The sequence below is a fragment of the Lysinibacillus sp. UGB7 genome, from assembly GCF_049058285.1.
In the GTDB taxonomy this organism is placed as follows: Bacteria; Bacillota; Bacilli; order Bacillales_A; family Planococcaceae; genus Lysinibacillus; species Lysinibacillus sphaericus_B.
Window position 1 is genome coordinate 57,672 of record NZ_JBMGUV010000004.1, and the last position, 57,671, is coordinate 115,342.

Genomic DNA, 57,671 nt, shown 5'->3' on the forward strand with positions numbered 1-57,671 from the left:
TAACGCAAAAGCTAACGCTGCTAACTCTCAAGCTAAATCTGCAATGCGTACTACAGTGAAAAAAGCTGAAAACGCTGTTGTTGCTAACGCTGAAAACGCACAAGAACTTTTACAAGCAGCTTACAAATCTTTAGATAAAGCAGCTTCAAAAGGACTTATCCACAAAAACGCGGCGGCTCGTAAAAAGTCTCGCCTAGCTAAAAAAGCATAAGTGTTATATAAAGGATCAGTTTACTCTCTCTTGAGGTAACTGATCTTTTTTCGTTTCTCAATGAAAAAATGCTGCCTTTTTGGACAGCATTTTTTATAAATTCTTATAATACACCATTACTAGACAATTCGTTTTAATAGTGGTATTTTTTGAATGATCCACACAATGATTGTTGACAGCACTAAAATAATGAACACTTGCATGGGAATAGCTATAAACGGCTTAAAAAAGAGCTCATTGCCTTCAAAAAAGTAAGGACGCACTTTATCAAGAATCATCGCATGAATTAAATACACACCAAAACTGGTTTGCCCTATTAGCTTGATAATCCCGCTTGTCACATAGGTTCCACGTGCTACCTTTCGATTGACCCAATATTTCACAAAAACAAAGAGTGCAACACTCATCGCAATAACATTAGGACTGGTGTACGAAAAAGCATAGCTTGTAAATTGCCCCTGCTCCTCCGTTAAGACATTTGTACGAAATACCGTTTCGATTGCTCCTACCATCCCTAAAACATATATCCCAATACGCCATTTCTGTGCTATCTCAAATGCCGCTATATAATAGCCGAGTAAAAAGAAGCCAATATATTCACTCAGCGGGAAAAACAGCGTAAATTCATTACTCACTAGATAGGAGTAATAGCGGAAACCTCCATAAAATAATAGCCAAAGAACGATTACATAGCCAATCATTTGTCTTGATGCATGATTGACAAAAATATTAAAAATTGGCACTAGTAAATAAATACCAATGAGTGCATAAAAATACCATAAATGATAATATACCTGATTATTGAAAAACATAATAAAAAATTCTTTCAACGAATAGCCAGGGCTCCACATATATGTTGCCCATGCATAATAGATGACGGACCAAGCAATAAACGGCAGTAAAATTTTATTGGCACGTTTTTTGAAAAAAACACCTAGGGGTTCTTCCTTACGCCCAAGTAATAGTGCCCCACTAATCATTAAAAAAATTGGCACACACCATCGAGATAAGGCGTTATAAATAATCCCGATTTGCCAATCAATCTCATTAATTTCATCATAAAGTACGACATAAGGTGTCGCAGCATGTAATAATAGCACGCCTAAAATTGCCATAGCACGTAAGCTGTCCATATACTGAATTCGTTTTTGCACGTTCAAAACCCCCCACGACATTATACAACCATCGTTGTCTACCTAAAATTAATTTTACAGTTGTCGTAGTAAAAACAGTTCTAAGTAACGCTCACGATTACCACCGGTCGTTTTTAGTTGTAAATCCACTTCAGCTAATTGGTACAGAGCCTTTAGTAAACTCTCCTCAGATGGACGGTTACGTTGCTCAACCATTAACTTAACACGATAAGGATGGATTTTTAAATTTTTTGCAATTTGCTGCGGATGATAACCCTTTTTCAATAAATAAAAAACATTCGACATTGTACGGACATTGGATGCAAGAAGGCCTACAAGCATGATGGGTTCTTGTTTTTGGCGCAGTAAATCGTGGTAAATAGTCAGTGCCGCAACCGGTTCATTGGCAAAATATGCATTCAACATTTTGAAGGCATCCTGTTCCAATGTTTTCGCCACTAAATCCTCAACTAAAGTAGTCGTTATTTCCCCACCCTCACCTAAATATAAGGACAATTTTTCGATTTCCATTTGAAGTTGAAGCATGTTTGAACCGACCATCGTAACAAGCTGCTCGATGGCATTTTGTGTAATAGTGTTTCCTTCTGCCTTGACAAGCCCTTGAATCCACACAGCTAAATCTTGCTCTTTTGGTGTTTCCGCTTGTACTAAAAAGGCATGTTCTTTCATCATTTTCGTTACTTTTTTTCGTTCATCCAACTTTTCATAGGGTGCAATAAAAACCGTTACAGAAAAATCTGAAGGATTTCCGAGCCATGCCTCTAACCGTTTCACATCGTGATCAATTTTTTCTTTACCTTTTTCTGTCGCTTTTAAAAAGGAAGCATTTTTGGCAATAATAAGTTTACGTTCTGAGAAAAAAGGGATGGTATCTGCTTCATCAATCACTACATCAACGGGCATCTCTTCTAAATCAAATGTACTCATTTCTATCTCTTCATCGGGGCCTATTGCTTCTTTTAAACGTTTTACAGTCTCATCTATAAAATAGCTTTCCTCCCCAACGAGCAAATAAACTGGCGAAAGCTCACCTTTTTTTATGTTGTTCCAAACGTTTGAAATCATTGTTTCCCCTCCATATAGCAATAGAAATAGTATACATGATTTACGGCCCTTTGTGACTTTGACTGATTTGTGTCCCTTGCAGCACGGTTAATTCACGTTTTCGATATAGCTTTTATGAAAATGTTGTCTTATAATAAATAACAGAATTGGAGGGATAACAATGAATCCATTTGAAGGTAAAAATATACAATGCAGACGTAACGATGCAATCGACTCAGGCATTGGTTTCGGCGTATCTTTTGCAGTCTTTGCTATTATGTTCGTCATCGCAATAGTAGTAGACTATGTTGCAATGTAAACCTACCTCTTACACAGGTAAAAAGACCTTGTTCAATATTGGACAAGGTCTTTTTCTGTATGCATCGTCCATTGATTACCCTTTATTCGGATTTCAATTGTGCCATCTATTGCGGTTGTCCTTGTCATTAATTGGCGTTTTCTAAAACGCTCTACGACCATCTCATGTGGGTGTTTGTAGCGATTATTGAGCCCTGCACTAAAAATCGTCAATTCAGGCTGTAAGAGCTCAACAAAGGGCTCGATGCTTGACGTTTTACTGCCATGATGCCCTGCCTTTAAAAGCGTCATATTCGCTATGTGGCTTCCATAAAGCTTGATGAGCTCTCTTTCCCCTTTCTCCTCTAAATCACCTGTTAAAAGCGCCCTAAACGTCCCTTGATGCATATATAAGACAATTGAATCGTCATTGCCCTCGTAATTCGTATCATGGGGCCATAAATAATGAAAGCTTGTCTCGCCCACTTGCCATGCAGTTCCTTGCATCTTTTCTTTAACAGGCACCTTTTGTTGCTTTGCTTCTACTAACAAATCTTGCATCACAGGTTTATCTATTGAGTCTGGTGTCACATGAATTTCTTCCATGCGAATTTCTTTTAATACTTCCTCTGCTCCCTCTACATGGTCAGCATCAGCATGTGTCACTAAGAAAATATCTATTGTTCGTATACCCTTGCCCTTTAAAAAAGGCACAACAACCTGTTTTCCAACCTCATAGGGGCTAGTAGGCGTCTTCCATGGCTCCTGCTCAAAACGAAGAAGCCCACCGGCATCCACAACATACACAGCCTGCCTAAAAGGTAGTTCAATAACCGTACAATCTCCCTGCCCTACATTTAAAAACGTAAGCTTTGTCTCGCTATACAACAATGGCGCTACGTGAATACAAATAACGGGAAAGCAGAGCACAATAACGAACTTACCATAGTGTCTAGCCTCTAAAAAATATAAACCTACTAACACACTGACAAATGCCATACAGACAAGCCAAATGGCAGGCTTACCAGGTGTCCAAAGCTGAAACGGCAATGCTTGTAAATATATGATTGCCTCGGTCAACCAAACACGTAATGGCTCATATATACTGAACATGAATTTTGCCATAGGTATGGATATAGCCGTCATACCAAGCAGTACAATATTAGCTGGTAAAATGATAAATGAAAACAGTGGTACGAATACTATATTCGTTAAAAAAGAAGAAATTGAAACTTCATAGAAATGATGGAGCAATAACGGATATACAAAAAGTTGGCATACAACTGTTACTAAAAATGACTGCATCAACCAGCCCTTTGATTGCTTAAAAATCATTCCTGAATAGACAATACCCAGCGTTGCTAAATACGACAATTGAAAACCTACCTGAAAAATCACACCAGGTTCAAGCAGTACAAATCCTATAAAGCTAATTGCTAGTGCATCATCAATGGGCACTTGCCACTTCACATAGCGCATCAGCATGACAAATTCAACGACCGAAACTGCACGCCATACCGAAGGGGCACCACCAGCCAAAATTCCATATACAGGTAAAACAACGAGTAAAATACCCCTCGCTAGTTCTTTACGTACGCCAATGCGCAATAGACCTTCGTAAAACAACCATGACACGAGTGCCACATGTAGACCTGAAATGGCAAACAAATGCGTAATGCCGAGCTTTTGATAAGCACGCTCCAGTTCATCGTCGACATGGTCTTGCAAGCCTATGAGAAGCGCCTGGGCCTCTGCAACGAGTGACTGTGGAAACGTAGCCTCAATATGTTGTTTCAAGTACCATCTTTGCTTGGCCAGAAAGGCTCGAATTGATTTTTCTGCGGATACATATGACCAGCTTGTCACTTCGACTATGCCATTTGCACCTTTACTCACTAAATAATCGTGCATCGAAAAAGCGTATTTATGTGCGGGTGGATTTGGTGCTACAAGTTCACCTTGCACATGATACCTAAAGCCTGTAATCGGTGTATTTTCATAAAAACTTTTCTCCTGCTCAGAGGAGAAGGTATACACGATATATAGTTTCTCACCTGTCTCAGTTTTCGCAAAACCACGTAGTTTTTGTCCATTGATTTTATAGTCGTTTGTCCATGTTAGTTGAAAGGATGACGGTAAAGGGGAAGGTTCCGTCAAGTGAACGATTGATAAGAAGAGAAATGAAAGAAGTCCAGCACCCACAACGAACGCTGAATTTACATGTGGCTCACCTTTAAAGGTAAGCCACATTGCTAATAGTAGTAGCATGATAAGTAGCCACGCGGACTTGTGTACCGCTAATGATGCTACAAGTAATGCCAGTGCTACGTATATCCATTTATGCTTTACAGTGTTTTTCCAAATAATGCACTCACCTTCTGTTCGTAGGGGAGTAATTTTTCTGCAGGGAGGCCACTCTCACGTAACTCGTGCAGCATGTCTATGTACAAGGCTAATTTTTCATTGCTTAAGAAGTCAATTTTACGTTCATCAAATGGGACGTGTAAGACTTCCACACCAGCTTTTTTGAATAATTCTTGTGCATACGGATTGTTTTTATAATCTGTTGCATAATATACGCGCTCAATGCCCGCTTGAATAATTGACTTTGTACATGGCAGACAGGGGAAATGCGTAACATAAAGGTCTGCTCCCTTCGTCGGTGTACCGTACTTTGCACATTGTAGGAGTGCATTCATTTCTGCATGTATTGTACGCACACAATGATTATCAACGACATAGCAGCCTGCTTCTATACAATGTTCATCACCAGTAATCGAGCCGTTATAGCCCCCTGCAATAATCCGTTTATCACGTACAACCGTTGCACCTACTGCTAGTCTTGTACACGTGCTTCGTAAAGCGAGTAAATGGCTTTGTGCCATGAAAAATTGATCCCAAGTAATACGCTCCATATGACTACCTCCAAAAATTTTAGGCAATCGATACTTACTGTCAACGATCGCTTTTATACTATAGTGTAGCCCTTTTTGAAATGAGTCGTCAATATCACATACTATTGAAGAGTTTAGTTTACCGTAATTGAATCTTTTAGTTTTTCAAATGTCTTATCGCCTATACCGGTAATCTTTTTTAAATCTTCTATTGACTGAAAGCTACCATTTTCCTGTCGATAAGCAATGATGCTTTGCGCCTTAGACGGACCAATTCCTGATAAAGTTGTTAGCGCCGCCTCATCTGCCTTATTTATATTAATCTTTCCATCTTTCACGCCTTCACTGCCTGTAGATGCTTCACCAGCCGGCACAGCTATAAAACTAGATGATACATGATCTAGTTCTTCACCCTTCATAGGAATATAAATGACCATTTCATCTAACACTTTTTGTGCATGATTAATAAACTGCGTATCTGCATCCTCTGTATAGCCACCTGCTAGCTGTACCGCATCTATGATCCGTTGCTCAGGTTTAAGCTCATAGACACCAGGATGAAAGACAGCACCTTTTACATCCACAATCACCTGTTGTGAGACCGCTTCTTGGACAGGCTCTATTGATGCAGTTTGGTCAGTAAGTTGGATTGTTTCGATGAGCTCTTCTTGGGGAGGTGAAGAGTCAGAACTCGAAAAATAGAAGTAACAAAGTCCACTGATGACAAGCATGCCGGGGAGCAACATACTTTTTCTATACTTTTGCCATAAAGATTGGATCATTAAAAACATCCTTTCTATGCAAAAGGCACATCATATGGAGCTCCCTTTATCATACAATATTGCCCTATAATTGAAAAGTATTCTATCAATCTATTATCGATTTATATTTTAATTGAAGTTCTTTCGTTAACACACGTTCCTTATTGAAATGGTTAACATAGACACACTGCATCATATCTTCCTCGTCAAGTAACATATCCGTAAAAATACGCTGAATAATAGGTGCTAACTCTTCCGGATTTGCATACATCGTATTCCAAGCTCGAACTTTCAACTCTAAATCATTGCCAAGTGCTGCTTCTTCTAAAACCTCTATGGGTACAGGCTCACTAAAATGTGCGTAAGGGTCCTCATAGACGGCTGTATGTATAAAGTGAATACAGTCCCCTAATTGATCTGCAACACGTCTATCACCCACGAAAACGCCATTTTCATTTACATTTAAATTGCCCTCTTCCAATTGTAAAAATGGAGATTGCTTGTGAATTGCCATTATTTTTGATTTTACCTGCGGAGCAAAAAATAATAAACCATGCTCTAACTGCAAGGTTTGCATATACAATTCGAAATCATTTTCTATAAAATCATAATAAGCTTTAGGTCGATAATAATAATCCGCATCGATGTCCTTTGCTTCAATCGTCCACTCCGTCTCAGGGCAATCGACCGTAACACGTAAGGCTATTCCATTGGCTGTCTTTTGCAACTCATCATAAACATAATACTGACCTGCTACGAGCTCGCCAGCCTCCATCACAATATTCGTAAACGTTAAGAATATGATTGATTTAGTTGTAAAGCCCCCTGTTGTATCAATAGTTAGCTTAATATGATGATCCAAACGCTCAACATCAACTATTCTCGTATCATGTAAGGATTGCTCAAAAACCTCACGTACTGTGTTTTTTAAATAAGGTAAGGTCTGCACTTTTTGATGGTAAGCCGCTTCTAAAACAGCATCAAATTTAGCAATATGTTGTTGCTGCCATTTTATATAATCTTCTCGGACAGCTTTTGCAAGTTGAGGTGTATTCATCGTACCATCTAGCACATACGTATGAAAACGCTGTGGTAGAAAGCTTAGTAAATAATCCCGTAGTTCCATGATTTCCCTGTTTTTTTCCTGCAGTAAATTAAGTCCCTGCTCTTGAGCATACGCTATTTCATCCGCCCAGGCGGCATCGTTTTCAACAAGCGTTAGCACATGCGCTTGCTCATAAGCCTTTTTATGCTGTAGCGATAAATTCCACATACAATCACCTCATTTCTATTATATTAGCGTATATATCGTCAAAGTGTCATAAACTTTATGCCACTTTTAATGATTCTGTTCCATAAATTATATAATTTATGGAACTAATGGAGTTATTATAAGGGAGGAATCATTATGAAGGTGAGAACTGCCTCTATTGAAGATGCACAAGCAATAGCAAGAGTACATGTAGATAGTTGGAAAAGTACATACGTAAATATTATTCCACAAAGCTATCTTGAACATTTATCTTATGAAAAAAGAGAAAATTTGTGGCAACAAAATATCCTGAACGAATATGTATTTGTTGCAGAAAATGATAGTGGCGAAATTATTGGTTTTTGTAGTGGAGGTAAAAATCAAAACGACGAATATAGTGATTTTGAAGGGGCATTAAGTTCAATATATTTAATAGAAAATTATCAAGGTAAAGGCATTGGAAAACAGCTAGTACAAACAATTATTCAATGTTTAAGAAATTCTGGCATGAATTCAATGCTTGTATTTGCGTTAGCAGATAATCCATCAAAATACTTTTACGAAAAATTAGGAGCTTCTTTTATAAATAGCATTGACATAAAAATTGCTAATAGGAAGTTAATAGAACATGTTTATGGTTGGGAAGATTTAAAATCCTCAAGTACTTATTTCAAGGATTTACGATAAGAAGCAAATACAAAAAAATACCTGCTCCTCCATATGATAGAGACAAGTATTTTTAAATATTAATTTTTACTGGTAGCTAACTAAAAAAGGCAGTACTATTGTTATTTTTGTTAATAAAACATGACCAACAATTCGTTTATTTTCAACGGCAACTAAAGACAATTGTGGTTGAAAAGCAGCTGAATTTCGCAATCGTGCTACTAATTCATGCTCTGTTTGGTCACTCATTTCTTCATGTGCAAACGCAGCTCTCACTACGTCTTCTGTTTCCTTATAATCTGATACTTTTTCTTGTCTAATGACTATTTCCAAAAAGAACAGCTCCTTCCTAACAACCATATTGAATTAAAAAACAGCCCGATAAAGTTTAGAACTTCAACCGGGCTGTGTCTATTATTTCACCGCACGTATAAAAATGCGTTCGCTTTCGTTTTCAGGTGCTTCCTCTGTAAAATCAGCCGTTACCTCAACATCCTTAAAACCGATTGTACGAAGCCATGTCATATACTGTTCAAGCGGGAATGTGCGTTGTATATGCTCCTCGTCGAAGCGCTCGTACAAGTCACTTGCCCCATCACGCACATAAAACGTCATTTGATGGACAACAGCATGTTCAAAGTCACCAGGTTCGGTATGCCATACATAACTTATATCACCGTCATCATACGTAAAGGGACCATCTAAAAAGATTTCATCCATTTTAAATAATGAATGGACATCAAAGAATAGCTGTCCACCTTCTCGTAAAGCCTCAAAAATACGCTCTAGTGTTGCATATACTTCTGCTTCCTCAACGACATAATTGAGTGAGTCAATGGCAATTGTGACAACATCAAGTTCCGCAAAACCGTCTAATTCATGCATTGACATGCAATAAAGTGGTATCTGCAATCTTACAGCTGCAAAACGCTCCGCTGCAATCGCCAGCATCTCCTCAGATAAATCGACGCCACTCACCTTGTAGCCAGCATCTGCAAGTAAGAGACCAAGCACACCCGTACCACAGCCAATATCTAAAAGATTCGGGTATTGTTTACTCGGTGCATGCCGCATAACCCATTCCACATAGCGACTATAAGGAATATCAATTTGCAGCTCATCATACACCTGAGCAAAACGCTCATAACTACTCACTTACGCCTCAGCAATGTCTAGCTGAGGTGCATCGCCCCATAGACGCTCTAAGTTATAATAAGCACGCTCATCTTTGTGGAAGACGTGTGCCACAACATCACCTAAGTCTACAAGAATCCAACGTGCGCCATCGAAGCCTTCCACACGACGAATCTCATGGCCCTCTTTCACTGCCACATCTTGTAATTCACGTGCAATAGCTTGCACTTGGCGGTCTGAGTTACCATGAGCAATGATGAAGTAATCTGCTAATAGTGAAATACCCTGCATATTTAACACGACAATATCCTCACCATGTTTGTCGTCAATTGCTTTGTAAGCTGCCTGTAATAAAGTTGAAGTCATCCTTCACTGTCCTCTCTTTTCATCAAATCGTTATAACAATCTATTGATAGTGGATAAATCGGTTGCCTCGTGTCAATTAAAAACGCCAATGTATGACGCACACAAGCACTCACGGCCTTATCCAAATTCTTTTGTGCTTTTTTGCGCAGACGTTCTACTCCGTCAAATTGACGATTTGGTTCAATCATATCTGCAACAAAAAGTATTTTTTCTAAACGGCTCATGCCCACACGTCCTGTCGTATGAAAACGAATAGCATTTAATAAATCCTCATCCGCAATGCCAAATTCATGTTCTGCAATATACGCACCGACTGGCCCATGTAGTAATTCACTACCCCATCCAATAAGACGTTGATCTAGTTGTTGTTCGCGAACAATTTTTTCCATCCAAGCAATATCTGCATACTTTGCAATATCGTGAAGTATGGCCGCTGTTTCAGCTCTTTTCTCGTCCTCGCCATACACTTTCGCTAAGGCAATCGCTGTTTCCATTACACCTATCGTATGAATATAGCGCTTTTCAGGCATTCGTGGCTTAATCGCCGCTAAATACTGTTCACGTTCCATACAGACCTTCCTCTCGTATGAACGTCTCTACCACTTCTGGCAATAAAAATGTTACCGTTCCACCAGTAGCAAGGCGTTCGCGAATCAAGGTTGACGATAAATCGATTTGTGGCACTTCCACCATTAATACAGGGTACTCTGTTTGTGCCTCCGTACTTGGACGTTTCACACCTACAAATTGCACAAGCTTTACTAATTCGTCGATACGATACCATGTATGGAGAGAATCAATCATATCTCCACCAATAATAAAGTAAAACTGAACATCAGGCTCTCTTCCACATAATGCAGCAAGTGTTTCATACGAATAGGATACGCCACCTTTGACTACCTCATACGACTCTACACGAAAATGCGGATATGGAGTTATTGCACGCTTTACCATTTCAAGTCGAGCTGTATCACTTGCATCATGACGTGCCAGCTTATGCGGTGGTAGTGCATTCGGCATAAAACGAATCTCATCTAATGCCAAGGCATGAAATACTTCATTTGCCATCATTAAATGCCCGATATGAGGTGGATTAAACGTCCCTCCGAGTAAACCGACTTTCTTCATTGCCTCACCTTATTTCGCTACTTTGGGTAATACAATCTTTTTGTTATTGCGTGATTCTTTATATAAAACAACTGTTAGACCTATTAATTGTACAAGCTGCGCATGCGTACCCTTTGCTAGAGCATCTGCCACATCTTGCTTGTCCTCTTCACAGTTATCTAAAATACGTACCTTAATAAGCTCACGTACCTCTAATGCTTCTCGAATTTGCTTTGTCATTTCGTCACTAACGCCGCCTTTCCCTACTTGGAAAATCGGTGTTAAATGATGTGCTTCTGCACGTAAAAAACGCTTTTGTTTACCTGTTAACATAAAAATTATTGTCCTCCTAATTGCGCCTTCAATTGCGCAATCATTGAATTTGTATTTGGATATTCGCCAAGCCAGTAATTGAAAGCAATCGCTCCTTGATGCACGAACATCCCAAGACCTGTTACGACGGTTGCCCCTTTTTCCACAGCCGCTTGTAAAAAAGGCGTCATTAATGGATTATACACAATATCTGCAACAATTGCGCCTTTTGCAAGTCGATCTAGTGAAAATGGCATTGAAAAATTGCCCGTAGCAAGCCCAGCCGACGTCATTTGCACTAAAATGCTGAAGTCAGCCAATGTTTCCTCTGCTTGTGCCAATGTAATGGCACGGCCAATACCCAATTCATCAACAATAGTCTGCGCATTCGCCACTGTCCGATTAGCAATGGTTAAATTCGTATAACCTTGCTGTTGCATCGCAAATGCAATCCCACGTGCTGCACCACCAGCTCCAATAAGAAGCACAGGCTTTTCCTTGTGCGATTTGCCAACAGCTTCTTCAAGTGAATGAACAAATCCAACGCCGTCTGTATTATACCCTCTTAATTTGCCTTCTTTTGTACGTACTACGGTATTTACTGCTCCCATTTTTTCTGCTAACTCATCTAGCTCATCTAAATAAGGAATGATCGTTGTTTTATGTGGGATTGTGACGTTCCAGCCACTTGCACCCAATATTTTAAAACCAGCAACGGCTGCCTCTAAACTTTCAGATGTTACATGCACTGGAATATACGCCGCATCGATCATCATTTCTTCAAACCATGCATTTTGCATTGCTGGTGATTTAGAATGCTCGATTGGATCGCCAATAACCGCAAACCACTTCTTCATTTTCTAGTGCCTCTTCTCTCCTGTTTGTTTATTAAATGAGTGACGGACGAATCGATACTTGTACACCTTTTGGCGCATGTGCTGCAACGACAACATTTGCATGCTGTATCGTAATCCAACCGAGACCAGAAAACACCACATCGGTTTTCGCTTCTTTTATCGAAAACTCATGACGTACCAAATCTGGTAGCTGGTCGATAAAGTCTGAAGTTGGTGGTGCCAGTAACTCCCCTTTATGCTCAGCATATAATGCATCCGCCTTTTCAAGCTTCGTTCTGTGAATCGGCAAATCATTTGCCACATGTACCGTAAATGCTGAACGCTCCCCTTGGATAAAGTCAAAACGAGCAAGGGCCCCAATAAATAATGTTTGACCAGCATTTTGCTGATAAACTTTTGGCTTAATTTCTTTTTTGGGCATAATATATTTCAATTCACTTGCGTCAATATGGTGTGCCATCTGATGGTGATTAATAATTCCTGGCGTATCATACAATGCACTACCATCATCAAGTGGTATTTCAATCATATCTAATGTTGTTCCTGGGAAATGAGAGGTTGTAATTACTTCTCCTTCACCAGTTGCTTGTTTAATAATGCGGTTAATGAAAGTCGATTTCCCAACATTGGTACAACCTACAACGTAAACATTTTGTCCGTTACGGTATTCGTCGATAGCTTCCATTGCTTCAGCCATCCCGTTGCCCTTATGCGCACTGACTAAAAGTACATCAATTGGTTGTAAGCCAAGAGCCTTTGCTTCACGTTTTAACCAATTAATGACTTTTTTAGGCTTGACAGACTTGGGTAGTAAATCGGCTTTGTTTGCTACTAGTAACACTGGATTTTTGCCAACGAAGCGGTGAAGCCCTGGCAACCAGCTCCCATTGAAGTCAAAAATGTCAACAATTTTTACGATTAAGCCTTGCTGTGTTCCTAGACCATTTAAAATACGTAAAAAATCATCATCCGTTAATGACACTGGTTGAATTTCATTGTAATTTTTCAAACGGAAGCAACGTTGGCATATGACCACGTCTTTTTCTAATGATGATGGGGGTGCATACCCAACTGCTGTTTTATCTTCTGTTTGAATTGTCGTACCACAGCCAATACAATTTGGCATTTCGTTCATTCTTTTTCCTCCCAAGTAAGTATTCCTTTTCGTTTTAAATCACTGAACACTCGGCGCTCAATGAAACGATTAAATTTTGTAACGAGTCCATCTGATTGTGCAACTGGTTTTACTAAAACCGTATGCAAGCCTAATCGATTGGCACCCATTACGTCTGTTAGTAGTTGATCTCCTACCATTACTACTTCATTTGGACGTAACCCTAGTTGAATAATGGCACTATAAAATGCATTACGGAATGGCTTTTTCGCTTTATGAATATACGGAATCCCCAGTGGTTCAGCAAAATGTTTAACACGCGCCTCGTTGTTATTCGATGCGATGATAATACGAATACCCGACTCTTTCATAATACGTAGCCAAATAATTAGCTCTTCCGTTGCATCTGCACGGTCCCACTCCACAAGCGTATTATCTAAATCCGTAATAATGCCTTTAATGCCTAGTTCTTGAAGCTTTTCTGGTGTTATTTCAAAAATACTCGTCACAAATTCATCTGGTAATAAAAAATTATACAAAATAGCGACCCCTAATCTAAATGTATTATTCGACCATTATAGCATATTTGCGAAGGCTTCACCCATTCGAATTGGGCTTCCCTGCACTACATTATCAGTAAATGCAATGGCATCTTTTTCAAATAGCATAACCACTGTTGAACCAAATGAAAAATAACCGACTTCCTCACCCTTACGCCAATGGGCTGTCGTATTTGTCAGCACGATGGAGTTTACAAAGGTAGCACCAACTTTAATGAATGCGACTTGCTGGTCATTTGCCACTTTCAACTCTGTCACAAGGCGATAATTATGCGAAATCGGTTTTTTACCATATGTGAGACCAAGTTGATTTACAGGGTAGGATGTTTGACCTAGCGTATATTGTCGTAGTACATGGCCATCAATCGGGCTATGCATTCGGTGATAATCTGCTGGGCTTAAGTAAAACACGATGTAATGTCCATCTGCATATTGAGCAGCCCGCTCTGCATTACCTAGTAAATCCTGTAAAGAATAGGGCTTGCCTTTTACAAGAAAAGTCATATCCCATTCAATACGTCCAAAAGATTCCACTTTCGCATCAACTGGACTTGCATAGATTGTAGGACTTTGTTCGATTGGTCGTGCTTCTTCTAATAACTCTCTCGTAAAAAAGTCGTGCAAACTTGAAAATTGTTGTGTTTTTTTTGAAACTTCTTCAAGGTTAATATCGTATATTTTCATATAGCTCGGAATAATACGTCTACTCCACTTTGCTTTTGCAATTGTTTGCAAAATATGGGAGGACTGCTTGCCATTTGTTAATTCTATCAAGCGTTGATACAGTTTCTCTTTCATAAAGCAAAACTCCTATCGATTAAATTAGACTGTCAATTTTTTCGCATCCGAAGTATAATGGTACAATATCTTAAGTGCAAAGGAGTGATCCCCCTTGTTTTTTTATCACAAGTTGGTGGATACCACGGTTAAGAAAATGAAATCGCACGCAGCAAACTTCATTACAATTAGTAATATGTCCTTTGGTGGCGCGGCCATTATGGCCACTTTACATGAATATTATAGCTACAGTGTCCTGTTTATCTTTATTGCAGCCCTTCTTGATCGCTACGACGGAAAAGTAGCGCGCGCGCTCGGACAAGAATCTGCGTTAGGTAAGCAATTAGATTCTATGAGTGATATTATATCATTTGGTGTAGCGCCTGCATTATTAATGTACGAAGTTGTCTTGGTCGACTTTGGTTTTGTCGGCATGATGATGACTGTTCTATACATCGTCTGCGGTGCGATGCGATTAGCTCGCTTCAATATTAGTGAAGCTAATGGCTTTTTCACAGGGTTACCGATTACAGCTGCTGGTACGTTATTAACATTAACGTATTTTGCATCTAATACGTTCCACCCTGCGTTTTATCTTTTCTTGTTTCCAATACTAGCGTTATTAATGATTAGTACTATCACGCTAAAAAAAGTGTAACAGCAACTTGCTGTTGCACTTTTTTTCATTGAACGCCGTTTCTTAACATATACTGTCGAAAAATGGGGAAAGGATGAAATCATTCAATGAGCGGAATTTTTACTTCTATGCTTCAATTATGGCTTGAGATCCCTGCTTTATTAGGTTACTTAAAAGGGCAAACATTCCATAAACCCTTTTCAAAGGAAGAGGAAGCTGCTTGTATTGAACGATTTTTAGGTGGCGATGAGCAAGCACGTCTAGATTTGATTGAACGCAATATGAGACTCGTCGCACATGTCGTAAAAAAATTCCATCCAAAACATGAGCAGCTCGATGACTATATTTCCATCGGTACAATTGGTCTTATGAAAGCCGTAGAAAGCTATACCCCTGACAAGAAAACCCGATTAGCAACGTACGCAGCACGCTGTATCGAAAATGAAATTTTAATGCACCTGCGCACCCAAAAGAAAGTTCAAAAGGATGTATCCTTATTTGAACCAATCGGTACAGACAAAGATGGCAATGCTTTGCAAATTCGTGATCTCCTGCAATGTGATGAAGAGAGCGCGACAGAAAAAATCGAACACAAGGAGCATGTTGCACAGCTGTATCGCTATTTGCACATGCTCGATGAAAGAGAGCTTGAAATTGTGACACTTCGTTATGGCTTAAATCATCAGGATGCACTGACACAAAAAGAAATTGCTGCCCGCTTGAACATTTCTCGTAGCTATGTATCTCGCATTGAAAAGCGAGCACTCATTAAACTCTATCAATTTTACAAAAGAGATCAAAAGTCTATTGAGTAGTTTATTGTAAATTGTTAAAGACAAAAATTCAACATATCGTTTCGTCTCCATGTATCCTTCTGCCTTGGCTTGTGCGCTTTTGGACAAAAATCACTTACTGTTGAACATGTAAAAATGTCGAGGAATTTTGAATGGTGCGGCACCAATATAACACATACCCACTTTACGTAATTATTTGTATCCATTTCATAATTCACTTTCATATCAATAAAGGCAAATATTATGAATGAAATAAAGTAATTATTCCTATCACATAGGTATATTCCGCTGGATTAGCTCCCTAACACTCCTAACAAAATATACGTGTTTCTTTATAGAAAAACTATTTATGAAATGAATTACCTTAAATAACATTTAGCCCACTCTAAATAATTCATGAGCTGTATACTCCTGGTGCATATAAGAAAAAGCTCCTTTGTGGCTTTCACAGCCTCAAAGGAGCTTTCTACACAGTTTAATGAGTGGATTCACTAAGTTCAGCTGAAATAAGTGAACCGATTAACGTCGTAAGAATGACTACGCCTGCTGTCAAAAATAACATCATTCATGCCTCCCAACCGAATGCAAAAAAATTAATCCCATATGATGTGGTACTCAGACGCCCACAAGAGTAGGTGGGCCATTTGAGAGGGCTAATAGGAACACAAATGATACACATACAAAATTCACAGCAGTTTGTGGAATCGTATGTGGAATGCGTTCCTGCCGGTCAACTAAAATCGTTGGATACGAAGGACAGGACATTCTGTATCATGGCTTGCACAACATGTCCAGTACATCGAAAGTTTCCATCGATTAAAGTTTATTTTATTAATGACAGTGTAGCATTTGTTTACACAGAAAACTGTGATTTTTCTCACTCGCTGGTCACTCATTTTGTCCATTTTGTGTAGATTATAGCGAAGAAATCGCTTTTAATACTACCTGTGTCGAATGTTTTGCTGCTACTGGTAAAAACTCATCAAAGCTGATGTTTGATTCTTTTCCTGCAATATCTGATAATGCACGAATCACAACGAATGGCGTGTCAAATTGATAACAAACTTGCGCAACAGCTGCCGCTTCCATTTCGACCGCTTTCATTTGTGGGAAATGATGACGTACAGCTTCCACACGTACTGGATCATTCATAAAGGCATCACCTGAACAAATTAAACCAATATCATATTGATGTTCGCCTACTGCCTTCACAGCCTCTTCAGCGACTTTCATAAGCTTTGCATCCGACTTATATGCAGCAGGCATACCAGCCATTTGTCCAATCTCATAACCAAAAATCGTCACATCCACGTCATGATGACGCACTTCATCTGAAATGACAACTGCACCTACTTCTAATGCTTCGTCATAGCCTCCAGCTGAGCCAGTATTAATGACCACATCTGGTTTAAATTCATGTAATAAAATGGTTGTTGACATCGCTGCATTGACTTTACCAATACCGCTCTTTAATAAAATAACTTCTTTGCCCTCATATGTTCCTGTTGTATATTCACTACCTGCAATTGTTGTGCTAGTAGCACTTTCTAAAGATGCACGTAATAATTCTACTTCTTCTTCCATTGCACCGATTACAGCGATTTTCATGTGTATGTTACTTCCCTTCTATATTCAACTCTATTAAAAATAATCAATAGAGTTACTTTCGTCAATAGGCACCTTCCAATGTATTCAGTTGCTCAAGCTTTACAGGCAACCAGCCCTCATTGTTAACCCATTCCATGCTCACACGATATATTTCTGTCTTGTCATTCGTAGATATCGTGGCTATGGCTGTATCAGCACTACCATTATTTTTTAGACGCCAAATAATCATATTGTCTTCGGCGATGCCTGTGGCAGCTGTAATGGTCGCTACTTTTTCAGCCCAGTCTACAGACTTGGCATCATACGATGATACATGCTCACCTGTTTGTGTTGTAGGTGTAGGTTGCCAGCTCTTATCTGTCACTACACGGTCAACAATTGGATTATCCGATGGTGTTTCTTCAGTTGTGTCCTGCTCAGGCTGTATTGATTCCTCTATAGGCTTGTCATCTTCAGATACTTCCTCGTCGACTTCGTCTTCGACGTCTTGCTCTTTCGGATGTTCTTTCGTCGCATCATCGTTCTTTTGTTCTTGAATTGGGTCCTCTTTTACGGTTTCTTCTGTGTCGTCTTGCCATTTAAACACATACATTGCCGTTATCACAATTAGTATAAGGACAATGCCAATTAAAACATTTAAAAGTTTATCGAACTTTTTTTTGCGAGATGGCTGCAGATGACGATTGCTTCGCGTTTGTCGTTCACTCATGAAGACTCCCCCTCTCTAGCCAATATTTTAACAAGTTCCTGACCACTTGCAAAATAAAAACAGCTAGCTTCTCTTAAATTAAGAAAAGCTAACTGCTTGTACACATCGATTATTTAATCGAAATAATTTTAACTTTCATCTCGCCACCAGGTGTTTGGACAACTACTTCTTCACCTTCTGCTCGTCCTAGTAAGCCTTTAGCAATTGGAGATTCATTTGAGATGCGGAATTCCATTGGATCCGCTTCTGCTGAGCCAACGATTGTGTATGATTCTTTATCTGTTGATGGTTTGCCATCAATAATCTCTACAAATGTAACCGTTTTCCCAAGTGAAACTACACTGTTATCTGTTTGATCTTCTGTGATAATAACCGCGTTACGAATCATAGATTTTAAAGTAGAGATTCGTCCTTCTAAAAAGGCTTGTTCTTCTTTAGCAGAATCATACTCAGCATTTTCAGAAAGGTCCCCGAAGTCACGTGCAATTTTTATACGTTCCACGATTTCCTTACGTGTTTCTGTTTCTAATTTCACTAATTCTTCTTCTAATTTTTTCTTACCCTCTGCTGTCATTGGGTACTGTTTTTCATTTGACAAAGTTATTCACTCCTTATTTCTTCAATATAAAAACATAAAACTCGACCAAATGCATGCAATGATGCAGTTAATCGAATTTTATTATTTTTAATCCATTTCAAAATGCTCTTTGACCTCATAGTATGCATGCTTTACAAAAATATGCTTTTGATAAGCATGTAAATATTGTCAATACCACTCTATCTTATTACAATACGTGGTCAGTTTCAAGAATAGTTTTAATTTTCGTTACCATCAAATCGATTGCCACCTCATTATCCCCACCTTCAGGAATAATAATATCAGCATAACGTTTTGTTGGTTCAATAAACAAATTATGCATTGGACGCACCGCAGATAGATACTGATCAATCACGGAATCCGTCGTACGTCCACGCTCTTTAATATCACGCAGTATACGACGAATAATACGTAAATCAGAGTCTGTGTCCACAAATAATTTAATGTCCATAAGATTACGTAAGTCCGCATCTTCTAGCACTAAAATACCTTCTAATATAATAACATCTACCGGAGCTACAGGAATTACTTCTTTTGCCCTTGTATGTTGTACGTAGTCATATACAGGTTTTTCAATCGGCTGACGCTTTAATAGCTTATTTATATGCTCAATCAGTAAATCGTTATCAAACGCAAGTGGATGGTCGTAGTTTGTCTCTAAACGCTCCTCAAACGTTAAATGACTCTGATCCTTGTAGTAATAATCTTGTTCGATTACCACTACAGAATGCTCTCGGAAAACATCATAGATAGCACGTGTCACACTCGTTTTACCCGAGCATGAGCCACCAGCAATTCCGATGACGACTGGACGCTTAGTTGCCATTACTTATTCTCCTTTCGCATCATATTGTGCGGTTTTAAAGGCGTATCGCATGTAAATTTAATAATTTGTAATGGATGGCGTGCCGCATCTAAACTATTGCCATCTTCATCCCAAATTTCACCCATCGTGAAGCGGATATTGTCAATTTCTGGACCAAAGAACTCTACTTCATCTCCAGGTTTAAAATAGTTGCGTTGTTGCATTGTCACTATTTTTGTTTCTGGATCATGGTCTAAAATTAACCCTGCAAACTCATATGTCGTTTTACGGCCATGTACGCCAAACATTTGCTCTTCATGGCCTGGTGCATCGTGAAAGAATGCTTCCGCTGTGTCACGATTTGCACATTTATCTAGCTCTTCAAGCCATTCACGTTTAATGTTGAAGTTATCTGGGTCTGCACAATAAGCATCAATCACTTTACGATAAACAGAAACTACGGTTGCCACATAGTGGATGGATTTCATGCGGCCTTCCACCTTTAACGAATCAATACCCAGCTCGATCATATGAGGAATTGCTTCGATTAATTTTAAATCTTTTGGGCTCATAGCGAACGAAGCATGATTATCATCATAAAGCGCTTTTTCCGCACCGTCTTCTACCTCATATAAATCATAATCCCAGCGACAAGATTGACAGCAGCCTCCACGGTTAGAGTCACGTGCCGTCATATGATTTGATAGTACACAACGACCAGAATAAGCGATACACATTGCACCATGAACGAACGCTTCGATTTCGATATCGACTTTTTCCTTCATTAGCTTCATTTCTTCGCCACCTACTTCACGTGCTAAAACTACGCGGTGTAAGCCCTCTTCTTTCCAATACTGTACTGCCTTCCAGTTAGACAGAGATTGTTGTGTAGAAAGATGAATTTCAAGTTTAGGCGCAGCTGTACGGCATGTTTCAATAATTAGCGGGTCTGCTACGATAATGCCTGTTACGCCTGCAGATTCAATATCCTTCAAATACTGCTCTAAGCCGTCCATATTTTCATTGTGAGCAAAAATATTCGTTGTCACATATATTTTCGCGTCGTATTTATTGGCGAATCCTACACCCTCACGCATTTCCTCAATGGAGAAGTTATCTGCATTTGAACGAAGACCGAATTCACGACCACCAATAAATACTGCATCTGCACCGTAATGAACGGCCACTTTTAATTTTTCTAAGCTACCTGCGGGGGCAAGTAGTTCAGGTTTCTTTGTAATGACGCGCTTCCCATCCACGATTCCACGGATTTTGTCATTTTGTTGTAATGCTAATGCCATGTTCTTGCCACCTCCTAGTACACTGTTTCTTTGAAGATAAACCCAGTATCGAGAGGTCTGATGGCTGGCTGAATGTCTTCAATTTTTGCTAGTAAATCATCTTTCATGTCATCATACGCATCTTCTGATTCGTCAAAATATGTGTCGATTGCTTGACGATAAGCTTGCGTTACAGTCACAACGTATTCCGGTGTTTGCAGTACACCTTCAATTTTTAATGCATCAATGCCGGCTTCGAATAATTCACCGAGCTCATCGATTATGCACATATCATTTGGACTGAAAATATGCGTACCATTTGCATCCTCATAAATCGGATATTTATTGTTACGCTCATCATCATGAAGGAACATATTACGATTTTCCTTACGATTTTCAATTTCCATTACTTTATCTTGGTATAAGAAATAATGACCTAGTAATGGACGCTTCGATTGGAACATACAAGTCATACCATGTACTTGTACTTCAATTTCCATCTCCACATTTTCTTTAATTTCTACTACTTCATCTAAAGAAAGTTCACGTGCAAGAACAGCACGCATTGCACCACGTTTCCCCCAGTAATTAGCCGTAAACCAGTTAGTTGCTGTTGTTTCTGGATTCCAGTGCAGTGGAATTGTGACACCTTGCTCACGACGTACAATGATAACAGCAGGGTCACCGTAAATTAAACGGTCAACGCCAATTCGTTGCAGCTCTTTTAAATAGTCACCAAGTGCATCTATTTTTTCATTATGGAAAAGCGCATTCACTGCAACATATACTTTCTTACCAGCTGCATGAATAAGCTTTGTTGCTTCTTCTACTTCGCTGACAGAAAATTCCCCAGCAAGACGAAGGCCAAATTGTTGTTCACCAATGACAAAAGCGTCTGCTCCAGCTTCTAAAAGCGCTTTTACATGGTCCACCGTCTGCGGTGTTACAAGCAATTCAGGTTTTTTCATAGTAGTCACCTCTTCAAACATAATAATAAGCCATCACCGACAGGTAAAAATGCACTTGTGTAATCAGGATGATGCATAATCCAATCTGTGAAGTTTTTTAAATTTCGAATCATAGTGCGCTTACGACGCGGCACATCCTTTAAGTCCAAATCTGACAAGCCATGCATATACATATTATCGATATACAAAACTCCACCTGATTTCACAAGAGGCGCATACTTTTCAAAAAAACGTTGATATTGTCCTTTTGCTGCGTCAATAAACACTGCATCGAATACTGTATGAATTGCCTTATCATCTACTTCTAAGGCATCCCCCTCAATCACTGTAATTCGATTTGCATCAGTGGAACGAGCAATATAATCTTTCGCTTTCGTAACCCGGTCTACATCACGCTCAATTGTAACGATTTGCACATTTGGCAAAGCTTCTGCCATACGCAAAGCCGAATAACCGATTGCCGTACCAATTTCTAAAATCTTTGACGGATTTTGAATCCGTAGCAACTGGTTCAGTGCGTCTATGCCTGCAAGTTGCATAATTGGTACATGATTATCCTTCGCATATGCTTCCATTTCTAAAAGCAAATCATTACGTGGTTGAATAAATGATTGTATATATGCATCCGATAATTCCATTGTTTTATTTACACCTCAATCAATCACACCTCAGCAAATAAACAACACGTCCAATTTTGGCGTGCATTTAGGCATGCTCGAACGGTCGGGTTAATGGTACTACAGGACTTGGCTTTGTTAGCTAAGTAGTACAAGTTTGTCATTGTTTCGGCCACTCCGCTTTCGATCAGAAAATTGTCTTATGAATATGACGATCTACGCTACCTTCCTAAATTCACTTCCATCAAAATCTATGCCATTTGCTGGGTGCTTTAACTTAATTCAGCTAAGGTTTGAAACCCCACTGAATCGAATACATCTTTTGACACTTATCCCCCATCTATTGAAGTTAGGGGATGCTGTAGCTGTCGTTCACTCTTACTAAAGCATGCTGTCGTAACATTAAAAGACCTGCTGAAATAAATTACATGCAACAAGAAAAACCTCATTGACCCTATTCATAATTCATCATCATTTACCTACAAAAAGAAAAAGACCAAACGTGATGTCTTGGTACTTTGCCATACAAAAATGAGCAATTGTTTTTTCGAGTATGCTCGAAACAATTGCCACCACGTATATATTGAATCAATTACACCTCAGCGTAATTGCGTCCAGATTATGAATTGTGTAAACATAATTCAATACTTGCAGAGTCTTCTATTGACGCTTCATTTTCACGTAACAAACAGCTGTGACATTTACCGGAGGCTTTAACTTTATTCAGCAGGCATTAAATAAGCCTGCATAATGCAAGTCGAAACCTGCTCTTTCACATAACCTTTAAGGTAACATTTTGTTGAATAATGTTAAAATCACAACTTATAATAGCATGAAAATAGAAGGAAAGCTATTTTTCTTTCCTTCTATTCTTCTTATTGCATATGCTTTTTTCTATTATGAGACGTAACTATTCCGCTTGACGTAAATACTTTTCGACCTTTTGTAAATGCTCATCATATGTTTTCGAGAAGTGGTTGACGCCTTCTTTATCAGCTAAGAAATAGAAATAATCAGTTTTGCTCGGATTTAAAGAGGCTTCAATCGATGTTTTACCAGCACCAGCAATTGGTCCAGGTGGTAAGCCTTTGTTTTTATATGTGTTATAGGCATTTTCGACTTCTAAATCCTCATATAAAACACGGTCTTTATGCGAACCAAGTGCATATAAAACAGTTGGGTCTGTTTGCAGTGGCATGCCCTCATCGATACGATTAAAGAATACACTTGCAATCGTTTCTCGATCTGTTTGAGCTGTTGCTTCCTCCTCCAGTAAAGAGGCGAATGTTAATAGCTGATGCACTGACATTTGTTTTTCTGTTAAAACATCACTGTAATTTTTCACAACATTATTCATAGCTGCTACCATTTCTTCTACAATGGATTCTAATGATGGTTTTTCTTCAAAGTATGAATACGTTGCAGGGAATAAATAGCCTTCTAAATCATAGCGAATATTTTCCGCTAGCACTGCATCTGTTACAAGTTCAGGATAGTTGGCCATCATTTGCTGAACAAATGTTTCACTTGTCACTAAATCCATAAATTCTTTTTGTGTATACGGCGTTTTCTTTTCAATAATTTTACCTATTTGTTCAAGTGTTAAGCCTTCTGGAACTGTCATTGCAAAGACTGGCGTACGATATACTTTCCCAGTTTTTAAACTCTCGATAAGCTCGTCCAATGTCATAGCTTGAGTTAAATCATAATTTCCTGCTTGGAATTGTGATTCATTTTTAAACTTGGCATAATACTTAAAAACGCTTGCATCTTTAATAATGCCTTTGTCTTCTAATAACGCCGAAATGGACCCTAAACTTGAGCCAATTGGTACTTCAACAGCAATTGTTTTTGTTGCATCAGGATCCATAGGCTTTAGTGCACTCTTCACATAGTTATAGCCAAAAAAACCGACAATCCCTAATACTAAGACAAAAACTATTGTTATAATAGCAACTATTTTTCTCACGATTTTTACCTCAGATTTTCTTTCTTGCATTTTTGAAAACATTTCTTGTTTTTTAGAACCGTTATCCACGGGTTTCCCCCCCTATCACTATCCAATATCATACTAGAAATCAACTTTTACGACAAACAGAAATCGACAATACAGGAGAATTAGCACACATAAAAAAATCTGCTAACACTTTTGTCAGCAGATTACTACTTTTTCATAATTGAAAAGCACCTTGTTTTTCATCCATCAACAAGCCTTGTGCTAGCTGTGAAATGACCACATCGTCAGCAGGTGGATTGAAGCGGCTGCACTGTACATCTCGAAATAGGCGCTGTAATTTATTTGATTGGGAAATGCTACGCCCACCAACAATTTGCATAGCTTTTGTCACAATTTCAATCGCATTGTTACAAATCATATATTTTGCAATACTTACATCGTCCGCTAATTGCTCCTTGATAGCTGCATTTTGTTCTACCTGAGATGCAATGCTATAAAGTGTACGTCTGGCTGTTTGATATAACACTTCTATTTCGCCAATTTTTTGTTGTACGTGGCTAGCATGAGCAATCGTATTATTCAGACTGTATGAATAGGTATTTTTCGCAAACTCTATGGCATAGTCCCTTGCAGACCCTGCAATACCTAAATAGACAGCCGGAATTTCTAGTGAATAAACCCGACCATCTGCTAAAAAGCGATTCACTTCATTTGGGCGATGACGATATAATAATGCTTCATCAGGCACAAATGTGTCATGGAAAATAATATCATGACTACCTGTAGCACGCATGCCCATCGCATTCCACGTATTAATCATTTCTACCTGCTCATTTTTCGTTATTAGAAACTCTGCAGTTAAATTTTCTTCTTCTAAATAGGCGATAATCGTAAATTGCTGTAAGATGGGCGCTAACGAAGCAAAGGCCTTCTCACCTGTAATAATATAGCCACCATCCACTTTTTTAGCAGTCGTTCCAGGCAAGCTGCCACGTGAAATATTGCCCTTCCCTCGCTCACTATTTATAATATTCAGTAATGACCCTTCTTCTACAGCTTTTCGGCTCAGTTCTGCAAACACTTGTTCTGACCATGTTCTAGCCTCTCGGACATTTAAAAAGGTTAATAAATGCCACCCGACTGATAGCGCAGTTGAAGCATCCCCTCTAGCTAACTGCTCCTGTACTAATAACATTTCATAGAGTGAAATTTCATCCCCTCCATATTTTTTCGGCACCGTTAATCGGAAATAACCCGCCTCTTCTAAAATCTTAAAATGCTCAAATGGAAATTCTCCGCTTTCATCATAGCTAGCTGCTGTTTTTTCAATTTGCGTTGATAAGCCACGAGCATATTGCACAAGCTGTTGTTCACGTTCATTGCGAATAAAGACATCACTCATGTCGGTGTCACCTTACTTTTGACAAATCGATTTTCTGGTATTTTCAGCCCTAAATGCTCACGCAGCGTCGAGCCTGTATAGTCTTTTCGAAAGATGCCGCGTTCTTGTAAAATAGGGATAACTTTTTCTACAAAGTCCTCTAAATCACGTGGCAATAATGGAAATTGTAACATAAAGCCATCTGCTGCATTCTCGTTAATCCAACGCTCCATTTCGTCGGCAATTTGAATAGGTGTCCCCACAAAGGCATCACGACGGGCTGGGCCAAATAGACGTGCATATAAATCCCCGACCTTTAAATTTTCTTTTTTAATAATGTCTAAATGCTCATGGAAATGACTTTGAATACTGTTGACCTCCGGAAATTCCACTTCAATCGCAGGTGTATCTAACGAATACTTCGAAAAATCAACATTTCCCATATAACCCGAAACAAACTTCAAGCTCTCATAAGGATCTACTAAAGCTTGCAACTCATTGTACTTACGATTAGCTTCTTCCTCCGTATCACCGACAATTGGTGAAATCCCTTGCAATATAAGAAGTTCTTCTGCCGAACGACCAAATGGGGCAAGTTGTGCCTTTAAATTACGATAATGGTCCTTCGACTTTTCAATACCATCCCAGTGCACAAAAACTACTTCTGCTGTACGTGCGGCCAATTTTTGCCCAGGCTTTGACGCACCTGCTTCCACAATAACAGGCTGCCCCTGCACTGAACGAGCGATATTTAACGGTCCTTTTACCGATAAATAGTCCCCTTTGAAGGCTGTTTCATGTACCTTTTTTGGATCATAGAAAATGTTATTGTTCCGATCATAGACAAACGCATCATCTTCCCATGAATCCCATAATGATTGGACAACATCAATAAATTCCTCTGCGCGCTCGTATCGATGATCGTGCTCCCAATGTTTATCCCGACTAAAGTTTTGAGCAGTCTCACCTGTTGCGTCGGCCGTCGTTACTAAATTCCATGCAACGCGGCCATTACTTATATGGTCGATAGACATGAACTGTCTCGCTAACACATATGGTTCGCTATAAGTTGTCGATGCCGTTGCACCTAGACCAATTTTTGTCGTTGCTGCCGCTAAAGCTGTAATCTGAATGAGTGGGTCAAAACGATTTAAAATATGGGGATGCGATTCATGATTAATTGCTAAACTATCGGCGACAAAAGCAATATCAAATTTACCCTTCTCCGCAATCTGAGCCGCCTTTTGCAACGTTTGAATATCAATACTTGCATTTACTTGCCCTTTCGGATGTTTCCAAGCTGCAACATGCATCCCTGCTCCTATTAAATACAACGCTAACTTCAATTCCTTTTTCTCCGCCATTCATCCTCACTCCCTTTAATATGAATAAAACTTTTTCCATGAAGCTAATTCGTCCAATGGCATTTTGACAGGAACATAATTCCCCTTTGAAATATCTTTAATGAAATTTGCCGTTTTTTCACGTTGATAAATATCCACAATTTTTTTCAATGTTGCATTGTCTTGGTCTTCTGCCTTGGCCACTATCACATTAATAAATGGCTTTGCAGTCTCACTCTCATGAATAATGGCATCCGTTAAAAGCAAGCCCGCTTCTACTGCCACACCATTATTTATAACTGCAAAATCAGCATCCTCCATAACACGTGGTGTTGTTGCCCCCTCTACAGGTAGGATCGTTAAATTTTTCGGATTATCTTTAATACGGTCCTCTCCACCATTGCCATCAAAATCTTCAGTAACCGTCAGTAAATCGTATTCTTGCAGTAATAACAGCGCACGTCCCCAGTTCGATGGATCATTTGGTACCGCAATTTTTGCTCCTTCTTTGATATCCGTTAATGCACTATATTTGTTAGAATATAAACCAATGGGCGCCATAATTGTAGTACCTATCGCCTGTAAATCAGTATTATTATTCGTATTAAATAAGTTTAAGTATGCTACATGCTGAAAAGCATTAATATCCACTTCATCCTCTGCTAATGCTTGGTTTGGGTCAAATTGGGCAGAGAATGTAACGAGTTCGAGCTCAAGATTTTCCTTCGCCGCTTGTTCTTTGATATACTCCCATGTTTTCAGTTCAGAGCTGCGAATACCGACTTTTACGACATCCTTTTCTTCGGCTTTTGCACATGCTACAAGCAAAAATAGTAGCGTAAGCAATCCTATGAGATATTGCGTTTTTTTCATTGTAGTACTTCCCTTCTATGACACTCTTCGTAGTTTTCTTTCAAAGCTATTGCCGATGCTTTGAATAATTTGAACGAGCACCACTAAAATAACAACCGTTACTAAAATTGTGACATTATCAAAGCGTTGATAGCCGTAAGTAATGGCTACATCACCAAGACCACCGCCACCTACTGCTCCTGCCATTGCTGTCGCCCCTATCAAGCCGATAGTTGCCGTCGTGACACTTAAAATCAATGATGGGAAAGCTTCAGGCAATAAAAATTTACCAATAATTTGGAACGGAGAGGCTCCCATTGCCTTTGCTGCTTCAATGATGCCTTCATCCACTTCAAGCAAAGAATTTTCTATCAATCTTGAAATATACGGCCCGATATGCAAAACAAGCGGTACGATTGCTGCTGTTGTACCAATGGCCGTCCCAACTATTAAACGTGTAAATGGAATAATGGCAACAAGTAAAATAATAAATGGAATGGAGCGCAGCGTATTTACTATAGGATTCACGATAGAAAAGATAATTTTATGTTCCAAAATATGTCCTTTTCTTGTCACAACTAATGTAATGCCTAAGATAAATCCTAAGACCGCTCCAAAAAATAACGAGATACTAACCATGTACAGCGTATCCAACACTGCGTCGATAATGATTTGTGAGCTCACCTTCATGTGCACTGACCTCCTCAACCTGTATATTTTTGTTTTGAATATAGACAAATGCCTTTTGAATTTCTGCCTCAGGGCCAACGAGTTCAACGATTAAATTACCAAAGGGTATACCTTGTAGCTCAGTAATATTGCCAAACAGTACATTGACATCGACATTGAATTTTTTCGCTACCTGTGATACTACTGGTTGCCCTACATCCACCCCAATAAATTTCATGTTATAAACGCGTTTCGATCCATTTTTCACTTTAAGTTGCTCATAAATTGATTGAGGAATGTCCTCACGAACGACCGATTGTACAAAGTTTTTCGTTGTATCTTCTTTTGGTGCAGAAAATAGATCAAGCACATTCCCTTCTTCAATAATGTCACCATTTTCCATGACCGCAACGCGATTACAGATGTCGCGTATTACTTCCATTTCATGTGTAATCATTAAAATCGTAATACCAAACTCAACATTGACACGCTTCAATAGCTCTAAAATAGACTTTGTCGTTTGTGGATCAAGTGCAGATGTTGCTTCATCACACAATAAAATTTTTGGCTTTGTTACCAGCGCACGCGCGATTCCAACCCGTTGCTTTTGTCCACCAGATAATTCGTCTATATAACGATTGGCTTTATCTTCTAAGCCAACGAATGTTAGTACTTCACGTACTTGTATTTCAATAATTGATTTTTTGGCACTGCTCAACACCAATGGCATCGCCACATTTTCAAAAACTGTTTTAGAATTGAGCAGATTGAAGTGTTGGAAAATCATCCCGATTTTTTTCTTTTCCTCTCGTAATTGCTTTTTACTTAATGTTGTAAGATTTATGCCATTAACAAGTACCTGACCTGATGTAGGTTCTTCCAATAAATTCACTGTTCTTAATAAGGTACTTTTACCAGCACCACTAAAACCAATAACACCAAATATATCTCCTTTTTGTACCGTTAAATTGATGTGATTTAAGGCCTTAACTGTGGATTGACCCACCTGAAATTCCTTCGTCGTTGAGATGAATTCAATCATGCACATTCTCCTCCTTGTCAGTGAATTTAGTGTCTTGATAATTGTGCTATATGACCGTTAAAATACTGGAACGACAGCACCTTTATAGTGTTCTTCAAAAAACTTACGTGCCTTATCACTTGTTAACCATTTGACAACTATTTGAATGGCAGCATCATCTTCTTTTTCTTTAGTCGTGGCGATAATATTGACATACGGTGATTCTGGTCCTTCAATGATGAGTGCATCCTCTATTGGGTTATACCCTCCCTCTAAGGCATAGTTGGTATTTATGGCAGAGGCGACTACATCATCTAGTGAACGAACTAATAAAAGGGAATCCACTCCGATAAATTGAATATTTTTTTCGTTTTTTGTTATGTCCTCGATTGTAAAATCATTCTTCTTTGCATCATCTAATTCAATAAGACCATTACTCTCAAACAATAGTAATGCACGGGAAAAATTGACTACATCATTTGGTACTGCTACCTCTGCATTCTGTGGTAAATCATTTATGCTATCGATTGTTTTTGAGTACACACCAAATGGTTCAATGTGTATACCTCCTACACTTACTAAATCTAAATTACTTTCTTTATTTGTTTGCTCTAAAAATGGGATATGCTGAAAATAATTGAAATCCAATTCACCGTCCGCTGTTTGTTGATTTGTTTGTACAGCATCTTTTAAAATGGAAATTTCTAATTTCACACCCTCATTTGCGATATCGTCAGATAAGTATTCCAGCACTTCTGCATGTGGTACACTTGCTGCCCCTACTTTTAAAGTGACCGTGTCATCCTTACTTGCCTCACCTGATTCAGCACAACCTGCTAATACGCTCATCACGAACGCACCGACCAACAATACCCATAATTTCCTCATCCTTATATCCTCCTTTGTAAATATATTTACTTGGTTTTATAATAAAATAAAAATCGTAAAATTTATAACGGATGAAGTTTTTCTCAAATGACCAAATTATTTGAAATTTCATATTTTTATTTAAAATAAATCTTATCTGTTTACTAATGATTGGTCAATGCCATTTTTTCTTGTTTTTTCCCTCTAATCATAAAAATCGTAAAATAAAAATCGTAAAAAGCAATTATTTGCTCGATAAAGACAAATAGTCACTATTAAATACATGTTTTTTATTATTAGATAGAAAACTTTTAAACATCCGATAGAAATTTTCAATTAGGCTTTCGAATACAAAAATCCAATAAAGTGAAACTTCAATCAGTGGGGGGTTTTCTTCATCCCCCACTGATTGTTAGTTGAACCAATCGGGCTAATATGGTCAGTTGATCGCGCACCTAGTTGATTCGTTTTTATCTTTCCACTTGAGGTGGGCGTCTTACTGACCGTTGATACGGGATAAAAAAACTCCGAATAGCATGTCGCCACTCAGAGTTTCATTTATAATTCGTTTAATACATCTTCCACAACTGTCCATTCTTCGTCTGTTTCAATTGGTAGTAATTCCTCAATAATGCCGTCCTTACCAGGTACATATTGCGCAGCAAAAATATCTCGTTCCTCAAATGGCTCGTCCGTTGCAGGCACGTAGAGTACATACGACTTACCAAATTGTTCTAGCGCAAACGTATGAATTACCTCACACACTTGATCATTGCCCTCTTCATCTGTCACAGTAATCAGTTGTGGTTCTTCTTCAAATTCTTCAAGAAGCGTTAAGACAACTTCATTAATCATTTCCCATTCTGCTTCTGTGTCAACAGGCTGTAAATTTGTCATGTCGCCATTGTTATCATCATAATCGAATGTCATGGCCGAAATATCACCAGGAATTTCATGGCCCTCTGCATCAATTAGCGAAAACAGTACATATGATTTCTCCTCTGCATCAAAAGTAAAGACTACACGGCATTTTTGCTCTTTGCCATCCTCACCCATTATCATAAACTCTTGTGTTTCCTCGTTCATTCGAAAATCCCTCCTTATTTATATCAAATGCTTTAGCATCTTTACGTCCAGATTTCATATTTATCTTAGACTATTTTTTGCAGTCAGTAGAAGTTTATTTTCACTGAACACAGTAAAAAAGGAACAAGGACCGCACATTGCCATCCTTGTTCCCACACTTCAAATAGAAAAACGATTATTCTTCGTCTTCATCCTCTAAAGCGTTTAAAACGTTCTCCACCATATCCCATTCTGCTTCCGTTTCGATAGGTGTCAACTCACCATCTTCGCCGTTTTCAGATGGTACGAAAGAAGATACGAAGATTTCTACAGAACCTTCTTCATCTTCTTCAGCGCCTACCATTGCATAAAATACATATGATTTGCCAAATTCAGGAGACTCGTGTACGTGAATCACTTCACAAAGCTGCTCGTTTCCGTTTTCGTCAATTACAGTAATATGTTGTACATGTAATTCTTCTTCATGGTTATGCTCTTGTGCCATGTCTTTCACCTCATCAGTTAGTTTTTGCTATCTAAATAGCCTTGTAAAATCATCACAGCAGCCATCTTATCAATAACCTGCTTGCGTTTCTTGCGACTCACATCCGCTTCGATTAGCATGCGCTCGGCTGCCATCGTCGTTAAACGTTCGTCCCATAGCTTGACCGGTAGTGAAAATGTTTCTTCTAATAACTTTTTATAGTTTTCAGAAGCTTCACCACGGGGTCCTACCGTATTATTCATGTTTTTCGGGAACCCTACAACAAATTCAGTTATAGTATATTCCTTCACTAGCTCGGCTAAACGGTCGATGCCGAACACGCCATTTGCTTCATCAATTTTTACGGTTTCAATACCTTGTGCCGTCCAGCCTAGTGCATCACTAATTGCAACGCCAACTGTTTTTGACCCAACGTCTAATCCCATAATTCTCATTTCTAGTCCTCGTTATTCTTTTTGATATAAAATTTAACAAGCTCTTCTAGAATTTCGTCACGCTCAAGCTTGCGAATTAAATTACGAGCATCCTGATGGCGAGGAATATACGCCGGATCACCAGAAAGTAAGTAACCGACAATCTGATTGATAGGATTATATCCCTTTTCCTCTAATGAAGAATGTACTTTCAACATTACCTGCTTGACTTCCTGTTCCATTGACTCTTCTGGAAAATTAAATTTCATCGTTTGATCAAATGAACTCATGACCAGCACCTCGCTTTCAGAAATAAGGAGATGTGCAAAGAAGCTCATCCCCGATTTCTCTTTATTATAACCGATTTGGCGAATTAATTAAATGGATTTAACGTAATCATACACAGAAAGTAGCGCTTCATCAAGTTTTGATGCATCTTTTGCACCTGCCATCGCCATATCCGGACGACCTCCACCTTTACCACCACAAGCTTCCGCTACCATTTTCACGATATTTCCAGCGTGATAGTTTCCGCCAACTAAATCTTTTGTTACGCCAGCACAAAGCATCACTTTATCGCCATCACTAGCACCTAAAACGACAATAGCTTTAGTCATTTTTACTTTTAAATCATCCATCATTTGACGTAATTGATTATTATCCTTCGCTTCTACTTTAGTAGATAGGACGATTACATCACCAATTGTTTGTGCTGCGTCCACGATTGCCCCTGCTTGTGCGTTGGCAATTTTTTGTGATAATGCTTCATTATCACGTTGTAATTCTTTAAAGTCCGCTTGTAGTGCTTGTACTTTTGTCACAATATCTTTTGGATTCGCTTTTAACAACGCTGCTGCGCCGTTTAAGTACGCCTCTTCTTCTTTTACAGCTTCGTAAGCAACTTTACCAGTAACTGCCTCGATTCGACGAGTACCTGCACCAATACCGCCTTCAGAAACGATTTTGAAGAAACCAATTTCAGAAGAGCGTTTTACGTGAAGACCACCGCAAAGCTCAATAGAGTAGTCACCAATGGATACAACGCGTACGACATCGCCGTATTTTTCTCCGAATAATGCCATTGCTCCCATTGCTTTTGCTTCATCAATACCTTTTTCTTCAATCACGACTTCAATATCATCCCACACTTTTTCGTTTACAATACGTTCAATTTGCTGTAATTCTTCTTTTGTTACTTGGCCGAAGTGAGAGAAGTCAAAACGCAAACGATCAGGACCAACATATGAACCAGCTTGATTTACATGATCACCTAATACGTCTTTCAACGCACGTTGCATAATATGTGTAGCTGTATGGTTTTTAATAATTAGATTACGCTCATCACGATTGACTACCGCTTTTACTGCATCTTCAACATGCATTTCACCAGATTCCACAATTACAGTATGCAACGGTTGTCCATTAGGCGCTTTTTGAACATCCTTGACAATTGCCGTGAAGCTATCATTAGAAATGACACCACTGTCAGCAATTTGTCCACCCATTTCAGCGTAGAATGGTGTTTTTGCTAATACAACGAACGCTTCTTGGCCTTCAGAAGCCACTTTTGCCACTTGGCCGTAAACAATGATTGCCGCAACTTCTGAATCTACAGACAATGTATCGTAACCAACGAATTCACTTGCCACGGTTAAGTTTGCTAGTACTTCATTTTGTACTTGCATGGAGTCTACATCTTGACGAGCTGCACGTGCACGCTCACGTTGTTGTTCCATTGCAACCTCGAATCCTTCATGGTCAACTTTCATGCCCACTTCTTCTGCATATTCTTCTGTTAGTTCAATTGGGAAACCATATGTGTCATATAAACGGAATGCATCTGCACCAGGAATATAGTCATGGCCCACTGATTTTTGAGCTTCAACGACATCGTTAAAGATTGCTAAGCCGCCATCTAATGTTTCGTGGAAGCGAATTTCCTCATTTTTAATAACACGTTGGATAAATTCACATTTCTCTGTTACTTCAGGGTAGAAATCAACCATAACCTCACCCACGGTTGGAACTAATTCAAACATAAATGGTTTCTCGATACCAATTTGTTTTGCATAGCGAACGGCACGACGTAGTAAACGACGTAAAACATAGCCGCGACCTTCGTTGGAAGGAAGTGCACCATCACCTATTGCAAACGCGACTGTACGAATATGGTCAGCAATGACTTTGAACGGTGTGTTAATGTCTTCTTCAGATCCGAAGATTTCACTTAACTCTACTTCAGCTGGACGTTTATATTGACGGTTTGCTAATTGTTCAATTTTTTCAATAATCGGCATGAATAAATCCGTATCAAAGTTTGTTGGGACGTTTTGTACCACTGATACAATACGCTCTAGTCCCATACCTGTATCAATATTTTGCTTTGGTAGTGGTGTATATGTGCCATCAGGATTATGGTTGAATTGAGAGAACACCAAGTTCCAAATTTCAAGATAGCGCTCATTTTCACCACCAGGATACATTTCTGGATCATTTTCATCTGAGCCATACTCTTCTCCACGATCATAGAAAATTTCAGAGTTCGGACCGGATGGACCTTCTCCAATATCCCAAAAGTTCCCTTCTAAACGGATTAAACGCTCTTCTGGAATGCCAATTTCGTTATGCCATACATCATAGGCTTCTTGGTCTTCTGGGTGTATTGTAATTGATAAAAGTTCTGGATTAAAGCCCATCCATTTTTTATCTGTTAAAAATTCCCACGCGTAATGAATAGATTCTTTTTTGAAATAGTCACCGATTGAGAAGTTTCCAAGCATTTCAAAGAATGTATGGTGACGAGCTGTTTTCCCGACGTTTTCTATATCGTTTGTACGGATTGATTTTTGTGCATTTGTAATACGTGGATTGTCAGGAATAATACGACCATCAAAATAAGGTTTTAGTGTTGCAACACCTGAGTTAATCCATAATAACGATGGGTCATTGATAGGCACAAGTGGTGCTGACGGCTCATGATGATGTCCTTTTTCTTTAAAAAATTCTAAATACAAACGTCGAATTTCTGCTGCTTTCATGTGGAAAGTTCCTCCTCTTATCTACGTAAAATTACGAGATGAATCCGCAAAATAAACAAAAAAAGTCCTCATCCCAAAAAAGGGACGAGGACTTGTTATTATCTCGCGGTACCACCCTAGTTGTAAGTATAACCTACTTACCTCTCAAGCACTTGTAACGTAAGTGAACGGCAGTGATTAACTGCACTCTGGAGTAGCTTTCGGCATTTGTTAGTCGTGAGGATTTTTCCAGCCTAGAAATCCCTTTCTTGTCCACGTACAAATACGTACTTGTTCCATCATCGTTTTTACTATTATACAGTAAATTATAAAAAAGATTGCAAAGAGTGTCAACGTTCATCTTATTATAAACTAAATACCGCTCAAAGGAATTGCTGTGAAGATTTTCTATACACAATACTAAATATATTGAATAGCAAAAATACTGTAATCAACATCCATTTTTAGAACGATACGCTCCCCTTTGAAATCTTCTATGCACTGTTAATTTAGCTTTCACTTGCCATCTTTTCAAGCCACTCTTTTATATTTAGTTCGATAACTCCAAAAGTTCCTTTTTCTTTTCATATCCTACGGAATCCATTCAGGGAGTACAATTTTGTCAAAGCACAATTATAGTCTATCCCAACAGTGAAGCGTTCATTTCTTGAATTTGAAATCTTCTTTATAGACCCTATAATTTTATGCCCATCGCCAATCTAAACGTTCCCAAAATATACATTTTTTATCAATGAAAAAATAAGTTATACTTAAAATAGTATCGTGCTATAAAGATACACTATAACAAGGAGAGGATTATTATGCACAAGCAGAAACATATGACAACAATGACGATTGGAAAAAAATTAGGCTTAACTTTTTTCTTTGCACTTATCATTCCGAGCCTACTCATTGCTATAACGTCGTATTCAGTCGCAAGAAATGAAATAAACGATACGATGCATACAAGTGCCTCACAAAATGTTGCGGTTGTCGATGAATTTATCAACAAACATATCCAACCGATTGTAGAAGATGTGACTTACTTTGGCAACTCACTAACAGAGGGCACTATCTCTCAAGAAGAACGCGCTATCCTCCTACAAAGCATGCAGCAATATTTCGATACGAGTAAAGGGCTTGTTTCCTCATTTATTGGTACTGGAAATGGAGAGATGATTCAAGTTCCTAATCTCGGATTATCTGGAAAAAAAGATTTCGATCCACGTACACGGGATTGGTACACGAACGCCATTGAAGCACAAGGAGAAGTTGTTATATCTGATCCGCACGAATCTGCTTCAACAGGAGACTGGGTTGTGACGATTTCCAAAAAATTTAAAAATGCCGATGGTGTATTTGCCGTCAATCTTAAAATGGAAGAGCTAGCAAATTTAATTGGTACCATACATATTGGAAATGAAGGTTATGCTTTTTTAATAAGTCGTAATCAAGCAATTATTTCACACCCAACAATTGAGGTTGGTACAGATATTTCAGATGAATCTTGGGCATCAGCGATGTTAGAGGGCACAGACAACTTTATTAACTACCGATTAGATAATGAAGAAAAGCAAATGCTTGTTCAACAAAATGCATTAACCGGATGGCATGTAGGTGGGGCGATGTCAGAAAGTGAAATATCTAATGCGACAAAACCTATATTTATTTCTACACTCATCGTTGTATGTCTTTCTATAGCCGTATTCGGTGTCATTTTATATGTCATAATCCGTACAATTACACGCTCACTAGGCTCTATGATCAATGCAGCTAAAACGATGAGTGCAGGTGATTTACGTGCTAAAGTCATCAGCAAGAAAAAAGATGAAATCGGCGTTCTCGGAAAAGCCTTCCAAAAAATGAGCGATTCACTGCGCGATGTATTATCACATATTCACGAAAAATCAACTTCACTACTTGCTTCCTCAGAGGAATTAAGTGCGGTTACAGACGAAAACTCACGTGCTACAGAACGGGTGTCACAAGCTGCCATCGCCGTTTCTGAAGGTATCGACAAGCAAAATGCCAAATTAGTAGCAAGCTTTGATACACTAGAGCAAGTTTCAAATGACATTCATCAAATTTACGAAAATACAAATATCTTAACGCAAAAAGCTGAAAAAGCTGAAGCAACTGCTGATATAGGTCAAAATGTCGTTGCATCTACTCAAAAACAAATGAGAACAATCGAGGGCAAAATTAACGAGCTTTCAACCGACATTACAACCGTGAATACGTATGTCAAAGAAATTGACGAAATTTTGGCAGTTATTACATCCATATCTGAGCAAACGAATTTGTTGGCACTAAATGCTGCCATTGAAGCAGCACGTGCAGGTGAGCATGGTAAGGGCTTTGCAGTTGTAGCAGATGAAGTTCGAAAGTTAGCCGAACAAACGAACCAATCCTCCTCACAAGTTCGTCAAATAATTACCGCTATTCAACGTGAGGCTTCAAAACTAGCAACATCAATGGATACAAGCCATAGCGAAGTTACTAAAGGATTACAAATGTTTACACAAACTGAAGAGAACTTCCATGAAATGAAAACATTCATTGAAGAAATTAATGATCAGCTCCATGACGTATTAGATAAATCAAAAACGATATCTACAAATAGTCATCAAGTAGTAGGCGATATGAAAGTGATAGAAGACATTTCACTTTCTTCAAAAGATGAGGTAGAGGCAATGGCACAGGCGACTGTTAAACAAGCATCTGCTATGCAAGAAATCGCTGCGACTGCTGAAGCACTAGAAAAATACGCAGAGGAATTGCAAGAAGAAGTACGTACATTTACGCTATAAGTAAAAGAGCAAGAGAAATCACTACCGACTTCTCTTGCTCTTTTGCACTTAATATAATCAAATCTTTTCCTCACTTAGTCAAATGATAACCTGCAAAATCAATCGTGTTTTACGGGCTACAATTATTTAATTTTCACTTAAAAAATCTTCCACTCGCTTCACTAAATATTCCCTATTATAAGATTGGTAAAGCATGCTCGATAAGCGTACAGGATCTCCGAAAAAATAGCGTTCATATAGTGTTTGCCTTGTGCCGAAACTACTCATTGTTAAATCCCAGGCAAGACGGAATTTTTTCACACGTTCCTCCCCACCATCACGGGACGATTGTAAATAATGTTCTAAGTCACCATCATCTGCTGCAAATGCTTTTTCACTTGGAATGGACATTAATCCACTTGCCCCGAGCAACTGGATTATTTCCGTAAAGGTAGGATATACTTTAGGGAAAATTTGAATAGCGACTTGCAATGTTGGGTGATCGGGTCTAATAAAGCCAAACGCATCTCGCTTTGCATCTATTTCAGATTTTAACAGCAGGGCCTTCAGCGTTTCTAGTGTAACAATGACTTCTACAACCTTTTGCTGAACATGCTGATAGTCACCAATATTTATCGTATCCACAATGGACTGCACAACACCTAATACAAATTCAGTCTTTGCAATCTGGCGTGACAACACTTGATGTAAAGTGAAGGCTTGGAAACCACTAACATTCATAAAGTTATTAGCGACTTCCACATTTTCAAAATAAAACACGCGTTCCCATGGTACTGTTACATTATCAAAGACGACAATAGCATCCATTTCTTCAAAGCGAGCACTTAGTGGATTATCAAAAGTTGATTCACCACCTACAAATGACTGTCTACATAAAAATTTCAACCCTTTCGTATTACTTGGAATCGAGAAACCAAAACCTTTTCCTTCGTCATAGCCATTTGTCGATAATACAAGGAGCTCATCTGTAATTCCTCCTTGTGTCGCAAGCAATCTTGCCCCTTTAATAACTAAACCTTTAGCCGTTTTCTCCACAATTTTAGCTGCAATCGTTAATTCTTCATCTTCATAATAAAATCTTTTTCTATTTACTTGTGGCTCAATAAATGTATGAGTCATTGTCAGATCATGCTCGCGGGCATATTCATAAAAGTTAAGCAGATGATCAGGAAAACAATTAGGTTTATCTTTTAGATACTCCGCAGCCGATGCTAGAGCCATTAGCGTTGTATTCATATAATCAGGACTTCTTCCCATAAATCCATGACTACTTAAAGCCCACTCCCGAGCTGCATGACGTCTTTTCACCAAATCTTCAGTGGTCACAGCTTGAAGGAAAGACATACCCACCCGCTGCTTACTCGTTGGTGACACATAAGTCATCTTATCATGAAACACCTCATCATATTGCAAATCAAAGAGCTTCGCCTGACTCTGTATCACACCTTTGAATGCTGGATGCTCCGAAATCTTGCCCTTAATAATTTCTCCATCTAACGAAATATACGTTTGCAATGCATCTATACGATTAATATATTGCTGTCCTGTAATTGCTGGCATACATTCACCCCTAATTGTTACCTATGTTTTTATACTTATTAATATATGTTTTTCCGCCACGATCTGTTCCAAGATAACTCAAACTGTATTACATCAATTCATCAAAAACAATTAACTGTACTACTTTTTAAATACAGATAAAAATTTGATAATTGCCATTATTTATCAGTCACATTAGAAGAAAACGTTTCCAGTAAGCACTTTTAAAACAAGTTCATTTTTGCGTCACATTCATCTAAAAATCTTTTTCTATTAGTACAAGCTCGCTAGATTTTTAGTACAGGAGGGTGTATGCTAACATCGTAAACAAAATAAATACACTATTCACCCAAAAAAGGAGAAAATATACATGAATTCTCAAATCATTTCCTACGTAGCTAAAATGGAAGCTGCTTTAATGAACAAAATGGAGGATCACAACGAAGAGAACTTGTTATTCTCTATCGCTTCCAACTTCATTGCTGAAGAAAAAGATCAATTCAAAAATGTTTGCCAAGCATATGAAGTTGTCAAACATCACTTAATTGGCTTTCACTAATTTCTTGTATTCTGAACATGGCTAACATCTACTACTGCACCAAACCCGCATCTTATCACGAGGATGCGGGTTTATTTGTGTGATATAGACATATTAAAAAGTAACAGAAAACAGGTCCGTAAAAAGCCACTTCCTTTCCCCCTCTCTATAAAGGTATCAAGGAATTGCAGACCCACCAGAGAAATCCGAAAAGGCAAACAGATAAATAGAGGCACTGACCGTATAAATCACCACACTTTTTGTAAAAAATCAAAAGGTTTCGAGAATGCTGAGCACTCTCAAAACCTTTTTTCTTCAAACTGAATTTAAATCAGATTGGGCAATTTGCTATTTGGCGTACGGGGAAACCATTTTTTGGAATTCCGCAAATGATGTTTTTTGATCGCTATACAAACGTTTAATTTGATAGGCATCATCATATGGATTATTATAGCCAGGCATTGTTGAAAACGCCATTGAAAATCCAGCTTCTTTTACAGCGTAAATCGTATTGGAATTGTATTGACCAAAAGGATAGGCAAATGCCTTGGCACCAGGAATGATCGTTAAGCTACGTTTTAAATCCTGTACCACTTCATGATATGGAATGAGCAACATTTTTCCTTTATTCCCCACAATATCATGTAAGTTATACGTATGTGACTCATACGTAAAAACATCTTGCATATTAGCCATATCTTGTCTTGAGATTGCCTGTAAGTCTGTATAATCAAACATTTGCTCCGCTGGCGAATGTTCATTACGATACGTAATTAAAAATTGCGTCGCTTGAAAACCATGTTTTTTTAGCACAGGATACGCATATTCACGTGTTGATAATAAGCCATCATCAAATGTTAATACGATCGAATACGCAGGCAATGTAATTTCATTTCGCATAAAACGTAATAATTCATCTATACTTACTGTTTCATAATTTTTACTTTTTAAATACTGCATTTCATTGGCAAACTGAACGTCTGTCATCGTTGTACTAACATTTTTAAAGCGACCAAGCTCATGTTCTTTTAAAAAATGGTGATACATCATCACAGGTACTCCTCGGTCTAATGCTACCTTTGAACTGTGAATATAGCCTTCACGTCCTCCAAGCGTAGTCACATACCAATTCGCTTCTTTTCGCAAAATCGGATATCGGCGATTTAAATCTAGTTTCGCAAATGGTTGTAATTTACCTGAAGAACGATCATAAATATCACTATTAGCAGAAATAGGAATGAAATATTGGTTTTGCACCGCATTATCTTTCCCTATATTTTTATAGGCAGGTGTATGAACAAATTTCACTTTCGATCTTTCAGCATAGACGAAGGTTTTGCCCCAACGCACTTGTACATAGGTCGCATCTTCCGCATTTGTCACCTCTAGCTGTTGTCCCTTTAATAAAGTAGCTATTGCCATCACATGATTTTCTCGACGCAAATCATAGAGTATGGTGTTTTCTAACGCTTCAATATAGCCATTTTCTTTACTTGGCAGTGTTGGTGTAGGTTTCTCAGTCGGTTTAGTCGATGGATTTGTTGTGTCTTCACCTTTTTCTTCTTCAACAAACTTACTATGTACATATCCAAGTCGGCCGTTCACAGCAATACCATACCAACTGCCCATCTTACTATAAATAGGGAAACGAACACCTTCTGACAGTGTTGCAAACTGTACCAGCTTGTTACCAGTATTATCATAAATCGGCGTGACGCTCGTAGCCACTATATAATCTTTTATCTGTACAACTGATGGTACGGTATTTTTATAGGTTGTAGTTGGCACAACTGTTGTAATACGTTTATCAACATACCCATAATTACCGCCCCATCTAATTTGCCACCAATTGGCTCCGTAATCTTTTGTTACAACAAAGGTTTGTCCAGCTGATAATGTTCCTACTTGTACAAGTGAGCCTGAACGATTATCAAAAACTGTTGCTTCCTCATTTACCTGAATGACCGTATTATTTGCATGTACTTCTTGCGCTAACGGCAAAAGCAGCATAAATAGGAGCAATAAAACGATGCGTTTCACTTTCTTCACCTCATAAATCTTTTATTTAATTACTTTCATCCATAAAATTATACGGTGTAACACCATCCATTCCAATCATTGGATGAATATGTGGCATTGTGTCTACCGTGAGCTGTGGAGGACCAGATTGCTTCTCTTCCTGCACAGTTGCATCAGTTGGAGATGCTTCTACTACTTCAATCATTTCCTCAGTTGCTTCCATCGGATTAAGTCGGGCACGCAACGAGGTAAAACGTTGTAAATCATCTGTACGCTGTAAACCATGCGCTAACACATCAGGTTCCCCACATAAAATGAGAAAATTTTTCGCCCGTGTAATGCCCGTATATAACAAATTACGACGTAGCATTTTCGAATAGCCACGCACTACCGGCATAATAACTGTTTGAAACTCCGAGCCCTGCGATTTGTGAATAGAGCAACAATAAGCAAGTGTCAATTGGTTAAGATCACTACGTTGATAGGTCACTTCAATACCATCGAAAGACACAACGAGTAAGTCTTGCTTGTCGATCGTTTCCTTTGCTTTAATGATACTAATCACTTCACCCATATCGCCGTTAAAGACATTACTTTCCGGTTGATTGACGAGCTGAAGCACTTTATCCTTTATCCGATAGGTTACATCACCAAAGACAAGTTCTTTTCTTGAGCCTGTATCATTTGGATTAATAAGCTCTTGAATCATTTTATTTAAATTATCAATTCCCGCTGGTCCTTTATACATTGGCGCTAGTACTTGAATATTTCGAATTTCTTGCCCTTTTGCCACAGCACTTTTGACAACCTGTGTGACGACATTTGCCACTTGCTCTGATGAGGCTTTAATAAATGAACGATCTGATGTTTTAACTGTTAAATCATGTGCTATCGTGCCGCGTTTTATTTGGTGGGCTAGTTCAATAATTGTCGAGCCTTCTGCTTGACGATAAACGTCTGTTAATTCTACGGTAGGAATTTGCTGAGAGGCAAGTAAATCCTTTAAAACTTGTCCAGGCCCTACTGGTGGCAACTGATCCTGATCACCTACAAATACTACCTGTACGTCCTCATGTAATGATTTCAACAATTGATGAGCAAGCCATGTATCAACCATTGACATTTCATCAACAATAATAAGCTTACCTGTCACTTCACGCTCAGTTTCCTCTTCTTTTTCTTGCCCTGTAAAACCTAATAAACGATGAATCGTCATTGCAGGTAGCTCAGTCGACTCTGATAAACGCTTCGCTGCACGGCCAGTAGGTGCACATAAAATAATAGGAAAGGGCTGTTCTTTTTGCGCGTACTCTTTTGGATTAAGTGATAGCCCATGTAGTTTTGCATAGACCTCCACGACACCTCTTACAACGGTTGTTTTCCCTGTTCCTGGTCCACCTGTTAAAATCATCACTGCTGAATTGAGGGCTTGCTCAATCGCGAAGGCTTGTGTTTCGGCATATGTGACGTTTAGTAACTCTTCCGTTTCACCGATTGCCTTACGAATCTCATCCTTACTAAAATGTTCAGCCTTACTGTTACGTTCGGTTAACGCTAAAATTTTGGAGGCAATACCGACCTCTGAAAAATATAAGGATGGCAAATAAAGCCTCGTTTCTTCGCCATAAATCTTACTTTCCTCTCGCATTTCAATACAAGCCCTTGAAATTGCCTCAAAAGGAATTTCCTCACGTTGACTTTGTTCCAGCATGTCTTTTACTTGTGGTAATACATGCTCAGCATCTAAATACACATGTCCATCTGATAGTGCTGCTGTATTTAAGATGTGTAAAATCGCAGCCTTGATACGGTCAGGGTGATTGCCCTTAATACCTAATTTTTCACCAAGCTCGTCCGCACGTAAAAAGCCAACACCCTCGATATCTTCAATAAGGCGATAAGGATTCTCTGTTAATAATTCAATTGCTTCGGTACGATATGTTTGGTAAATTTTCATTCCGAGCTGTGGTCCAAAGCCCCAGTCATTGAGCTGAATCATGACACGTTCTAAACCAAGATTTTGTTCAATTGTACGATGAATAATCTCTTTTTTTTCAGCGGATAAACGAGGTACGACATCGAGTGCACTTGGATCCTCTAGAATAAGACGCAACGCATTGGCACCAAGCTTTTCAACAATTGTTTCTGCTGTTTTTCTACCAATACCAACAAATAGGTCACTTGATAAGTAATGGACAATCCCCTGTTCAGTGGCTGGCACTTCTTTTGCAAACGTCTCAATTTGAAATTGTACACCATATTTTGGATGTTGTCTCAATATTCCAGTAAATCGGTACTGTTCATCCATTTGCAGTGGCGGAAAATAACCGACAACTATAATTTCCTTATCGTCATATTGTAAATTCGTTTCTTGAATTTTCACACGGACGATGGAATACATATTTTGCGCATTATGAAAAATTGAGACGATAGGACGTCCGAGAATAAAAAATTTATTCAGCTCAAATAAATCTAGGTTTTCTGCCATTTTTCGTTCGTCCCTTTCTCGTTCATTTCAATCTTTTTATTTTACCACAGCATGCCTAGAAAAATCGTTTTAAGATAGAAATCCGTAAAATCTTTTATCATTATTTTGACAAATGACAATTCACGGCTATTTTAACAATTTCCATGCTATGATATAAAGAATGAAAGTGTTGTACGGGAAGGATTGTGGAACTATTGGAATTTAGACCTTGCATTGATTTACACGATGGCAAAGTAAAGCAAATAGTTGGCAGTACACTTGGACATGAAGATCAAGCAGTTGTTGAAAATTTCATTTCTACGCATGATTCTCATTACTATGCCAATATGTTTGCGAAAGACCAGTTAACGGGTGGTCATGTCATTATGCTTGGTAGCGGGAACGAAGAAGCCGCGTTTGCAGCGTTAAGTGCTTATCCCGGTGGTTTACAGGTTGGTGGTGGCATAAACAGTAAAAATGCACAACAATATATTGATGCAGGTGCTTCACATGTGATTGTGACTTCATTCATTTTCCATGATGGCAAGCTCGATATTGGCCGCCTAGAACAATTAGTAAACGCTGTGGGAAAAGAACATCTTGTTATCGATTTAAGCTGCCGTATGCGTGATGGCAAATGGTTTGTTGTCACTGATAAATGGACGAAGTTTAGCGATTTTGAAGTGAATGCTGCTTCCATTGCATATATTGAAGGCTTTTGCGATGAACTTCTAATTCACGCTGTTGATGTAGAAGGAAAAAAAGGTGGAATGCAAGAAAGCTTAGTACGTGATTTAGCGGCTTGGACTTCGATTCCAACAACCTATGCAGGGGGTGTTCGTTCTCTAGACGATTTGGCAACCTTCGAGAAAATCGCGAACGGTAAGCTGCATGTGACAATCGGTAGTGCCCTATCTATTTTTGGAGGAGACTTACTTTATTCAGATGTTGTAAATTATTGTGAAAAGGCGGGCTATGATGAAACTAATATATAAAGATTATGTTTTTCCATTCAAAGAAACCAATTTAGAGCGCATCATTGATGGCAAGTATTTTAAAGTGAATACTTTTGATGATTCTTTATCCTTACACGTACAACTTGATAACGAGCAAATGCTGTTAGAATTTTCGAAATCATTAAAAGCGACATGTGGTTTCTTGCGTGATCAAGAAACTGAACCTTATATCGGCACCTATATCGATTTACAGTTATTTGTCGAGGAGTTTAATAAACGATACAACTTAAATGCTGAAATTATCGTATAATGCGAGAAAAACCTATCTTCCCTGTTGAAGATAGGTTTTTATGTTTGGAGCACTTATTTCTAATTTCATGTAAATTTTGTTAAGCTTAAAAGTGGGAAGTTTAAAGGACTAGCGAAAACTGATGAAATGTACAGCTAAATAAAACCACCATAAGCAACCTCGTAACTCGATACATTAATTTACTACGTGTGGGACTCCCACTACCAATCGTTTATTTTATCTTAGAAAGGATTTCACAATATATGAAAAACGAATTCGAAACAACTACCTTAAAAACCTTCCAAACAGAGCTAACGCGTTTCTTTTTAGGATATAAATTTGCACTGAATGAAATTGAGACGAAAATAAACATATTAAAAGAAGAATTTAAGCTCATTCACGACTATAATCCGATCGAACATGTGTCAACTCGAATAAAATCACCAAAAAGTATTTTGTTAAAAGTGAAGAAAAAGGAATTAGAGCCTTCAATTAACGCTATTCGTGAAAATATTCGTGACATTGCTGGCGTACGTATTACTTGCTCATTTGTGGAGGACATTTATAAAGTGAGTGCTATGCTTCAGGCGCAAAGTGATATTGAAGTCGTTGATGTAAAGGATTATATTGCCGAACCAAAAGAAAACGGCAATCAAAGCTTACATCTCATCATTACAATTCCTATATTCATGTCGGACCGTGTGGAAAAAGTATTCACTGAAATTCAAATCCGCACAATTGCGATGGATTTTTGGGCCAGCTTAGAGCATAAAATCTATTATAAATATAATAAAGAGGTCCCTATGCATATTCGGACAGAACTAAAAGATGCAGCACTTCAAGCAGCTGAACTTGATCGCAAAATGGAACGTCTTAATAAGGAAATAAATATATTAAAAGCCAATGAAACAGAATCATCGTTTATAGACGAGACACCTGTTGCTCATTTAGCAAAATATTTGTCTCTTTTAATATCTGACCAGGAAGTCGTTGAATAATGCAGAAAGGAATTTCCTATTATGCAAAAAACCCTGACCTTTTTAAAGACAATTGATACGGAATTATATCGCTACATTGTGGAATACGGTATCGTTATGTATATCGTGTTATTTTTCATCATTTATGCCAAAACAGCATTTATCTTATTAACCTTTCTCCCTGGTGATTCTACAGTCTTTGCCAGTGGTACAATTGCTGCGATTGGTCATTTAAATATTTGGTTGTTGTTTCTATTATTTTTCATCGCTACCGTTGTAGGTGATGCACAAAACTATACAATCGGTAAATTTTTAAATAATACAAAAGCAAAATCATGGCGTTTTTCTCCACTTCGCTTTATTCCAGATAAGACAATTTTGAAGGCTACAAATTTTTTAGAACGCTATGGGAAAATTGCCATTACTTTTTCCCGCTTTGTGCCATTAATGCGCACCACCGTACCGTTTGTAAGTGGTTTTACTTCCTACAGTTTTCAAAATTTCTTTATTCACAATTGTCTAGGTGCACTTATTTGGACAATCGTTTGGCTGTTTTCAGGCTTTGCACTCGGCAATATCCCATGGATTGCAGATAACTTATTTTTATCTTTAATGTTTATTTCATTAACAGCTTTTATCCCTGCAATTGGCGCTTTTATTTTTGAATATATAAGAAAGTACACAAAAAAAACTCGTCATCTACAGTAGTAGAGACGAGCCAGACTCACGACAAAAGGTATTCGAACTGATCACATTCCGAATACCTTTTGAAATTTCATCAGAAATAGTAGTTACAAATAATCCCTATGAACGACAGGAGTACGCTACGAGCAACTGTTTTCTGATATTTGATATAATTTACCATGTTCAATTAGATAGCTTCTTCAAACTCATGGCAAAAAAAGTAAGCATCGCCTGCATGGAAAATTTAATAATCCATAGTAAAATTTCCCGACGCATACCATGCTTTTCTTTCACAAAACACGTTTAATGATTTTCTGATGTCAGCATTTCTAATGGATGTCGTTCATTATTACTATTTTTCGTCATCCTATCCATCAGCTCAATCATTTATAGTTACACTCGTTGATTGGAGCGTAGGCGGCGACTTCTGCGAGAATCGCATGAGCTGAAGGCCCCGCAGGAGCGTAGCGACGAGGAGACTGAAGCCATGCCCACGAAAAGCGTCCGCCGTAGCGGAAATCAACGGGTTCATATAAATATTTCTATTTTTAAAAGAAAACAAACTGTAAACAACTCAATTTTTTGAGTTGACTACAGTCTGACGAGCTTTTTCATTAATTAAATCTTTGTGCTATCATGTCGTAAATATAACGTGCCTGTTCGTATTCAGGCTGTAACGTAAAGGCTTGTTTTAAGTGATACATGGCATCTTCTGTTTGCTCTGTCGATACCGCGTAAAGTACACCTAAATTGTAATGCGCATCTGCATTATTCCAATCCTGTTCGATTAAGAAGTCCAATTCTTTTTTACCTTCGTCGAACATTTCTAATGCACAAAGTACAATTGCGTAAGCTAAACGAATTTGTGTATCCTCTGGCGAAAGCTCCGCTGCACGTTGTAAATATGGTAAGGCTAGCTTGGGATTTTCCATACGTTCAAAGCATTTACCCATCATGTAATACACGTCGGCACCCTCGATTTTATGTGTCACCGCTTGCTCATAAAGTTTCAACGCTTCGGCAAAACGCTCGGCATTAAAATATAAATTAGCTAAGCCGTAGTAAGCCGTTGCAGCCGAATTATCCACTGTAATAGCCTTTTGGAAAAAACGCTCTGCGCGCTCTGTGTCCTCTAGTACCGCTAACAAATTACCAAAATTCACATATCCAATTGCATTTTCAGGCTCAGCTTCTATTGCCTGTGTAAAAAGCTGGGCCGCATCTTCATAACGTTTTTCTTGAAATGCTAGAATGCCCTGTTCATTAAAATCCATTTTTTCACCTCTATGTAGCGAAAGACTGCTCGTTCATTACCTACGGATATTAAACTATGCAAGCACTGTTCAATATCCGTGGCATTCACCAGAGAGTATATCACTTAACTCAATTTTGTACCCTTCCACTGAATGAAAACACATATCATCAATAGTTGGGAAATATATACTACATCAGGTTAACGGCAGCCTAATCACAAGTTATCCAACATATGTTAATTTTTCATTATTTTTAAAGACTTCATCTATTGTCCCGCCGCCTAAGCACACTTCACCATCATATAATACAACAGCTTGTCCAGGCGTAATAGCACGTACAGGGTCAGCAAATGTAATATGTGTACGACCGTCCTCTAAAATTTCCACTTCTACTGGTGTATCCGTTTGTCGATAACGGAATTTCGCCGTGCATGAAAATTTCCCGGGCAATTTTTTTGTCGAAGTATAGCTCATTTTTACAGCTGTTAGTGAAGTAGAGTACACTGCATCATGGTGGAAGCCTTGTCCAACAAGTAGCACGTTTCGTTCTAAGTCTTTGCCGAGCACAAACCAAGGTTCACCGTCTCCACCAATACCAAGGCCATGACGTTGACCTAGTGTATAATACATTAAGCCATCATGTTGACCCATTACAACGCCATCCATCGTTTCCATTTTACCAGGTTGAGCGGGTAAATATTGACTTAAAAATCCTTTGAAATTACGCTCACCGATGAAACAAATGCCTGTCGAATCTTTTTTCTTGGCAGTAGCAAGACCAGCTTCTTCTGCAATTTTGCGCACTTCTTTTTTCTCAATATCACCAATTGGGAACATTACATGACTTAGCTGTTCCTGAGATAATTGGTTGAGGAAATAAGTTTGATCTTTATTGTCATCAACACCACGAAGCATTTGAACTTCGCCCTCACCACTACGATCGATGCGTGCATAGTGCCCAGTCGCCAAATAATCTGCACCCAAATTCATCGCGTGCTCAAGAAAAGCTTTAAACTTAATTTCCTTATTACACATGACATCAGGATTTGGTGTACGCCCTGCTTTATATTCTTCTAAAAAGTAAGTGAAAACCTTATCCCAATATTGCTTTTCAAAATTCACTGCATAGTAGGGAATACCGATTTGGTTACATACTTTAATGACATCATCATAGTCTTCTGTAGCTGTACAAACACCGTTTTCGTCTGTATCATCCCAGTTCTTCATAAAAATCCCGATTACTTCATAACCTTGCTGCTTTAACAAGTATGCCGCAACCGAAGAATCTACCCCACCCGACATGCCGACAACGACTCGAATTTGTGATGGGTTACGTGTTTCTTTCATTTGCTGTCACCTTTTCTTTCAATCAATTTCACCACAACGAACAACAAAAGTGTTATTCGTCAGAGTTGTTAAATTATCTGCTCATTTTAAAAACAGTGTAGTTGTCACTTATTAATTTGCGAGTCTTCGTACAATTGTTGCTGTTTTTTCTGCGGCTTGTCGTACATCATCTTCCGTTAAACCTTCACCAAAGCTAAAACGAATTGAATTGCGTAATTCCTCAGCGCCTTGCCCAAACATCGCAACTAACACATGTGAAGGTTCAATTGAGCCCGCTGTACACGCTGAACCACTTGAGGCACAAATGCCCGCCATATCAAGATTTACTAAAAATGATTCTACTTCCATGCCTGTAAAGCTTATATTCAATACATGTGGTAGTACATCTTTTGTATCTCCATTTAGATGGAATGACAGTTTTTCCTGTGTGAAAACATCAAGCATAATTTGCTTAAAGTGATTGTACAGTGCACGCTTGTCTGAACGCAACTCACTTGCACTTTGGACGGCTGCAGCAAAAGCAAGAACAGCAGGTACATTTTCAGTACCCGCACGACGTTTTTTCTCCTGTGAACCACCAAGTACATAACTAGCGAGCGGCGTACCTATCTTGTGATAAAGGAAGCCAATTCCTTTAGGTCCATTCATCTTATGTGCAGATACACTTAACAAATCAACTTGTAACTCTGTTACATCAAATGTCTCTAATCCATAGGCCTGTACAGCATCTGTATGGAATGTCGCTTGATGGTTGCGTAACAACTCACCAATTTCAGCAATTGGTTGAATGGTACCAACCTCATTATTACCGTACATAATCGTTACTAGTATCGTATCCTCACGTAGTGCCCTCTGAACCGCTTCTACAGAAACGCGCCCCTTGGTATCTACTGGTAAATATGTCACATCAAAGCCTTCTCGCTCAAGCTTTTCGCACGTATGTAACACTGCATGATGTTCAATTTGTGTTGTAATAATATGCTTACCTTCAGTAGCGCGTGCATAAGCTGTACCTAGAATCGCTGTATTATCAGCTTCTGTGCCGCCACTTGTTAGAATAATTTCACCTGACTTTGCACCGATGGACTGCGCCAGTACTTCACGTGCATCATCTAATTGTTTGCGTGACTCTCTACCTGCACCATGAATGCTTGATGCATTCCCATATACCGCACGCATCGCTAAAGTCATAGCGTCAATTACCTTGTCATTCATTGGTGATGTCGCTGCATGATCAAGATAGATGTATGAATTCATGTTGAAAACTCCTTTATACGAAAAGCGCTAAAGTGCCCTTTTACCCTCGACGATCAGTTGCCATAAAAACACCACACCTTGGATGATTACCGAACTCCCAGCATGTCGAAAAAATCACAGTAAAGTGCGAATTCACACTTCTACAGGGGATTTCTTGACACCATGAGTCCACAGCTATGTGGCAACAATTAACATCTCGAAGGGTGGCGCTTTAGCCTAGACTTTTTTAAATATAGAACATATAGCCATCTACTACATTTCCTTCTGTGTATTGTGCTAAATCTTCAATTGTCGTTGTATCTAAAACATTTTTTACAGCGTCACGGATTCGAAGCCACAACTCACGTTGAGGTGCTTCTTCATTTTCGATTCCTTCTACCGGCTGGATTGGACCTTCTAAGACACTAATAACACTCGCTGCCGAAATTTCACTTGGTGGATTCGCTAACATATAACCACCGTATGCACCGCGCACACTTTTTACTAAGCCTGAGTTACGTAATGGCGATACTAATTGCTCTAAGTATGCTTCAGAAAGTTCCTTTTCTGCGGCAATTTTACGTAGTGGAATTGGACCTTCACCATAATGTTTTGCCAATTCAATCATAATTGTCAGCCCGTAGCGGCCCTTTGTTGAAATTTTCATTTTATCACCCTCATTAGTCTAGTCAAAATACTAAAGACAGTATATCATAATATCCGCTCGTAGAACTCGGAAATAGTCCTATAACGATATGATATACTATAAATTAGAACAAGCGTACGAACGGAGGATGACTTTTGCATAATGAACCACTTGCTTATCGCATGCGACCACATACACTCGATGAAATCGTTGGTCAACAAGATTTCGTCGGACCTGATACCGCTCTTTATAAAATGATTCAAAATGGACATGTCCCGTCCATGTTACTTTATGGTGAACCAGGTATTGGCAAAACGTCAATTGCCAATGCAATTGCTGGTAGCTCACAGCTGTCATACTTTTCTCTAAATGCGACTCGCGCAGGGAAAAAAGATGTGGAGGACATTGTACAGGAAGCAAGAATATCCGGTAAAGTCCTACTTTTTTTGGACGAAATTCATCGCTTTAATAAATTACAGCAGGATACGTTATTACCACACGTTGAAAACGGCTCCATCGTGTTGATTGGAGCCACTACAGAGAATCCATATCATGATGTGAATCCAGCTATTCGCTCGCGCTGTGGGGAAATCCACCAGTTAAAACGGCTAACTACAGAGAATTTAGTTGAGCTCATCAAAAAGGCCCTTACTGATGAGAAGCAAGGGCTTGGTAAATATGAATTTGTGCTATCGGAAGAACAAATTGAACAAATTGCAACAGCGGCTAATGGTGATGCTCGTAAAGCACTTACTTTACTTGAATCGATTTACTATGCGAGCGATGAAGTAAATGGACAAACAATTGCCTCAAACCATATCATCGAACACCTCATCGGGCGAATAGGTGTATACGGTGATAAAAACGGCTCTCATTTTTATAATTTACTGTCCGCCCTGCAAAAATCAGTGCGTGGAAGTGATACGAATGCCGCATTATATTATTTAGCACATTTGTTGGAAAGTGGTGATTTAGTAGCTGTTAGTCGACGCTTACTCGTTATGGCTTATGAAGATATCGGACTTGCTAATCCAGATGTCGGTGCCCATATGCTCGCCGCCGTGCAAGCAGCAGAACGGCTCGGCTTACCTGAGGCCCGTATCCCCCTAGCAAGTGCTGTCATTGAAATGTGCCTTGCTTCGAAATCAAATTCTGCCATCTTAGCAATTGATGCGGCCATTGCCAGCATCAACGAGGGGAAAACAGGTGATATTCCACTTCATCTACGTGACGCTCATTACAGTGGTGCACAAGATTTAGGTCATGTTGGCTACAAATATCCTCACAATAGCCCTCTCGGCACTTTCGGCGGCTGGGTGGATCAGCAGTATTTACCTGACGCACTGGTTGACACAGAATTTTACAAGCCCGTTATTGCAGGCGAAGAGAAACGAATGGCAGGTATCTACGAAAAATTGAAAACGTTTCAGCATAATAAGAAGTGATGCCGCCGGAAGTCGCATCACTTTTTTTACTATTTAACTTGTAATTTTGATACTGAGTGGGCAAGCGTACCGATCACAAGTGATACACGTTCCATATCAAAACGCACGTGTTGAATTTGCGCCATCATTTTCCTCCTTTGACTTTGATACCAGATTGACAACACAGACATTAAAAGGTATCCAATCAAAAATATCACTCGTGAAGTCGCCGCCTTACGCTCCATCAAAAATGTTCGTGTTTCTTATAGAAAAACTATTTATGAAATTAATTCACATAACAACGGATTAATTTTTCTGATAATAAGAAAAATAGGATAACTGCTTTTGGCAATCATCCTGTGAAACCTGCTTTATTGTTTGTGTATCGTTTACTATAAAATAAATTTAATGTTTCGGCTACATTTCGCATAGAAGGTAATGTTGTCATTTCTTTGGCATCAACTTTTTCATGTAAATAGTTAACAAAATTATACGTTTGAAACAGTAAGCTAGCAAACTCTTGATTATTATTCTGTACCTCTAAGCGTATTGATTTCACTGCAATTGCTTGAGCCACTGCCTGTTCTCTCGTTATGGAAGTTTGGTCGTCATCAGCATTATCATCTGTCGTTCGATATAGGAACTTTAAAGCATCGTAAACCGCCTGATTCTCGCTAAATCGCTCCTTTAGCCACTGCATCACAAATTGTAAAAAGATAACGGCATAAATGAGTGAAAGACATTCATTTTCACGAGACTTTGCTGCCAAACGTTTAAAGTGCTCCTCTTGCGTCACTAACTCGAAAAGAATCAAACGAATCGGATACAACATTGCATGTCCGCTATTGATAAATAATTTTTCACGGTCTTTGTACATTGCCAGCCAAATATCCCTCACCAACGAAATAGATTTTCTAGTAGATAGCGCCAATTGACATTGTATGAGCCCCTGTTCAAGCGTTGGTTTTATAAGTTGATTAAACAATAATTCATCCTCTTTGCTGACTAATAGAAGCGGTTTTTCTAAATCAAACAAATCGATTTCAATGCCGTTTACTAACATTGCTACGCCCCCTTCCTACAAAGTGATATGTTGAGCTCTACTACTTTTTCACATTTCTACTCCATGCATTTATCCTATATTAACCTTGTTAATTGGCATCTTTCTGCTTTTTTTATCTATATTTCGACATAAAACTTTAAATACCTCTATTGGCTGTAGCTTACATATTAGCAAAATTCCTTGCCTTACAAAAAGACCGTACGCTAATTTAAAAGATAAAGTGAAACTTCAAGCAGTGGGAGTTCTTCATCCCCACTGCTTGTTTCGGGCTTTTACGGTCAGTTGATCGCCCACCCTGTTCACTTATTGTCATCTTTCCACTTGGCGTCAGCTTACTGACCGTTATGGCGGGATCAAAAAAACCATTGCCTCTTTACTAATGACAATGGTAAAAATTCAATATTATTCAGTGGTTTCCTTCTCAACAAAGACTTTGAATTGATGTAAACATTGTTTCACATCACCTTTTTGCGCTAAAACTCCTTCGCGCAGTGCAGTAGTCTTTTCATCATCTCCAACAACTTCATGATAGAGTGCAAAAATAGCTGTCAAAAATTCTTCATTTTCTTCCTGTTCAATACTTGGTAATGAGTAGGCAGCAATAGCCAATAATCGCTCCACTTTTTCTGGTGTTTTTTGCAGCTCATTTGTTGCATAATAGGTAGATACTGCTAAAAAATAGCAAAGCTTTGCACTACAATCTATAAACAGGTGCCAATACGTATTCGCAGTCGGTAATTCACCAGCCAGACCAGCCACATGCTCTTTATAAAAGGTTGTTACTTGTGCATATAAAGGTTTTAGTCCTCGCATTGCCTTTGTATAATTGTTAGATGTGTCCAGATAGTCAAATACAATACTATTCATTTTATCTTGGAGTTTTACAATATCTAAATGATCACGAATTACTTGTATTTCCATATTCCCACTCTCCCATGTTCTCATTTGTTTTATCAAACGCCAGTCCAACTTCCCCTAAGTAGTCCTGTACATTCCAAACAAATTTACTGCTTGTGTATATATATTGGAATTATTCAAATTATAGCAATAAACCAAAAGAAGAAGTGAGCTCATGAAAAAAATAAGGCAATTTCGTGAATTCTTAGCATTTTGCGAACGTGAGATTTATTATCTTGGTAAAATTAAACTCTTTGCACGTAGACATCAAACAGGAATTGTTCTTTTTCTCCATCAATTATTTCTACGATACAGCCATTGACATACTTTTTAATTCTATGTTTTGGACTATAAAAATACGCATTATTGGAAATTAGCCATTCGCTTAACGTCAGTTCACTGGCAGGTTGTTGCTCTGTTAATATACGTTTATGACGAAGTATATCAGCCATTTTATAAAAACCATCTGATAATTCATAAGCAGATACATCAAAATTGAAAATAGGTGTCACAACCTGTCCAACATCAAAAATATGTATTGTCCGTCTAGCCTCATCAATTGCTAACTCCACTGTGCTAATTTCATCGAATAGATTCAAGCCTCTATATTCCATTTGATAAATTTGCTCCATTATAATGCCTCCTCATTTTTCAACTGTCCTATTGTAACATAGAAAAAGTAGCCGTCTCTAAAGTCAGTTGAGACGACTACTTTCTGTTTCAAAAAAAACTCCAGTATATAGCAATTACTTTTTGGAAAGCACTCCTCATCAAAACGAAATGACTCATCATTTTTCAGAAGTTAATACTAAAAGAAATATTGTATACTATAGAACACTGAATTAGCCTTGCACACGTGTAATTTTCACATCTGCTAAAATGGTGTTCACTACCCAACTTGCGGCAATTAAACCTGCAACTGAGGGTACAAAGGCATTGGAAGATGGGGGCATTTTCGCCTTACGAATGGCTGCATCAGGTTTTCCTACATGTTCTACAACATCTGGACGCACCACAATCGGACTTTCATCGGAGAACACGACAGTTATGCCTTTATGAATGCCATCTTTCCGTAGTTTTGTGCGTATGACTTTTGCCAATGGATCTGTATGTGTTTTAGAAATATCGGCAATTTTGAAGCGTGTTGGATCCATTTTATTTGCCGCTCCCATGCTTGATATAATAGGGATATTACGCTTTAGGCATTCTTTCATAATATGGATTTTATACATCACTGTATCACTCGCATCAATGACATAGTCAATGCCCTGTGCAAAGAATTCCTCATATGTTTCTTCCGTATAAAACATATGCATATCAATCACTTCACACTCTGGATTAATATCAGCTATGCGCTCTTTCATGGTACCTGATTTTGATTTACCTACCGTTGAAAGATATGCGACTAGTTGACGATTGACGTTCGTAATATCTACATTATCCTTATCTACTAAAATGATACGGCCAATACCACTGCGTGCACATGCCTCCGCTGCAAATGACCCGACACCACCAACACCTAAAATGGCCACTGTTGTATTTTTTAAAAGTTCGAGTCCCTCTGTGCCAATTGCGAGCTCGTTACGTGAAAATTGATGTAACATTCCTACACTCTCCATTTATTGAAATTTTTTATTAGTAAACCTAGTTATATACTAAGATAAAATCAAACCTATATTACATTTTATCACGATATTCATCAAGTGAAAATTACTACGAAAATAAGTTGTTAGGCAAATTCGATAAAAATAGCGCTTTTTTCATATTAAATAAACGAGAATTGAAATTCGCCCGATTCCCCAAATGTGGGAAAATGGGACTTTTACATTCAGGCATTTAGAAGTAATAATCTTTCTTCCAAGAGTACAAGGCTTTGATAAGTCAGTTCTTACTTTTAAAAACCTTTTTCGCAAC

General features: G+C 38.6%; 58 protein-coding genes, 2 pseudogenes and 1 other annotated feature (2 of these 61 cut by a window edge). Of the genes and pseudogenes, 12 read left to right on the plus strand and 48 right to left on the minus strand.

All coding sequences use genetic code 11. The annotated features are described in order from the left end of the window. A protein-coding gene (gene rpsT / locus ACOMCU_RS05570) for a 30S ribosomal protein S20 (RefSeq protein ID WP_010859941.1) crosses the window boundary here: on the plus strand, positions 1 to 211 show its 3' portion. Its footprint begins 38 nt before the window's first position; the window shows 211 of its 249 coding nt (coding positions 39-249); its start codon lies beyond the left edge, outside the window; the stop codon is at positions 209 to 211. Between the two features lie 119 nt (positions 212 to 330). On the opposite strand, the gene ACOMCU_RS05575 is transcribed toward rpsT, so the two are convergent. Then, on the minus strand, positions 331 to 1,365 hold the full coding sequence (locus tag ACOMCU_RS05575) for an acyltransferase (protein WP_421049630.1): 1,035 nt from the start codon (positions 1,363 to 1,365) through the stop codon (positions 331 to 333). Positions 1,366 to 1,419: 54 nt separating this feature from the next. Then, complete coding sequence (gene holA / locus ACOMCU_RS05580) at positions 1,420 to 2,430, minus strand: DNA polymerase III subunit delta (protein ID WP_010859943.1); 1,011 nt, start codon at positions 2,428 to 2,430, stop codon at positions 1,420 to 1,422. 160 nt (positions 2,431 to 2,590) lie between these two features. On the opposite strand from holA, the gene ACOMCU_RS05585 reads away from it, so the two are divergent. Beyond that, positions 2,591 to 2,728: a YqzM family protein gene (locus ACOMCU_RS05585; protein WP_010859944.1), complete on the plus strand. Its 138-nt coding sequence runs from the start codon at positions 2,591 to 2,593 to the stop codon at positions 2,726 to 2,728. Between the two features lie 32 nt (positions 2,729 to 2,760). Here ACOMCU_RS05585 and ACOMCU_RS05590 read toward each other — a convergent pair whose 3' ends face one another. The 4 genes from ACOMCU_RS05590 to ACOMCU_RS05605 form a co-directional block, all read right to left on the minus strand. Next, positions 2,761 to 4,974 (minus strand): DNA internalization-related competence protein ComEC/Rec2, encoded by a 2,214-nt coding sequence (locus ACOMCU_RS05590; protein ID WP_421049631.1) that lies wholly within the window; start codon positions 4,972 to 4,974, stop codon positions 2,761 to 2,763. Between the two features lie 77 nt (positions 4,975 to 5,051). Beyond that, on the minus strand, positions 5,052 to 5,621 hold the full coding sequence (locus ACOMCU_RS05595; RefSeq protein ID WP_010859946.1) for a ComE operon protein 2: 570 nt from the start codon (positions 5,619 to 5,621) through the stop codon (positions 5,052 to 5,054). Between the two features lie 113 nt (positions 5,622 to 5,734). Beyond that, entirely contained in the window at positions 5,735 to 6,382 is a 648-nt protein-coding gene (locus ACOMCU_RS05600) for a helix-hairpin-helix domain-containing protein (RefSeq protein ID WP_421049632.1), read from the minus strand. An 85-nt stretch (positions 6,383 to 6,467) separates the two neighbouring features. Next, positions 6,468 to 7,634, minus strand: a complete 1,167-nt coding sequence (locus ACOMCU_RS05605) for a DUF4085 family protein (RefSeq protein WP_421049633.1) — start codon at positions 7,632 to 7,634, stop codon at positions 6,468 to 6,470. 135 nt (positions 7,635 to 7,769) lie between these two features. Between ACOMCU_RS05605 and ACOMCU_RS05610 the strand changes: the two genes are divergently transcribed. Beyond that, a complete protein-coding gene (locus ACOMCU_RS05610) occupies positions 7,770 to 8,300 on the plus strand; it encodes a GNAT family N-acetyltransferase (RefSeq protein ID WP_010859949.1) in 531 nt (176 codons plus the stop codon). A 93-nt stretch (positions 8,301 to 8,393) separates the two neighbouring features. On the opposite strand, the pseudogene ACOMCU_RS05615 reads toward ACOMCU_RS05610, so the two are convergent. The 10 genes and pseudogenes from ACOMCU_RS05615 to ACOMCU_RS05660 form a co-directional block, all read right to left on the minus strand. Then, positions 8,394 to 8,639, minus strand: a pseudogene (locus ACOMCU_RS05615) (GNAT family N-acetyltransferase); the annotation flags it as partial. 54 nt (positions 8,640 to 8,693) lie between these two features. Continuing rightward, the gene (locus ACOMCU_RS05620; RefSeq protein ID WP_010859951.1) at positions 8,694 to 9,434 is read right to left on the minus strand and encodes a class I SAM-dependent DNA methyltransferase; all 741 of its coding nucleotides are present in this window, start codon (positions 9,432 to 9,434) and stop codon (positions 8,694 to 8,696) included. Continuing rightward, positions 9,435 to 9,779: a ribosome silencing factor gene (gene rsfS, locus ACOMCU_RS05625; RefSeq protein WP_010859952.1), complete on the minus strand. Its 345-nt coding sequence runs from the start codon at positions 9,777 to 9,779 to the stop codon at positions 9,435 to 9,437. It abuts the gene before it with no gap. Then, positions 9,776 to 10,348 (minus strand): bis(5'-nucleosyl)-tetraphosphatase (symmetrical) YqeK, encoded by a 573-nt coding sequence (gene yqeK / locus ACOMCU_RS05630; RefSeq protein WP_010859953.1) that lies wholly within the window; start codon positions 10,346 to 10,348, stop codon positions 9,776 to 9,778. Before yqeK ends, rsfS begins: the two co-directional genes overlap by 4 nt. After that, positions 10,338 to 10,907 (minus strand): nicotinate-nucleotide adenylyltransferase, encoded by a 570-nt coding sequence (locus tag ACOMCU_RS05635; protein WP_010859954.1) that lies wholly within the window; start codon positions 10,905 to 10,907, stop codon positions 10,338 to 10,340. The genes yqeK and ACOMCU_RS05635 overlap by 11 nt, the downstream gene beginning before the upstream one ends. Positions 10,908 to 10,916: 9 nt before the next feature. Continuing rightward, the gene (gene yhbY, locus ACOMCU_RS05640; protein WP_010859955.1) at positions 10,917 to 11,219 is read right to left on the minus strand and encodes a ribosome assembly RNA-binding protein YhbY; all 303 of its coding nucleotides are present in this window, start codon (positions 11,217 to 11,219) and stop codon (positions 10,917 to 10,919) included. A gap of 5 nt (positions 11,220 to 11,224) precedes the next feature. Then, positions 11,225 to 12,055, minus strand: a complete 831-nt coding sequence (aroE, locus tag ACOMCU_RS05645; protein ID WP_010859956.1) for a shikimate dehydrogenase — start codon at positions 12,053 to 12,055, stop codon at positions 11,225 to 11,227. A gap of 31 nt (positions 12,056 to 12,086) precedes the next feature. Further along, positions 12,087 to 13,190 (minus strand): ribosome biogenesis GTPase YqeH, encoded by a 1,104-nt coding sequence (gene yqeH / locus ACOMCU_RS05650; protein WP_010859957.1) that lies wholly within the window; start codon positions 13,188 to 13,190, stop codon positions 12,087 to 12,089. Beyond that, positions 13,187 to 13,708, minus strand: coding sequence for a YqeG family HAD IIIA-type phosphatase (locus ACOMCU_RS05655; protein ID WP_010859958.1), 522 nt, complete (start codon positions 13,706 to 13,708; stop codon positions 13,187 to 13,189). The genes yqeH and ACOMCU_RS05655 overlap by 4 nt, the downstream gene beginning before the upstream one ends. A 36-nt stretch (positions 13,709 to 13,744) precedes the next feature. After that, entirely contained in the window at positions 13,745 to 14,527 is a 783-nt protein-coding gene (locus tag ACOMCU_RS05660) for a phosphatidylserine decarboxylase (RefSeq protein WP_010859959.1), read from the minus strand. A gap of 136 nt (positions 14,528 to 14,663) precedes the next feature. Between ACOMCU_RS05660 and pssA the strand changes: the two genes are divergently transcribed. Beyond that, positions 14,664 to 15,164 (plus strand): CDP-diacylglycerol--serine O-phosphatidyltransferase, encoded by a 501-nt coding sequence (pssA, locus tag ACOMCU_RS05665; protein ID WP_051112205.1) that lies wholly within the window; start codon positions 14,664 to 14,666, stop codon positions 15,162 to 15,164. 86 nt (positions 15,165 to 15,250) lie between these two features. Continuing rightward, a complete protein-coding gene (gene sigK, locus ACOMCU_RS05670) occupies positions 15,251 to 15,958 on the plus strand; it encodes an RNA polymerase sporulation sigma factor SigK (protein ID WP_010859961.1) in 708 nt (235 codons plus the stop codon). A gap of 894 nt (positions 15,959 to 16,852) precedes the next feature. Here sigK and mtnN read toward each other — a convergent pair. From mtnN to alaS, 20 genes and pseudogenes are all read right to left on the minus strand, one after another. Beyond that, a complete protein-coding gene (gene mtnN / locus ACOMCU_RS05675) occupies positions 16,853 to 17,545 on the minus strand; it encodes a 5'-methylthioadenosine/S-adenosylhomocysteine nucleosidase (RefSeq protein ID WP_219362506.1) in 693 nt (230 codons plus the stop codon). 61 nt (positions 17,546 to 17,606) lie between these two features. Next, positions 17,607 to 18,254, minus strand: coding sequence for a YrrS family protein (locus ACOMCU_RS05680; protein WP_421049634.1), 648 nt, complete (start codon positions 18,252 to 18,254; stop codon positions 17,607 to 17,609). A gap of 109 nt (positions 18,255 to 18,363) precedes the next feature. Beyond that, positions 18,364 to 18,852: a transcription elongation factor GreA gene (greA, locus tag ACOMCU_RS05685; RefSeq protein WP_010859964.1), complete on the minus strand. Its 489-nt coding sequence runs from the start codon at positions 18,850 to 18,852 to the stop codon at positions 18,364 to 18,366. Positions 18,853 to 19,039: 187 nt separating this feature from the next. After that, positions 19,040 to 19,678, minus strand: coding sequence for a uridine kinase (udk, locus tag ACOMCU_RS05690; protein WP_010859965.1), 639 nt, complete (start codon positions 19,676 to 19,678; stop codon positions 19,040 to 19,042). Further along, positions 19,678 to 20,958, minus strand: a complete 1,281-nt coding sequence (locus ACOMCU_RS05695; RefSeq protein WP_010859966.1) for a peptidase U32 family protein — start codon at positions 20,956 to 20,958, stop codon at positions 19,678 to 19,680. The genes udk and ACOMCU_RS05695 overlap by 1 nt, the downstream gene beginning before the upstream one ends. Positions 20,959 to 20,972: 14 nt before the next feature. Then, complete coding sequence (locus ACOMCU_RS05700; RefSeq protein WP_421049635.1) at positions 20,973 to 21,905, minus strand: peptidase U32 family protein; 933 nt, start codon at positions 21,903 to 21,905, stop codon at positions 20,973 to 20,975. Positions 21,906 to 21,910: 5 nt separating this feature from the next. Then, the gene (locus ACOMCU_RS05705; protein ID WP_421049636.1) at positions 21,911 to 22,543 is read right to left on the minus strand and encodes an O-methyltransferase; all 633 of its coding nucleotides are present in this window, start codon (positions 22,541 to 22,543) and stop codon (positions 21,911 to 21,913) included. An 889-nt stretch (positions 22,544 to 23,432) separates the two neighbouring features. Then, complete coding sequence (gene mltG, locus ACOMCU_RS05710) at positions 23,433 to 24,560, minus strand: endolytic transglycosylase MltG (RefSeq protein WP_010859969.1); 1,128 nt, start codon at positions 24,558 to 24,560, stop codon at positions 23,433 to 23,435. Between the two features lie 133 nt (positions 24,561 to 24,693). Further along, complete coding sequence (locus ACOMCU_RS05715; protein WP_421049637.1) at positions 24,694 to 25,881, minus strand: acyl-CoA dehydrogenase family protein; 1,188 nt, start codon at positions 25,879 to 25,881, stop codon at positions 24,694 to 24,696. After that, positions 25,878 to 27,224: an LLM class flavin-dependent oxidoreductase gene (locus tag ACOMCU_RS05720; RefSeq protein WP_421049638.1), complete on the minus strand. Its 1,347-nt coding sequence runs from the start codon at positions 27,222 to 27,224 to the stop codon at positions 25,878 to 25,880. The genes ACOMCU_RS05715 and ACOMCU_RS05720 overlap by 4 nt, the downstream gene beginning before the upstream one ends. Positions 27,225 to 27,239: 15 nt before the next feature. Next, positions 27,240 to 28,076 carry a MetQ/NlpA family ABC transporter substrate-binding protein gene (locus ACOMCU_RS05725; RefSeq protein ID WP_421049639.1) on the minus strand — a complete coding sequence of 279 codons (837 nt, stop codon included), beginning with the start codon at positions 28,074 to 28,076 and terminating at the stop codon, positions 27,240 to 27,242. 15 nt (positions 28,077 to 28,091) lie between these two features. Beyond that, positions 28,092 to 28,745 (minus strand): methionine ABC transporter permease, encoded by a 654-nt coding sequence (locus ACOMCU_RS05730; RefSeq protein ID WP_010859973.1) that lies wholly within the window; start codon positions 28,743 to 28,745, stop codon positions 28,092 to 28,094. Then, positions 28,687 to 29,766, minus strand: coding sequence for a methionine ABC transporter ATP-binding protein (locus tag ACOMCU_RS05735; protein ID WP_421049640.1), 1,080 nt, complete (start codon positions 29,764 to 29,766; stop codon positions 28,687 to 28,689). The genes ACOMCU_RS05730 and ACOMCU_RS05735 overlap by 59 nt, the downstream gene beginning before the upstream one ends. 57 nt (positions 29,767 to 29,823) lie before the next feature. Then, positions 29,824 to 30,633: a MetQ/NlpA family ABC transporter substrate-binding protein gene (locus ACOMCU_RS05740; protein ID WP_421049641.1), complete on the minus strand. Its 810-nt coding sequence runs from the start codon at positions 30,631 to 30,633 to the stop codon at positions 29,824 to 29,826. 537 nt (positions 30,634 to 31,170) lie between these two features. Then, on the minus strand, positions 31,171 to 31,467 hold the full coding sequence (locus ACOMCU_RS05745; protein WP_329600453.1) for a DUF1292 domain-containing protein: 297 nt from the start codon (positions 31,465 to 31,467) through the stop codon (positions 31,171 to 31,173). Beyond that, a pseudogene (locus ACOMCU_RS05750) lies at positions 31,447 to 31,698 on the minus strand (DUF1292 domain-containing protein); the annotation flags it as partial. The gene ACOMCU_RS05745 and the pseudogene ACOMCU_RS05750, both read right to left, overlap by 21 nt. A 175-nt stretch (positions 31,699 to 31,873) precedes the next feature. Beyond that, the gene (locus tag ACOMCU_RS05755; protein WP_010859978.1) at positions 31,874 to 32,182 is read right to left on the minus strand and encodes a DUF1292 domain-containing protein; all 309 of its coding nucleotides are present in this window, start codon (positions 32,180 to 32,182) and stop codon (positions 31,874 to 31,876) included. Positions 32,183 to 32,199: 17 nt separating this feature from the next. Next, a complete protein-coding gene (gene ruvX / locus ACOMCU_RS05760; protein WP_010859979.1) occupies positions 32,200 to 32,616 on the minus strand; it encodes a Holliday junction resolvase RuvX in 417 nt (138 codons plus the stop codon). A 2-nt stretch (positions 32,617 to 32,618) separates the two neighbouring features. Further along, positions 32,619 to 32,885 carry an IreB family regulatory phosphoprotein gene (locus ACOMCU_RS05765; RefSeq protein ID WP_004226839.1) on the minus strand — a complete coding sequence of 89 codons (267 nt, stop codon included), beginning with the start codon at positions 32,883 to 32,885 and terminating at the stop codon, positions 32,619 to 32,621. Between the two features lie 87 nt (positions 32,886 to 32,972). Next, complete coding sequence (gene alaS / locus ACOMCU_RS05770) at positions 32,973 to 35,633, minus strand: alanine--tRNA ligase (protein WP_421049642.1); 2,661 nt, start codon at positions 35,631 to 35,633, stop codon at positions 32,973 to 32,975. A 77-nt stretch (positions 35,634 to 35,710) separates the two neighbouring features. Continuing rightward, positions 35,711 to 35,924, minus strand: a binding site (T-box leader). 509 nt (positions 35,925 to 36,433) lie between these two features. Here alaS and ACOMCU_RS05775 point away from each other — a divergent pair. Beyond that, positions 36,434 to 38,422 carry a methyl-accepting chemotaxis protein gene (locus ACOMCU_RS05775; protein ID WP_010859981.1) on the plus strand — a complete coding sequence of 663 codons (1,989 nt, stop codon included), beginning with the start codon at positions 36,434 to 36,436 and terminating at the stop codon, positions 38,420 to 38,422. Positions 38,423 to 38,548: 126 nt separating this feature from the next. Here the strand turns inward: ACOMCU_RS05775 and hpaB are convergent, their stop codons facing one another. Further along, positions 38,549 to 39,982 (minus strand): 4-hydroxyphenylacetate 3-monooxygenase, oxygenase component, encoded by a 1,434-nt coding sequence (gene hpaB / locus ACOMCU_RS05780; protein WP_010859982.1) that lies wholly within the window; start codon positions 39,980 to 39,982, stop codon positions 38,549 to 38,551. Between the two features lie 349 nt (positions 39,983 to 40,331). Between hpaB and ACOMCU_RS05785 the strand changes: the two genes are divergently transcribed. Beyond that, positions 40,332 to 40,520 (plus strand): hypothetical protein, encoded by a 189-nt coding sequence (locus tag ACOMCU_RS05785; protein WP_010859983.1) that lies wholly within the window; start codon positions 40,332 to 40,334, stop codon positions 40,518 to 40,520. A 327-nt stretch (positions 40,521 to 40,847) separates the two neighbouring features. Here ACOMCU_RS05785 and ACOMCU_RS05790 read toward each other — a convergent pair whose 3' ends face one another. Together ACOMCU_RS05790 and ACOMCU_RS05795 are read right to left on the minus strand one after the other, a co-directional pair. Further along, a complete protein-coding gene (locus ACOMCU_RS05790) occupies positions 40,848 to 42,539 on the minus strand; it encodes a polysaccharide deacetylase family protein (RefSeq protein ID WP_421049643.1) in 1,692 nt (563 codons plus the stop codon). A 25-nt stretch (positions 42,540 to 42,564) separates the two neighbouring features. Beyond that, complete coding sequence (locus tag ACOMCU_RS05795; protein WP_421049644.1) at positions 42,565 to 45,006, minus strand: ATP-dependent RecD-like DNA helicase; 2,442 nt, start codon at positions 45,004 to 45,006, stop codon at positions 42,565 to 42,567. 194 nt (positions 45,007 to 45,200) lie between these two features. On the opposite strand from ACOMCU_RS05795, the gene hisA reads away from it, so the two are divergent. The 4 genes from hisA (at position 45,201) to ACOMCU_RS05815 (ending at position 47,915) form a co-directional block, all read left to right on the plus strand. Next, on the plus strand, positions 45,201 to 45,980 hold the full coding sequence (hisA, locus tag ACOMCU_RS05800) for a phosphoribosylformimino-5-aminoimidazole carboxamide ribotide isomerase (protein ID WP_421049645.1): 780 nt from the start codon (positions 45,201 to 45,203) through the stop codon (positions 45,978 to 45,980). Next, positions 45,961 to 46,251 (plus strand): hypothetical protein, encoded by a 291-nt coding sequence (locus tag ACOMCU_RS05805; RefSeq protein ID WP_421049646.1) that lies wholly within the window; start codon positions 45,961 to 45,963, stop codon positions 46,249 to 46,251. The genes hisA and ACOMCU_RS05805 overlap by 20 nt, the downstream gene beginning before the upstream one ends. A 242-nt stretch (positions 46,252 to 46,493) precedes the next feature. Further along, the gene (locus ACOMCU_RS05810; RefSeq protein ID WP_421049647.1) at positions 46,494 to 47,228 is read left to right on the plus strand and encodes a GTP pyrophosphokinase; all 735 of its coding nucleotides are present in this window, start codon (positions 46,494 to 46,496) and stop codon (positions 47,226 to 47,228) included. Positions 47,229 to 47,249: 21 nt separating this feature from the next. Continuing rightward, a complete protein-coding gene (locus ACOMCU_RS05815; RefSeq protein WP_010859990.1) occupies positions 47,250 to 47,915 on the plus strand; it encodes a DedA family protein in 666 nt (221 codons plus the stop codon). A gap of 590 nt (positions 47,916 to 48,505) precedes the next feature. On the opposite strand, the gene ACOMCU_RS05820 is transcribed toward ACOMCU_RS05815, so the two are convergent. The 4 genes from ACOMCU_RS05820 to cymR all read right to left on the minus strand — a co-directional run bounded on the left by ACOMCU_RS05820 (position 48,506) and on the right by cymR (position 52,394). Then, positions 48,506 to 49,165: a tetratricopeptide repeat protein gene (locus ACOMCU_RS05820; protein WP_036130382.1), complete on the minus strand. Its 660-nt coding sequence runs from the start codon at positions 49,163 to 49,165 to the stop codon at positions 48,506 to 48,508. 201 nt (positions 49,166 to 49,366) lie between these two features. Beyond that, positions 49,367 to 50,491, minus strand: coding sequence for a tRNA 2-thiouridine(34) synthase MnmA (gene mnmA, locus ACOMCU_RS05825; RefSeq protein WP_010859991.1), 1,125 nt, complete (start codon positions 50,489 to 50,491; stop codon positions 49,367 to 49,369). A 111-nt stretch (positions 50,492 to 50,602) separates the two neighbouring features. Continuing rightward, the gene (locus tag ACOMCU_RS05830; protein ID WP_421049648.1) at positions 50,603 to 51,748 is read right to left on the minus strand and encodes a cysteine desulfurase family protein; all 1,146 of its coding nucleotides are present in this window, start codon (positions 51,746 to 51,748) and stop codon (positions 50,603 to 50,605) included. A 226-nt stretch (positions 51,749 to 51,974) separates the two neighbouring features. Further along, positions 51,975 to 52,394, minus strand: coding sequence for a cysteine metabolism transcriptional regulator CymR (gene cymR / locus ACOMCU_RS05835; protein ID WP_010859993.1), 420 nt, complete (start codon positions 52,392 to 52,394; stop codon positions 51,975 to 51,977). A 134-nt stretch (positions 52,395 to 52,528) separates the two neighbouring features. Here cymR and ACOMCU_RS05840 point away from each other — a divergent pair, with 134 nt between their 5' ends. After that, complete coding sequence (locus tag ACOMCU_RS05840) at positions 52,529 to 53,818, plus strand: replication-associated recombination protein A (protein ID WP_421049649.1); 1,290 nt, start codon at positions 52,529 to 52,531, stop codon at positions 53,816 to 53,818. A gap of 331 nt (positions 53,819 to 54,149) precedes the next feature. Here ACOMCU_RS05840 and ACOMCU_RS05845 read toward each other — a convergent pair whose 3' ends face one another. From ACOMCU_RS05845 to ACOMCU_RS05865, 5 genes are all read right to left on the minus strand, one after another. Further along, positions 54,150 to 54,860, minus strand: coding sequence for a hypothetical protein (locus ACOMCU_RS05845; RefSeq protein ID WP_421049650.1), 711 nt, complete (start codon positions 54,858 to 54,860; stop codon positions 54,150 to 54,152). 402 nt (positions 54,861 to 55,262) lie between these two features. Continuing rightward, entirely contained in the window at positions 55,263 to 55,781 is a 519-nt protein-coding gene (locus tag ACOMCU_RS05850; RefSeq protein WP_421049651.1) for a hypothetical protein, read from the minus strand. Between the two features lie 221 nt (positions 55,782 to 56,002). Then, complete coding sequence (locus ACOMCU_RS05855) at positions 56,003 to 56,389, minus strand: hypothetical protein (protein ID WP_036130395.1); 387 nt, start codon at positions 56,387 to 56,389, stop codon at positions 56,003 to 56,005. A 210-nt stretch (positions 56,390 to 56,599) separates the two neighbouring features. Further along, entirely contained in the window at positions 56,600 to 57,361 is a 762-nt protein-coding gene (locus ACOMCU_RS05860; protein WP_036130398.1) for a tRNA threonylcarbamoyladenosine dehydratase, read from the minus strand. A gap of 277 nt (positions 57,362 to 57,638) precedes the next feature. Further along, a protein-coding gene (locus ACOMCU_RS05865; protein WP_036130400.1) for a LysR family transcriptional regulator crosses the window boundary here: on the minus strand, positions 57,639 to 57,671 show its end. It continues 846 nt past the right edge of the window; only the last 33 of its 879 coding nucleotides appear in the window; its start codon lies beyond the right edge, outside the window; the stop codon is at positions 57,639 to 57,641.

What these genes read in the sequence shown, in the direction of transcription:
- holA (WP_010859943.1), bottom strand. Translation starts at nt 2,430, where the DNA reads ATGATTTCAAACGTTTGGAACAACATAAAAAAAGGTGAGCTTTCGCCA.
- ACOMCU_RS05585 (WP_010859944.1), top strand. Translation starts at nt 2,591, where the DNA reads ATGAATCCATTTGAAGGTAAAAATATACAATGCAGACGTAACGATGCA.
- ACOMCU_RS05590 (WP_421049631.1), bottom strand. Translation starts at nt 4,974, where the DNA reads ATGCTACTACTATTAGCAATGTGGCTTACCTTTAAAGGTGAGCCACAT.
- ACOMCU_RS05595 (WP_010859946.1), bottom strand. Translation starts at nt 5,621, where the DNA reads ATGGAGCGTATTACTTGGGATCAATTTTTCATGGCACAAAGCCATTTA.
- ACOMCU_RS05600 (WP_421049632.1), bottom strand. Translation starts at nt 6,382, where the DNA reads ATGATCCAATCTTTATGGCAAAAGTATAGAAAAAGTATGTTGCTCCCC.
- ACOMCU_RS05605 (WP_421049633.1), bottom strand. Translation starts at nt 7,634, where the DNA reads ATGTGGAATTTATCGCTACAGCATAAAAAGGCTTATGAGCAAGCGCAT.
- ACOMCU_RS05610 (WP_010859949.1), top strand. Translation starts at nt 7,770, where the DNA reads ATGAAGGTGAGAACTGCCTCTATTGAAGATGCACAAGCAATAGCAAGA.
- rsfS (WP_010859952.1), bottom strand. Translation starts at nt 9,779, where the DNA reads ATGACTTCAACTTTATTACAGGCAGCTTACAAAGCAATTGACGACAAA.
- yqeK (WP_010859953.1), bottom strand. Translation starts at nt 10,348, where the DNA reads ATGGAACGTGAACAGTATTTAGCGGCGATTAAGCCACGAATGCCTGAA.
- ACOMCU_RS05635 (WP_010859954.1), bottom strand. Translation starts at nt 10,907, where the DNA reads ATGAAGAAAGTCGGTTTACTCGGAGGGACGTTTAATCCACCTCATATC.
- yhbY (WP_010859955.1), bottom strand. Translation starts at nt 11,219, where the DNA reads ATGTTAACAGGTAAACAAAAGCGTTTTTTACGTGCAGAAGCACATCAT.
- aroE (WP_010859956.1), bottom strand. Translation starts at nt 12,055, where the DNA reads ATGAAGAAGTGGTTTGCGGTTATTGGCGATCCAATCGAGCATTCTAAA.
- yqeH (WP_010859957.1), bottom strand. Translation starts at nt 13,190, where the DNA reads ATGAACGAAATGCCAAATTGTATTGGCTGTGGTACGACAATTCAAACA.
- ACOMCU_RS05660 (WP_010859959.1), bottom strand. Translation starts at nt 14,527, where the DNA reads ATGAAAGAGAAACTGTATCAACGCTTGATAGAATTAACAAATGGCAAG.
- pssA (WP_051112205.1), top strand. Translation starts at nt 14,664, where the DNA reads ATGAAATCGCACGCAGCAAACTTCATTACAATTAGTAATATGTCCTTT.
- sigK (WP_010859961.1), top strand. Translation starts at nt 15,251, where the DNA reads ATGAGCGGAATTTTTACTTCTATGCTTCAATTATGGCTTGAGATCCCT.
- mtnN (WP_219362506.1), bottom strand. Translation starts at nt 17,545, where the DNA reads ATGAAAATCGCTGTAATCGGTGCAATGGAAGAAGAAGTAGAATTATTA.
- ACOMCU_RS05680 (WP_421049634.1), bottom strand. Translation starts at nt 18,254, where the DNA reads ATGAGTGAACGACAAACGCGAAGCAATCGTCATCTGCAGCCATCTCGC.
- udk (WP_010859965.1), bottom strand. Translation starts at nt 19,678, where the DNA reads ATGGCAACTAAGCGTCCAGTCGTCATCGGAATTGCTGGTGGCTCATGC.
- ACOMCU_RS05695 (WP_010859966.1), bottom strand. Translation starts at nt 20,958, where the DNA reads ATGGCATTAGCATTACAACAAAATGACAAAATCCGTGGAATCGTGGAT.
- ACOMCU_RS05700 (WP_421049635.1), bottom strand. Translation starts at nt 21,905, where the DNA reads ATGAAAAAACCTGAATTGCTTGTAACACCGCAGACGGTGGACCATGTA.
- ACOMCU_RS05705 (WP_421049636.1), bottom strand. Translation starts at nt 22,543, where the DNA reads ATGGAATTATCGGATGCATATATACAATCATTTATTCAACCACGTAAT.
- ACOMCU_RS05715 (WP_421049637.1), bottom strand. Translation starts at nt 25,881, where the DNA reads ATGAGTGATGTCTTTATTCGCAATGAACGTGAACAACAGCTTGTGCAA.
- ACOMCU_RS05720 (WP_421049638.1), bottom strand. Translation starts at nt 27,224, where the DNA reads ATGGCGGAGAAAAAGGAATTGAAGTTAGCGTTGTATTTAATAGGAGCA.
- ACOMCU_RS05725 (WP_421049639.1), bottom strand. Translation starts at nt 28,076, where the DNA reads ATGAAAAAAACGCAATATCTCATAGGATTGCTTACGCTACTATTTTTG.
- ACOMCU_RS05730 (WP_010859973.1), bottom strand. Translation starts at nt 28,745, where the DNA reads ATGAAGGTGAGCTCACAAATCATTATCGACGCAGTGTTGGATACGCTG.
- ACOMCU_RS05735 (WP_421049640.1), bottom strand. Translation starts at nt 29,766, where the DNA reads ATGATTGAATTCATCTCAACGACGAAGGAATTTCAGGTGGGTCAATCC.
- ACOMCU_RS05740 (WP_421049641.1), bottom strand. Translation starts at nt 30,633, where the DNA reads ATGAGGAAATTATGGGTATTGTTGGTCGGTGCGTTCGTGATGAGCGTA.
- ACOMCU_RS05745 (WP_329600453.1), bottom strand. Translation starts at nt 31,467, where the DNA reads ATGATTAATGAAGTTGTCTTAACGCTTCTTGAAGAATTTGAAGAAGAA.
- ACOMCU_RS05755 (WP_010859978.1), bottom strand. Translation starts at nt 32,182, where the DNA reads ATGGCACAAGAGCATAACCATGAAGAAGAATTACATGTACAACATATT.
- ruvX (WP_010859979.1), bottom strand. Translation starts at nt 32,616, where the DNA reads ATGAGAATTATGGGATTAGACGTTGGGTCAAAAACAGTTGGCGTTGCA.
- ACOMCU_RS05765 (WP_004226839.1), bottom strand. Translation starts at nt 32,885, where the DNA reads ATGAGTTCATTTGATCAAACGATGAAATTTAATTTTCCAGAAGAGTCA.
- alaS (WP_421049642.1), bottom strand. Translation starts at nt 35,633, where the DNA reads ATGAAAGCAGCAGAAATTCGACGTTTGTATTTAGAATTTTTTAAAGAA.
- ACOMCU_RS05775 (WP_010859981.1), top strand. Translation starts at nt 36,434, where the DNA reads ATGCACAAGCAGAAACATATGACAACAATGACGATTGGAAAAAAATTA.
- hpaB (WP_010859982.1), bottom strand. Translation starts at nt 39,982, where the DNA reads ATGCCAGCAATTACAGGACAGCAATATATTAATCGTATAGATGCATTG.
- ACOMCU_RS05785 (WP_010859983.1), top strand. Translation starts at nt 40,332, where the DNA reads ATGAATTCTCAAATCATTTCCTACGTAGCTAAAATGGAAGCTGCTTTA.
- ACOMCU_RS05795 (WP_421049644.1), bottom strand. Translation starts at nt 45,006, where the DNA reads ATGGCAGAAAACCTAGATTTATTTGAGCTGAATAAATTTTTTATTCTC.
- ACOMCU_RS05805 (WP_421049646.1), top strand. Translation starts at nt 45,961, where the DNA reads ATGATGAAACTAATATATAAAGATTATGTTTTTCCATTCAAAGAAACC.
- ACOMCU_RS05810 (WP_421049647.1), top strand. Translation starts at nt 46,494, where the DNA reads ATGAAAAACGAATTCGAAACAACTACCTTAAAAACCTTCCAAACAGAG.
- ACOMCU_RS05815 (WP_010859990.1), top strand. Translation starts at nt 47,250, where the DNA reads ATGCAAAAAACCCTGACCTTTTTAAAGACAATTGATACGGAATTATAT.
- ACOMCU_RS05820 (WP_036130382.1), bottom strand. Translation starts at nt 49,165, where the DNA reads ATGGATTTTAATGAACAGGGCATTCTAGCATTTCAAGAAAAACGTTAT.
- mnmA (WP_010859991.1), bottom strand. Translation starts at nt 50,491, where the DNA reads ATGAAAGAAACACGTAACCCATCACAAATTCGAGTCGTTGTCGGCATG.
- ACOMCU_RS05830 (WP_421049648.1), bottom strand. Translation starts at nt 51,748, where the DNA reads ATGAATTCATACATCTATCTTGATCATGCAGCGACATCACCAATGAAT.
- cymR (WP_010859993.1), bottom strand. Translation starts at nt 52,394, where the DNA reads ATGAAAATTTCAACAAAGGGCCGCTACGGGCTGACAATTATGATTGAA.
- ACOMCU_RS05845 (WP_421049650.1), bottom strand. Translation starts at nt 54,860, where the DNA reads ATGTTAGTAAACGGCATTGAAATCGATTTGTTTGATTTAGAAAAACCG.
- ACOMCU_RS05850 (WP_421049651.1), bottom strand. Translation starts at nt 55,781, where the DNA reads ATGGAAATACAAGTAATTCGTGATCATTTAGATATTGTAAAACTCCAA.
- ACOMCU_RS05855 (WP_036130395.1), bottom strand. Translation starts at nt 56,389, where the DNA reads ATGGAGCAAATTTATCAAATGGAATATAGAGGCTTGAATCTATTCGAT.
- ACOMCU_RS05860 (WP_036130398.1), bottom strand. Translation starts at nt 57,361, where the DNA reads ATGTTACATCAATTTTCACGTAACGAGCTCGCAATTGGCACAGAGGGA.